The sequence below is a fragment of the Photorhabdus sp. RW14-46 genome (assembly GCF_963887965.1).
GTDB classification, from domain to species: Bacteria; Pseudomonadota; Gammaproteobacteria; order Enterobacterales; family Enterobacteriaceae; genus Photorhabdus; species Photorhabdus laumondii.
On sequence record NZ_CAWPHH010000013.1, the window covers coordinates 57,672 to 114,498 of the forward strand.

The 56,827-nt window shown below is 42.2% G+C and carries 62 protein-coding genes, 1 tRNA gene, 1 other RNA gene, 1 pseudogene and 1 CRISPR repeat array (2 of these 66 only partly in view); of the genes and pseudogenes, 29 read left to right on the top strand and 36 right to left on the bottom strand.

What is annotated here, in order from left to right; all coding sequences use genetic code 11:
• From AACQ38_RS12650 to AACQ38_RS12660, 3 genes are all read right to left on the bottom strand, one after another.
• Positions 1-285, bottom strand: the 5' portion of a protein-coding gene (locus AACQ38_RS12650) for a YcgN family cysteine cluster protein (RefSeq protein ID WP_011146395.1). It extends 147 nt beyond the left edge of the window; the window shows 285 of its 432 coding nt (coding positions 1-285); the start codon lies at positions 283-285; its stop codon lies off the left edge, out of view.
• 24 nt (positions 286-309) lie between these two features.
• Positions 310-966, bottom strand: a complete 657-nt coding sequence (locus AACQ38_RS12655) for a fumarylacetoacetate hydrolase family protein (RefSeq protein WP_011146394.1) — start codon at positions 964-966, stop codon at positions 310-312.
• 351 nt (positions 967-1,317) lie between these two features.
• Positions 1,318-1,590 (bottom strand): YcgL domain-containing protein, encoded by a 273-nt coding sequence (locus tag AACQ38_RS12660; protein WP_041380069.1) that lies wholly within the window; start codon positions 1,588-1,590, stop codon positions 1,318-1,320.
• Between the two features lie 144 nt (positions 1,591-1,734).
• On the opposite strand from AACQ38_RS12660, the gene minC reads away from it, so the two are divergent.
• From minC to minE, 3 genes are read left to right on the top strand one after another with little or no spacing between them, the layout of a single operon-like run.
• Positions 1,735-2,418 (top strand): septum site-determining protein MinC, encoded by a 684-nt coding sequence (minC, locus tag AACQ38_RS12665; RefSeq protein ID WP_011146392.1) that lies wholly within the window; start codon positions 1,735-1,737, stop codon positions 2,416-2,418.
• A gap of 23 nt (positions 2,419-2,441) precedes the next feature.
• Entirely contained in the window at positions 2,442-3,254 is an 813-nt protein-coding gene (minD, locus tag AACQ38_RS12670) for a septum site-determining protein MinD (protein ID WP_011146391.1), read from the top strand.
• A gap of 3 nt (positions 3,255-3,257) precedes the next feature.
• Positions 3,258-3,527 carry a cell division topological specificity factor MinE gene (gene minE / locus AACQ38_RS12675; RefSeq protein ID WP_011146390.1) on the top strand — a complete coding sequence of 90 codons (270 nt, stop codon included), beginning with the start codon at positions 3,258-3,260 and terminating at the stop codon, positions 3,525-3,527.
• 147 nt (positions 3,528-3,674) lie between these two features.
• Here minE and rnd read toward each other — a convergent pair whose 3' ends face one another.
• Together rnd and fadD are read right to left on the bottom strand one after the other, a co-directional pair.
• On the bottom strand, positions 3,675-4,802 hold the full coding sequence (gene rnd, locus AACQ38_RS12680) for a ribonuclease D (protein WP_011146389.1): 1,128 nt from the start codon (positions 4,800-4,802) through the stop codon (positions 3,675-3,677).
• Between the two features lie 95 nt (positions 4,803-4,897).
• Complete coding sequence (gene fadD, locus AACQ38_RS12685; protein WP_058589217.1) at positions 4,898-6,580, bottom strand: long-chain-fatty-acid--CoA ligase FadD; 1,683 nt, start codon at positions 6,578-6,580, stop codon at positions 4,898-4,900.
• 412 nt (positions 6,581-6,992) lie between these two features.
• Between fadD and AACQ38_RS24100 the strand changes: the two genes are divergently transcribed.
• On the top strand, positions 6,993-7,160 hold the full coding sequence (locus AACQ38_RS24100) for a GNAT family N-acetyltransferase (RefSeq protein WP_445260625.1): 168 nt from the start codon (positions 6,993-6,995) through the stop codon (positions 7,158-7,160).
• 286 nt (positions 7,161-7,446) lie between these two features.
• On the opposite strand, the gene AACQ38_RS12690 is transcribed toward AACQ38_RS24100, so the two are convergent.
• From AACQ38_RS12690 to AACQ38_RS12700, 3 genes are all read right to left on the bottom strand, one after another.
• Positions 7,447-8,025, bottom strand: a complete 579-nt coding sequence (locus AACQ38_RS12690) for a Slp family lipoprotein (RefSeq protein ID WP_113024458.1) — start codon at positions 8,023-8,025, stop codon at positions 7,447-7,449.
• An 83-nt stretch (positions 8,026-8,108) separates the two neighbouring features.
• Positions 8,109-8,804, bottom strand: a complete 696-nt coding sequence (gene tsaB / locus AACQ38_RS12695) for a tRNA (adenosine(37)-N6)-threonylcarbamoyltransferase complex dimerization subunit type 1 TsaB (RefSeq protein ID WP_113024457.1) — start codon at positions 8,802-8,804, stop codon at positions 8,109-8,111.
• A gap of 67 nt (positions 8,805-8,871) precedes the next feature.
• Positions 8,872-10,782: a helicase C-terminal domain-containing protein gene (locus tag AACQ38_RS12700; RefSeq protein WP_165578279.1), complete on the bottom strand. Its 1,911-nt coding sequence runs from the start codon at positions 10,780-10,782 to the stop codon at positions 8,872-8,874.
• A gap of 100 nt (positions 10,783-10,882) precedes the next feature.
• Between AACQ38_RS12700 and AACQ38_RS12705 the strand changes: the two genes are divergently transcribed.
• From AACQ38_RS12705 to AACQ38_RS12725, 5 genes are all read left to right on the top strand, one after another.
• Positions 10,883-11,227: a RidA family protein gene (locus tag AACQ38_RS12705; protein ID WP_011146382.1), complete on the top strand. Its 345-nt coding sequence runs from the start codon at positions 10,883-10,885 to the stop codon at positions 11,225-11,227.
• A gap of 304 nt (positions 11,228-11,531) precedes the next feature.
• Entirely contained in the window at positions 11,532-11,864 is a 333-nt protein-coding gene (locus AACQ38_RS12710; protein WP_165578281.1) for a helix-turn-helix transcriptional regulator, read from the top strand.
• A gap of 31 nt (positions 11,865-11,895) precedes the next feature.
• Positions 11,896-12,354 (top strand): HipA domain-containing protein, encoded by a 459-nt coding sequence (locus AACQ38_RS12715; protein ID WP_082302907.1) that lies wholly within the window; start codon positions 11,896-11,898, stop codon positions 12,352-12,354.
• 366 nt (positions 12,355-12,720) lie between these two features.
• A complete protein-coding gene (locus AACQ38_RS12720; RefSeq protein WP_165578282.1) occupies positions 12,721-12,957 on the top strand; it encodes a hypothetical protein in 237 nt (78 codons plus the stop codon).
• The gene (locus tag AACQ38_RS12725; RefSeq protein ID WP_165578283.1) at positions 12,923-13,168 is read left to right on the top strand and encodes a hypothetical protein; all 246 of its coding nucleotides are present in this window, start codon (positions 12,923-12,925) and stop codon (positions 13,166-13,168) included. The genes AACQ38_RS12720 and AACQ38_RS12725 overlap by 35 nt, the downstream gene beginning before the upstream one ends.
• A gap of 67 nt (positions 13,169-13,235) precedes the next feature.
• Here the strand turns inward: AACQ38_RS12725 and mdtI are convergent, their stop codons facing one another.
• From mdtI to zwf, 3 genes are all read right to left on the bottom strand, one after another.
• Positions 13,236-13,568: a multidrug/spermidine efflux SMR transporter subunit MdtI gene (mdtI, locus tag AACQ38_RS12730; protein WP_041380068.1), complete on the bottom strand. Its 333-nt coding sequence runs from the start codon at positions 13,566-13,568 to the stop codon at positions 13,236-13,238.
• Between the two features lies 1 nt (position 13,569).
• Positions 13,570-13,986, bottom strand: coding sequence for a multidrug/spermidine efflux SMR transporter subunit MdtJ (gene mdtJ, locus AACQ38_RS12735; protein WP_109791521.1), 417 nt, complete (start codon positions 13,984-13,986; stop codon positions 13,570-13,572).
• 623 nt (positions 13,987-14,609) lie between these two features.
• Positions 14,610-16,085 carry a glucose-6-phosphate dehydrogenase gene (gene zwf, locus AACQ38_RS12740; RefSeq protein WP_011146376.1) on the bottom strand — a complete coding sequence of 492 codons (1,476 nt, stop codon included), beginning with the start codon at positions 16,083-16,085 and terminating at the stop codon, positions 14,610-14,612.
• 344 nt (positions 16,086-16,429) lie between these two features.
• Between zwf and AACQ38_RS12745 the strand changes: the two genes are divergently transcribed.
• The 4 genes from AACQ38_RS12745 (at position 16,430) to pyk (ending at position 22,131) form a co-directional block, all read left to right on the top strand.
• Positions 16,430-17,290 (top strand): MurR/RpiR family transcriptional regulator, encoded by an 861-nt coding sequence (locus AACQ38_RS12745; RefSeq protein WP_011146375.1) that lies wholly within the window; start codon positions 16,430-16,432, stop codon positions 17,288-17,290.
• Positions 17,291-17,762: 472 nt separating this feature from the next.
• The gene (locus AACQ38_RS12750; protein WP_165578284.1) at positions 17,763-18,665 is read left to right on the top strand and encodes a phage tail protein; all 903 of its coding nucleotides are present in this window, start codon (positions 17,763-17,765) and stop codon (positions 18,663-18,665) included.
• A 394-nt stretch (positions 18,666-19,059) separates the two neighbouring features.
• Positions 19,060-20,073 carry a phage tail protein gene (locus AACQ38_RS12755; RefSeq protein ID WP_011146373.1) on the top strand — a complete coding sequence of 338 codons (1,014 nt, stop codon included), beginning with the start codon at positions 19,060-19,062 and terminating at the stop codon, positions 20,071-20,073.
• A gap of 615 nt (positions 20,074-20,688) precedes the next feature.
• Positions 20,689-22,131, top strand: a complete 1,443-nt coding sequence (pyk, locus tag AACQ38_RS12760; protein WP_165578285.1) for a pyruvate kinase — start codon at positions 20,689-20,691, stop codon at positions 22,129-22,131.
• A 200-nt stretch (positions 22,132-22,331) separates the two neighbouring features.
• Here the strand turns inward: pyk and lpxM are convergent, their stop codons facing one another.
• The 3 genes from lpxM to znuA all read right to left on the bottom strand — a co-directional run bounded on the left by lpxM (position 22,332) and on the right by znuA (position 25,727).
• Positions 22,332-23,300 carry a lauroyl-Kdo(2)-lipid IV(A) myristoyltransferase gene (gene lpxM, locus AACQ38_RS12765; RefSeq protein ID WP_011146371.1) on the bottom strand — a complete coding sequence of 323 codons (969 nt, stop codon included), beginning with the start codon at positions 23,298-23,300 and terminating at the stop codon, positions 22,332-22,334.
• A gap of 151 nt (positions 23,301-23,451) precedes the next feature.
• Positions 23,452-24,759 (bottom strand): murein DD-endopeptidase MepM, encoded by a 1,308-nt coding sequence (gene mepM / locus AACQ38_RS12770; protein ID WP_011146370.1) that lies wholly within the window; start codon positions 24,757-24,759, stop codon positions 23,452-23,454.
• Positions 24,760-24,779: 20 nt separating this feature from the next.
• Positions 24,780-25,727 carry a zinc ABC transporter substrate-binding protein ZnuA gene (gene znuA, locus AACQ38_RS12775; RefSeq protein WP_165578286.1) on the bottom strand — a complete coding sequence of 316 codons (948 nt, stop codon included), beginning with the start codon at positions 25,725-25,727 and terminating at the stop codon, positions 24,780-24,782.
• A gap of 76 nt (positions 25,728-25,803) precedes the next feature.
• Between znuA and znuC the strand changes: the two genes are divergently transcribed.
• Positions 25,804-26,577, top strand: coding sequence for a zinc ABC transporter ATP-binding protein ZnuC (znuC, locus tag AACQ38_RS12780; protein ID WP_011146368.1), 774 nt, complete (start codon positions 25,804-25,806; stop codon positions 26,575-26,577).
• Positions 26,574-27,359 carry a zinc ABC transporter permease subunit ZnuB gene (znuB, locus tag AACQ38_RS12785; protein ID WP_011146367.1) on the top strand — a complete coding sequence of 262 codons (786 nt, stop codon included), beginning with the start codon at positions 26,574-26,576 and terminating at the stop codon, positions 27,357-27,359. The genes znuC and znuB overlap by 4 nt, the downstream gene beginning before the upstream one ends.
• A gap of 213 nt (positions 27,360-27,572) precedes the next feature.
• On the opposite strand, the gene ruvB is transcribed toward znuB, so the two are convergent.
• The 6 genes from ruvB to aspS form a co-directional block, all read right to left on the bottom strand.
• Positions 27,573-28,580 carry a Holliday junction branch migration DNA helicase RuvB gene (gene ruvB, locus AACQ38_RS12790; RefSeq protein WP_113024441.1) on the bottom strand — a complete coding sequence of 336 codons (1,008 nt, stop codon included), beginning with the start codon at positions 28,578-28,580 and terminating at the stop codon, positions 27,573-27,575.
• Positions 28,581-28,596: 16 nt separating this feature from the next.
• Positions 28,597-29,214 carry a Holliday junction branch migration protein RuvA gene (gene ruvA / locus AACQ38_RS12795; protein WP_011146365.1) on the bottom strand — a complete coding sequence of 206 codons (618 nt, stop codon included), beginning with the start codon at positions 29,212-29,214 and terminating at the stop codon, positions 28,597-28,599.
• A gap of 86 nt (positions 29,215-29,300) precedes the next feature.
• The gene (ruvC, locus tag AACQ38_RS12800; RefSeq protein ID WP_011146364.1) at positions 29,301-29,822 is read right to left on the bottom strand and encodes a crossover junction endodeoxyribonuclease RuvC; all 522 of its coding nucleotides are present in this window, start codon (positions 29,820-29,822) and stop codon (positions 29,301-29,303) included.
• 231 nt (positions 29,823-30,053) lie between these two features.
• Positions 30,054-30,797, bottom strand: coding sequence for a YebC/PmpR family DNA-binding transcriptional regulator (locus tag AACQ38_RS12805; RefSeq protein ID WP_011146363.1), 744 nt, complete (start codon positions 30,795-30,797; stop codon positions 30,054-30,056).
• A gap of 29 nt (positions 30,798-30,826) precedes the next feature.
• Complete coding sequence (nudB, locus tag AACQ38_RS12810) at positions 30,827-31,264, bottom strand: dihydroneopterin triphosphate diphosphatase (protein WP_011146362.1); 438 nt, start codon at positions 31,262-31,264, stop codon at positions 30,827-30,829.
• Positions 31,264-33,036 carry an aspartate--tRNA ligase gene (gene aspS, locus AACQ38_RS12815; RefSeq protein WP_058589223.1) on the bottom strand — a complete coding sequence of 591 codons (1,773 nt, stop codon included), beginning with the start codon at positions 33,034-33,036 and terminating at the stop codon, positions 31,264-31,266. The genes nudB and aspS overlap by 1 nt, the downstream gene beginning before the upstream one ends.
• Positions 33,037-33,312: 276 nt before the next feature.
• Here aspS and AACQ38_RS12820 point away from each other — a divergent pair, with 276 nt between their 5' ends.
• Entirely contained in the window at positions 33,313-33,708 is a 396-nt protein-coding gene (locus tag AACQ38_RS12820) for an MAPEG family protein (protein ID WP_011146360.1), read from the top strand.
• A gap of 126 nt (positions 33,709-33,834) precedes the next feature.
• Here the strand turns inward: AACQ38_RS12820 and AACQ38_RS12825 are convergent, their stop codons facing one another.
• Together AACQ38_RS12825 and AACQ38_RS12830 are read right to left on the bottom strand one after the other, a co-directional pair.
• Positions 33,835-34,125 carry a type II toxin-antitoxin system RelE family toxin gene (locus AACQ38_RS12825; protein WP_011146359.1) on the bottom strand — a complete coding sequence of 97 codons (291 nt, stop codon included), beginning with the start codon at positions 34,123-34,125 and terminating at the stop codon, positions 33,835-33,837.
• Positions 34,115-34,366 carry a type II toxin-antitoxin system Phd/YefM family antitoxin gene (locus tag AACQ38_RS12830; protein ID WP_011146358.1) on the bottom strand — a complete coding sequence of 84 codons (252 nt, stop codon included), beginning with the start codon at positions 34,364-34,366 and terminating at the stop codon, positions 34,115-34,117. The genes AACQ38_RS12825 and AACQ38_RS12830 overlap by 11 nt, the downstream gene beginning before the upstream one ends.
• 272 nt (positions 34,367-34,638) lie before the next feature.
• Between AACQ38_RS12830 and cmoA the strand changes: the two genes are divergently transcribed.
• A complete protein-coding gene (cmoA, locus tag AACQ38_RS12835) occupies positions 34,639-35,397 on the top strand; it encodes a carboxy-S-adenosyl-L-methionine synthase CmoA (RefSeq protein WP_058589227.1) in 759 nt (252 codons plus the stop codon).
• Positions 35,394-36,365: a tRNA 5-methoxyuridine(34)/uridine 5-oxyacetic acid(34) synthase CmoB gene (gene cmoB / locus AACQ38_RS12840; RefSeq protein ID WP_165578287.1), complete on the top strand. Its 972-nt coding sequence runs from the start codon at positions 35,394-35,396 to the stop codon at positions 36,363-36,365. Before cmoA ends, cmoB begins: the two co-directional genes overlap by 4 nt.
• Positions 36,366-36,540: 175 nt before the next feature.
• Here the strand turns inward: cmoB and cutC are convergent, their stop codons facing one another.
• Together cutC and AACQ38_RS12850 are read right to left on the bottom strand one after the other, a co-directional pair.
• Complete coding sequence (gene cutC, locus AACQ38_RS12845) at positions 36,541-37,287, bottom strand: copper homeostasis protein CutC (protein ID WP_011146355.1); 747 nt, start codon at positions 37,285-37,287, stop codon at positions 36,541-36,543.
• Positions 37,288-37,424: 137 nt separating this feature from the next.
• A pseudogene (locus AACQ38_RS12850) lies at positions 37,425-37,583 on the bottom strand (VOC family protein); the annotation flags it as partial.
• A 54-nt stretch (positions 37,584-37,637) separates the two neighbouring features.
• On the opposite strand from AACQ38_RS12850, the gene AACQ38_RS12855 reads away from it, so the two are divergent.
• Together AACQ38_RS12855 and AACQ38_RS12860 are read left to right on the top strand one after the other, a co-directional pair.
• A complete protein-coding gene (locus tag AACQ38_RS12855) occupies positions 37,638-37,973 on the top strand; it encodes a hypothetical protein (protein ID WP_011146354.1) in 336 nt (111 codons plus the stop codon).
• Positions 37,974-38,288 (top strand): helix-turn-helix domain-containing protein, encoded by a 315-nt coding sequence (locus AACQ38_RS12860; protein ID WP_011146353.1) that lies wholly within the window; start codon positions 37,974-37,976, stop codon positions 38,286-38,288.
• Positions 38,289-38,303: 15 nt separating this feature from the next.
• Here AACQ38_RS12860 and AACQ38_RS12865 read toward each other — a convergent pair whose 3' ends face one another.
• The gene (locus AACQ38_RS12865) at positions 38,304-38,867 is read right to left on the bottom strand and encodes a VOC family protein (RefSeq protein ID WP_058589226.1); all 564 of its coding nucleotides are present in this window, start codon (positions 38,865-38,867) and stop codon (positions 38,304-38,306) included.
• A gap of 852 nt (positions 38,868-39,719) precedes the next feature.
• Here AACQ38_RS12865 and AACQ38_RS12870 point away from each other — a divergent pair.
• Positions 39,720-40,088, top strand: a complete 369-nt coding sequence (locus AACQ38_RS12870; protein WP_165578288.1) for a LecA/PA-IL family lectin — start codon at positions 39,720-39,722, stop codon at positions 40,086-40,088.
• A 313-nt stretch (positions 40,089-40,401) separates the two neighbouring features.
• On the opposite strand, the gene AACQ38_RS12875 is transcribed toward AACQ38_RS12870, so the two are convergent.
• From AACQ38_RS12875 to AACQ38_RS12885, 3 genes are all read right to left on the bottom strand, one after another.
• The gene (locus tag AACQ38_RS12875) at positions 40,402-40,980 is read right to left on the bottom strand and encodes a YceI family protein (RefSeq protein ID WP_011146350.1); all 579 of its coding nucleotides are present in this window, start codon (positions 40,978-40,980) and stop codon (positions 40,402-40,404) included.
• 26 nt (positions 40,981-41,006) lie between these two features.
• Complete coding sequence (locus AACQ38_RS12880) at positions 41,007-41,561, bottom strand: cytochrome b (RefSeq protein ID WP_011146349.1); 555 nt, start codon at positions 41,559-41,561, stop codon at positions 41,007-41,009.
• Between the two features lie 281 nt (positions 41,562-41,842).
• A complete protein-coding gene (locus tag AACQ38_RS12885; protein WP_165578289.1) occupies positions 41,843-41,992 on the bottom strand; it encodes a hypothetical protein in 150 nt (49 codons plus the stop codon).
• 171 nt (positions 41,993-42,163) lie between these two features.
• Here AACQ38_RS12885 and AACQ38_RS12890 point away from each other — a divergent pair, with 171 nt between their 5' ends.
• Together AACQ38_RS12890 and argS are read left to right on the top strand one after the other, a co-directional pair.
• Complete coding sequence (locus AACQ38_RS12890; protein WP_058588603.1) at positions 42,164-42,901, top strand: cyclase family protein; 738 nt, start codon at positions 42,164-42,166, stop codon at positions 42,899-42,901.
• Between the two features lie 317 nt (positions 42,902-43,218).
• Positions 43,219-44,949, top strand: a complete 1,731-nt coding sequence (argS, locus tag AACQ38_RS12895; RefSeq protein ID WP_011146347.1) for an arginine--tRNA ligase — start codon at positions 43,219-43,221, stop codon at positions 44,947-44,949.
• A gap of 69 nt (positions 44,950-45,018) precedes the next feature.
• Here the strand turns inward: argS and AACQ38_RS12900 are convergent, their stop codons facing one another.
• The 3 genes from AACQ38_RS12900 to rimJ form a co-directional block, all read right to left on the bottom strand.
• Entirely contained in the window at positions 45,019-45,153 is a 135-nt protein-coding gene (locus tag AACQ38_RS12900; protein WP_255562972.1) for a hypothetical protein, read from the bottom strand.
• Positions 45,154-45,314: 161 nt separating this feature from the next.
• Positions 45,315-46,850 (bottom strand): murein biosynthesis integral membrane protein MurJ, encoded by a 1,536-nt coding sequence (gene murJ, locus AACQ38_RS12905; RefSeq protein WP_113040658.1) that lies wholly within the window; start codon positions 46,848-46,850, stop codon positions 45,315-45,317.
• A 703-nt stretch (positions 46,851-47,553) separates the two neighbouring features.
• Positions 47,554-48,481: a CRISPR direct-repeat array (repeat unit 28 nt; unit sequence TTTCTAAGCTGCCTGTACGGCAGTGAAC).
• Positions 48,482-48,708: 227 nt separating this feature from the next.
• The gene (rimJ, locus tag AACQ38_RS12910) at positions 48,709-49,293 is read right to left on the bottom strand and encodes a ribosomal protein S5-alanine N-acetyltransferase (protein WP_011146345.1); all 585 of its coding nucleotides are present in this window, start codon (positions 49,291-49,293) and stop codon (positions 48,709-48,711) included.
• A 188-nt stretch (positions 49,294-49,481) separates the two neighbouring features.
• Here rimJ and mdtH point away from each other — a divergent pair, with 188 nt between their 5' ends.
• Both mdtH and AACQ38_RS12920 read left to right on the top strand, forming a co-directional pair.
• On the top strand, positions 49,482-50,687 hold the full coding sequence (gene mdtH / locus AACQ38_RS12915) for a multidrug efflux MFS transporter MdtH (protein ID WP_165578290.1): 1,206 nt from the start codon (positions 49,482-49,484) through the stop codon (positions 50,685-50,687).
• A gap of 37 nt (positions 50,688-50,724) precedes the next feature.
• Positions 50,725-51,288: a lipoprotein gene (locus AACQ38_RS12920; protein WP_109791518.1), complete on the top strand. Its 564-nt coding sequence runs from the start codon at positions 50,725-50,727 to the stop codon at positions 51,286-51,288.
• A 190-nt stretch (positions 51,289-51,478) separates the two neighbouring features.
• Here AACQ38_RS12920 and AACQ38_RS12925 read toward each other — a convergent pair whose 3' ends face one another.
• The gene (locus AACQ38_RS12925) at positions 51,479-52,018 is read right to left on the bottom strand and encodes a TorD/DmsD family molecular chaperone (protein ID WP_058589234.1); all 540 of its coding nucleotides are present in this window, start codon (positions 52,016-52,018) and stop codon (positions 51,479-51,481) included.
• A gap of 72 nt (positions 52,019-52,090) precedes the next feature.
• Entirely contained in the window at positions 52,091-53,032 is a 942-nt protein-coding gene (gene ghrA / locus AACQ38_RS12930) for a glyoxylate/hydroxypyruvate reductase GhrA (protein WP_058589233.1), read from the bottom strand.
• Positions 53,033-53,362: 330 nt separating this feature from the next.
• Between ghrA and AACQ38_RS12935 the strand changes: the two genes are divergently transcribed.
• From AACQ38_RS12935 to AACQ38_RS12950, 4 genes are all read left to right on the top strand, one after another.
• Positions 53,363-53,452 (top strand) — tRNA-Ser (locus AACQ38_RS12935).
• A gap of 47 nt (positions 53,453-53,499) precedes the next feature.
• Positions 53,500-53,623: non-coding RNA, RtT sRNA (locus AACQ38_RS12940), on the top strand.
• An 80-nt stretch (positions 53,624-53,703) separates the two neighbouring features.
• Entirely contained in the window at positions 53,704-53,982 is a 279-nt protein-coding gene (locus AACQ38_RS12945) for a type II toxin-antitoxin system RelE/ParE family toxin (RefSeq protein WP_036814248.1), read from the top strand.
• A complete protein-coding gene (locus tag AACQ38_RS12950) occupies positions 53,982-54,284 on the top strand; it encodes a HigA family addiction module antitoxin (RefSeq protein WP_011146340.1) in 303 nt (100 codons plus the stop codon). The genes AACQ38_RS12945 and AACQ38_RS12950 overlap by 1 nt, the downstream gene beginning before the upstream one ends.
• 160 nt (positions 54,285-54,444) lie before the next feature.
• Here AACQ38_RS12950 and AACQ38_RS12955 read toward each other — a convergent pair whose 3' ends face one another.
• The 3 genes from AACQ38_RS12955 to luxB form a co-directional block, all read right to left on the bottom strand.
• The gene (locus AACQ38_RS12955; RefSeq protein ID WP_165578291.1) at positions 54,445-55,044 is read right to left on the bottom strand and encodes a hypothetical protein; all 600 of its coding nucleotides are present in this window, start codon (positions 55,042-55,044) and stop codon (positions 54,445-54,447) included.
• A 168-nt stretch (positions 55,045-55,212) separates the two neighbouring features.
• Positions 55,213-56,325, bottom strand: coding sequence for a long-chain-fatty-acid--protein ligase LuxE (luxE, locus tag AACQ38_RS12960; protein WP_165578292.1), 1,113 nt, complete (start codon positions 56,323-56,325; stop codon positions 55,213-55,215).
• Between the two features lie 61 nt (positions 56,326-56,386).
• Positions 56,387-56,827, bottom strand: partial view of a luciferase subunit beta gene (luxB, locus tag AACQ38_RS12965; protein ID WP_011146337.1) — the final stretch only. 534 nt of this gene lie beyond the right edge of the window; 441 of the gene's 975 nt are visible here — the last part of the coding sequence; its start codon lies off the right edge, out of view — the gene reads right to left on this strand; the stop codon is at positions 56,387-56,389.

The window sequence follows — 56,827 nt, forward strand, 5'->3', positions numbered from 1 at the left end:
TAGCAAACGATATGCACAAGTTATTGGTAACCATGCAAAAGTCGGCAAATTATAACGGGTTAATTTGATACAATCCGGTTCATATCTGAAACGATCTTCGTAATTTTTACATTGGCACGTTTTTATATTGAGTTGATTGCAAGCAACATTAGTAAAATAAATTTCATCGGTATCATCATCCATCAATTTATGTAAACAACACTGTCCACAACCATCACATAATGACTCCCATTCTTCATCCGTCATCTGATCTAGGGTTTTTACCTGCCAGAAAGGCTGAGACATAACTTCTACTATTCCTTATATTATTCAAATCACTCTGGTAGTGAGTGAATTATCATTCAGAGTAACCTTTAACACATCACCAGGTTTCAGTGCGCCAACACCTTCCGGTGTACCAGTGAGAATCACATCTCCCGGCCGCAAAGTAAAAAAGTGCGACATATGGCTGATCAGGGGAACGATGGGTGTCAACATATCGTTACTATTACCGTTCTGCCGTAGCTCATTATTGACCGTCAGTGAAAACTGGACATTCTGTGGATCACCAAAGTGGCTTATTCGAATAAACCCAGATATCGGGCAAGAGCCATCAAACGCCTTACTTTTTTCCCACGGTTGACCCGCTTGCTTGAATTTAGATTGCAAATCACGCAAAGTGAGATCCAATGCAACAGCCAAACCCGCGATAGCGGCACCAACTCGCTCTTCATTTGCTTGTTTCAACGGCGTACCAATCAGTACAGCCAGTTCAACTTCATGATGAACAACACCAAAATCCTTTGGAATGGCAATTGGCTGATGTATATCACACAGTGCAGTTTCCGGCTTAATAAAAACGACTGGCTCTTCCGCTGGCTTAGACCCCATCTCTTTAATATGTTTAGCGTAATTACTACCAACGCAAACCACTTTATTGACAGGAAGATCCAGTAATGCCCCCTGCCAGTCTCTGTGTTGATACATATTCGTTTCTCACTCTGGTTTATACCCGTTATCTTTCAAGTTGCCTCTTTGTTGGCTGCACTCGCTCACCCCGGTCACATCGTTATCTATGCTCCCGGGGATTCGCTCCCTTGCCGTCGCGATCCATCTTGAAATCCATTGGGTATATTAGGCAACATACCCATAATTATAGCACTTATTGCCCCATCTTATCGGCCACCACGCCAAGCGTGATCGCAAAATAGGGAAATCTTTCCTTTGAGAAGCAAACCAGATTGTTTCCCTTTAAAAGCACAACTTATTGTGAATATTGTGGTGGTTAATAAAACTGCGCCGACGGTTAATTTTGCTCATCAAACCTCTGGATTCTTCTTATTTTTCCATCTGGCTCAGATGTGCATTCATTAAGTTTTCAACCGGAGGGGGGATTTGCAGGTAAAAACCCTGTTCAATTAACGATATTTTTACCTTTTCGATGTCAGCGCCTGCTAGCTTTTTTCTGTCTGCCAGAGAGATCATCATTGTATATTGGGGCTGTCCAAAACTTTTCAGTAACTCTTCGGGAACACGAGAGAAATTATCTCTTTTTTCAACATAAAGATATGTTTGCTCCCTTTTCGGACTGCTGTAGATCGCACAAATCATTATAATAAACTCTTTTAAATTCAGGTCACAACTTGCTTGAATAATTCAGTAATTATAACATGTTTATTGTATTTCTAAATATCGTATCCCAGGGGGTGTTCTGGGGGGATCTCAAATTTGCTGAATCTGAGTCAGGCAGGATAGATGTCACAGTCGCCAATTGAGCTAAAAGGCAGTAATTTTACGCTTTCGGTTGTTCATTTACACAATGACCAACCAGAAATCATTCTACAGGCCCTACAGGAAAAAGTGGAACAAGCACCGGATTTCCTGAAAAATGCACCGGTTGTCATTAATATCTCCGCTCTGCCGGCAGACGCTGATCTGAAAGCACTGCATCACGCTATTGATTCAGCAGGATTCCGTATTGTCGGAATGAGTGGTTGTCGTGATGAGCAACAACGCAGGGCGGTAATAAAAGCCTCCTTACCACTACTGAGTGAAGGAAAAAAACAAAAAACCTCGGCAAAGGAAGATAAACCGGCCGAACCCGCGATTAAAAAAACCCGTGTAATTAATTTACCTGTTCGCTCAGGTCAAAGGATTTATGCCCAAGGCAGTGATCTTATTGTTACCAGTAATGTAAGCGCCGGTGCCGAATTGATTGCAGACGGCAATATTCACATCTACGGTATGATGCGTGGTCGGGCATTAGCCGGTGCATCCGGTGATCAGGAGTGTCTGGTTTTTTGCACCCACTTAAATGCTGAACTTATCTCTATCGCAGGGCAATATTGGCTCGGCGATAAAATCCCGACTGAATTAGCAGGAAAAGCCGCAAAACTTAGCCTGGTAAATAATGAATTAACTATTGAACCTTTAATCTAGCCCTTTTAATAAGGAATCACTTCATGGCACGCATTATTGTTGTTACATCAGGTAAAGGTGGCGTTGGCAAAACCACTTCAAGCGCGGCCATTGCTACCGGCCTTGCTCAAAGAGGTAAAAAGACCGTCGTTATCGATTTTGATATCGGCCTGCGTAACCTCGATCTGATTATGGGATGTGAACGCCGCGTAGTTTATGACTTCGTGAACGTTATCCAAGGTGACGTCTCGCTTAATCAGGCATTAATTAAAGATAAACGTACCGAGAATCTTTATATCTTGCCTGCATCACAAACCCGCGATAAAGACGCTCTCACCTCTGAAGGCGTTGAGAAGGTTTTAGTTGATCTGGATAAACAAGGTTTCGATTTTATTATCTGCGACTCCCCGGCTGGGATTGAAAGTGGCGCGTTGATAGCACTCTATTTTGCTGACGAAGCGATCATCACAACCAATCCTGAAGTCTCTTCTGTACGTGATTCAGACCGTATTCTGGGTATTCTGGCTTCTAAATCTCGACGAGCTGAACGGGGTGAAGATCCGATTAAAGAACATCTGCTATTAACCCGCTATAACCCAGGTCGTGTAAGTCGTGGTGATATGCTCAGTATGGAAGACGTTCTGGAAATTTTATGCATTCCTTTAATCGGTGTTATCCCGGAAGATCAATCTGTACTGCGTTCATCTAACCAAGGAGAACCGGTTATTCTGGATACAGAATCCGATGCAGGAAAAGCGTATACAGATACTGTTGAACGTTTATTAGGGGAAGAACGTCCTTTCCGCTTCATTGAAGAAGAGAAAAAAGGCTTCTTAAAACGCCTGTTTGGGGGGTAAAACATGGCCTTGCTAGATTTCTTTCTGTCGAGAAAAAAAACGACAGCAAATATCGCTAAAGAGCGGCTGCAAATCATCGTGGCAGAGCGTCGCCGTGGTGACTCTGAACCTGCTTATCTGCCTGATATGAAACGGGATATCTTGGCGGTAATCTGTAAATATATACAGGTCGATCCTGATATGCTCTCTGTACAATTTGAACAGAAAGGTGATGATATTTCCGTGCTGGAACTCAATATAACATTACCTGAGGCAGAAGAAACTCAAAAATAACGCAGATAGCAGATAAACAGGGCTGTTTTATCATTACCGCCATCAAAGTAACCAAACTCATTATGTGGCAGTCTGAGATGGGGTAACCCTAACGGGAACCCCTTTCTCGCGCTTTAGCCTGGCATCAGGCTAAGGCCCTGATATGGATTAATCAGGATAGTTCGCCAGAATCTCTGCAACTGGCTCAGCCAGCAATTCTCCCCGCCATCCACTAAGCAGTTCAGGTTTGTCATTTAATTGTTTCAAGTTCCAGTGAACACTAAGTAATTGATTAATCTGACGACGAGATGCCAATAATTCAGAATTAAATCTATGCTGTTCACTGACTTGATGGATCAGCGCCTTAATATCCTTAAATGCTTTGCGATAACCCGGTTGATCAATCAAGTTCGTCATTGGCGGCGGGCATTCACTTTCTGGAATATTTCCACTTTCAGCAACCATTGCCAATAGACGGCGACCATGACAACGAATCTCCTGCCCGCTTAACCCTAACGCATCCAACTCTGCCAGAGAAGTTGGCATATAACGCGCTACCTGCCACAAGTTTTCTTCACGAATGACGAAGTTTACGGCTAAATCGCGTTCTCTGGCCTGACTCAAACGCCATGCAGCCAGTTTTTTCAAACACGCAAGCTGTTGGGGACGTAATTGACAAATATTGCCTATCTGTTTATAAGCAGATTCCGGTTCCAATATCTCTTTACGGCGTCGACTGATAAGCCGACACTCACCCGTCGCAGCCTCCATATATCCGGCCTGCGCTGTTGCAGTCATCAAGATATCCGCCAAAGGCAACAGATAATAAACATCTGCGGCTGCATATTCACACTGTTTTTCGCTTAACGGGCGAGCAAGCCAATCAGTGCGAGATTCGCTTTTATCCAGCTCGACATGAATATATTCAGCCACCAGCGCGGCAAAGCCACATGAAAGCGGGTGCCCAATAAAAGCCGCCAGGACCTGAGTATCAATCATCGGTTCTGGCAAGCATTGAAAAGCATTCAGAAAAACTTCCAAATCTTCACTGCCAGCATGTAACAGCTTCAATATTTGAGGATGAGTAATTAACTCACGGAAAGGTTGCCAGTTGGTGATATTAAGTGGATCAATCAGAGAAAGTTGTTCGCCATCATACAGTTGTATCAAACCTAATTGCGGGTAATACGTCCGTGTGCGTACAAATTCAGTATCCAATGCTACTTTTGAGTATTTTTTTGCCCCTTCGCAAACTTGTTGCAACTGAGCATCTGTGGTGATCAACTGATAATTCAAAACATAGTTCTCTTAGCCATTCATGGAATAAGCACGACAACGCCGGCTAATACCGGCGTTGTCGTGCTTATCAATATTATGAAGAGGATCTCAGGCTATGCTACATTCCTGACCTTTTCCTCTTCATCACGCAGTTCCCTACGAAGAATTTTACCTACATTAGACTTAGGTAATTCATCCCGGAACTCAATGATCTTTGGTACTTTATACCCTGTTAGATAACGACGACAATGGGTTTTAAGTTCATCCTCGGTCAAACTAGGATCTATCCGAACCACAAATACTTTGACAGTTTCACCGGAACTTTCGCTTGATACCCCTATTGCTGCTGACTCTAGCACTTTAGGGTGAGCTGATACAACATCTTCAACTTCATTAGGATACACATTGAAACCAGAAACCAAAATCATATCTTTTTTACGATCTACGATATGAATGGAACCCTGTTCATTAACATTCGCAATATCACCCGTTGCTACCCAACCATCTTTCAACACTTCTTCTGTTGCATCAGGACGATTCCAATAACCGGCCATCACCTGTGGGCCACGTATCCACAATTCTCCCTGCTGGCCCATCTCTACCTCATTACCATCATCATCCACAAGTTTGATTTCTGTTGAAGAGACCGGGAAACCAATACTGCCAGTGTAATGTTTCGAATTATAAGGATTACAGGAAACCAAAGGTGAACATTCTGTCAGACCATAACCTTCAAGCAAATTGGTGCCTGTCACTTTTGCCCATTTCTCAGCAACCGCTTTCTGTACCGGCATACCACCACCAACAACCAGACGCAGCGTAGAAAAATCAAGCTTCTTAAATTCTTCATTATTCAACCAGGCGTTAAACAATGTATTTACCCCGGTGACAGAAGTAAACGGATAACGACCTAATTCTTTAGCTGTACCCGTAATATCACGCGGGTTAGTAATCAGAAGATTGCACCCACCCAAGTAAATAAGTAACAAGCAATTCACCATTAACGCAAATATGTGATAGAGAGGCAACGCCGTAACAATCAGCTCTTGGCCTACACGTAATAATGGAGAATAAACCGCTTTTGCCTGTTCAAGATTTGCCAAAATATTACGGTGAGTCAGCATAGCGCCCTTAGCTACGCCAGTGGTGCCACCAGTATATTGCAGAAAAGCCAAATCATTACCGTTAATCTCTGGTTTTACATATTGCATGCGATAACCTTTCTGTATCGCACAACGAAATGAAATAGCATCAGGCAGATTATACTTCGGTACCAGCCGTTTGATATATTTCACCGCAAAATCAACCAGCGTACCTTTAGGACGAGATAGTTGGTCACCCATGCGCGTCAAAATAACATGCTTAACTTTAGTATTAAAAACGATCTTTTCCAATGTATGGGCAAAATTGGAGACGATCACAATAGCGGAAGTGCCGCTGTCATTAAGCTGATGTTCAAGCTCCCGTGGCGTATATAGCGGATTTACATTTACGACAATCATACCTGCACGTAGAACACCAAACAGTGCAACGGGATATTGCAGCAGGTTTGGCATCATCAGCGCAACGCGATCTCCTTTACTTAATCCCAAACCATTTTGCAAATATGCTGCAAACGCCCGACTACGCTCTTCCAACTTACGGAAGGTCATAATCTCACCCATATTGATAAATGCAGGTTGATCTGCATAGTGCGCTACGGCATTTTCAAACATCTCAACCAATGATGCATAACGATCCGGGTCAATCTCCGCAGGAACATCCGCCGGATAATGTTTTAGCCAGACTTTCTCCAAGGTAGTACTCCTGAAATTTTAATTGCTATGTTATCACTCGCCTAATAAATAACGCACGCTTTGATTTAACAAATTATTAACTCAGCGTACCAGTTTAAAAAAGAAACATTGTTCAGGTTGAGATACACATCACTAATTTCACGTTAATCCTGATACATAAAAACAAAGGGAATTGTGTTATCTGTAAATTATTTTTACTTATCAGTATATTATTGCCATAGTTAATATTTAACTTTGTAGCTATTGATTATACATTGACCTACTTATTTTTTGCTTAAGATAGCATTTTTGAAATAGCATTTATTGCTTTCATCTATTCCAATGCATTATTAAAAAATCAATATTAATAAAAAATTATTATATACCTTATGGATTTCAAGATGCATCGCGACGACAAGGGAGTGAATCAGGTATTCAGAAACAGCAACTTTGGGTCGCTGAAAGTGAGCAAAAACTGGTTGGATTTGCGCTAATCCGCCGCTTAAATCAATTGATGCTACTAGCTGAGATTGATGTGTTGCCGAAATATCATGGCCAAAGTATTGCCAGTACCCTGCTTAGCGTAATCATTGAGCAATGAGAACAAAACAAGGAAACCACACTTTACCTCATAACTTTTCGTCATTTTCTACCAAGTCGCAAATTATATGACAAATTCGGTTTTGTCATACTGCAATCGCATGATATTCCTAATGAACTACAGAAAATTCTAGTAGAAGTGATGACTGCGGGTTTCGGTGCAAGAATTGCGATGAAATTAACGATCAATCCAAAGATAGAGAGGAAATAACAGATAAATTACCGCCACATATTATTGCGGCGGCTCAAACTGGAAAGAAAGTTACAATGTCACAAAGTAGATAACTCTATCTGGTCAAAATAGTCTCAACAGGTGCGGGGTCGGAATACCAATTCCATCCCCAACCTGAATAATATGGATAGCCATAATAATTCCAAGGCCCCGGGCCATAAGGCATCAATACTCTCTGAACAACTTTCCAGCGTTGATAACCCATTGCATTAATCACAACATAATCGTAATCCGCACAACCAATTTTTCCCTTTTTCAATCCCACTATCGGACCTACGACAGTGACGTAATTTCCTTTAAAATCGGCAGGATCAAGGAAATCATTAACATAAACATAGATACGGCCAAGGGAAGGCTCATCTAATTCTGGGCTGGCATCCGATGCTAATGGCAATGACGATATTTCCAGACGAGTACGATGATTTTCATTCACTACACCAAGTACCTTGCCGCCGAATCGCCCTTCCTGACCAATAAACAACTCAGGCGTACTCTTAACAGAAAGCAGATCTTGAACAGGCGTTGGTGACGTTCCTTTTACTGAATCAGGAACGGTGATACAGCCTGTAAGCATTACAACACCTAACAAGATTAGCGCCTTAACACTCGTCCGGTAGTTTATTACTCTTAACATAACCACCTTCTCCTGAAAATGATGTTTAAAATAACTCTATCTATTTGATACTTTCTTTTACTACAAGTTTCATCAATAGATACTTAACGGCCTGGTAATTTTTTCCAAGTAACTTCATTACGCAAGTATACCGGTTCAGCATGTTCTACAGCCGTCACCTCACCGTTTTGCCACATCTGTATTGCCAGAGGTAACATATCTTCAGCATGAGGTAATGTGATACTACTATCAGTTAGCGTTAAATGACTTGCCATCAACTGAGGATAAGCCTGCCAGCCAGTACCCGCAACCACCCAATCGCCACTCAATGAAGCCATGAATGTCTGTACCTGTTCCGGTTTCAGCACGGCTTCTGTTTCACGTCCTTGCCATTCACCTTGCTGATTACGGATATATTGCCCCCAGTAAACCTCTCCCATCCGGGCATCAATGGCGGTTAATACCTGAGTTGCACCTAGCAGACGAAAAACACCTTGAGCCATTGCATTGAGCGTTGACACACCAATCACTGGCAGTTCAGCCCCCAGAGCCAAGCCCTGAGCAATACCAACACCAATACGCACACCGGTAAAACTACCCGGCCCACGGCCAAAAGCCAAAGCATCAAGCTGCTGTAAACTCATCCCGGCTTCTGCCAGAACAGATTGAACCATAGGTAAAATGCGTTGCGTGTGTTCACGTGGAGAAATTTCAAACTGTGCCAAAACGGCACCATCATTCCAAAGAGCAACAGAACAGGCTTCCGTTGCAGTATCAATAGCCAGAATTCGTACAGGCATGCCTCAAGCACCTCGGCAAGAAATATAATTCAAAATAAAGTGCTATTTTATCATAGCCTAGTCGATTTTACTCAGATTGCCGAGCTTGCAGGAAAGCAACCGCTTTCGTTAAATCCCGGGTTCGTGGTGAAGGTGGCAAACTATTCAAAAACACTTCACCATATGGACGCATCACTAAACGATTATCACAAATAACAACGACGCCATAATCATCAATATCACGAATAAGCCGCCCGACACCTTGTTTCAGGCTAATCACCGCATCTGGTAACTGAACTTCATTAAATGCATCACCACCTCTAAGTTGGCAATCTTCAATACGGGCTTTTAACAGCGGATCATCCGGTGCCGTAAAGGGCAATTTATCGATAATGACACAGGAAAGCGCCTCACCGCGCACATCAACACCTTCCCAAAAACTGCTGGTTGCCACCAATAAAGCGTTGCCGGCAGCAATAAATTGCGAAAGTAGCTGACCCTTGCTAGTTTCCCCCTGAACCAAAACCGGCAATGTCATGTTGGCACGGAATGCCTCAGCCAGACTGCGCATCATCTGGTGTGAGGTACATAAAAAGAAACATCGACCTTTATTGGCTTCAATGAGTGGCTTGAGCATCTCTGCCAACCATTTTGCACTACCAGGTTGATTTGGTGATGGTAGATGACGGGGAACGCAAAGTAGTGTCTGACTTTGATAATCAAATGGACTTGGTAGTAACAACATTTTCGCCTGTTTTAAACCTAGCCGTTCAGTGAAATGGGAAAGTTGCTCGTTAACAGAGAGTGTCGCTGAGGTGAACACCCAACAACCGGATTGCTCATTAATTATCTCACTAAATTTATCGGCAACAGACAGCGGTGTGAGTGCTAAAAGAAAATGGCGACCATAACTTTCAAACCAATAGCTATAACCGGGGATAGTCACCTCTTTCAAGCGCTTAAGACGATTACGATAAATTGTTGCCCTTTCAAATGCCGCATCCAACATGACTGAACGCCCTAAAGATAATTTCATCACGTCATAACAAAGCTCAAGCGCATCATCAAGCAATACCAATGCCCGCTGCACTTGCGGATTTTGCAATAACTCCCGCAAATTACCCCGATAACCGTTCTCTCCCAACGCTAGCCGGAAATCTTGTGTACTCTGACTCAGACGATCTGCGCTCTTTTGTAATTGAACTTGATCCCGGACTTCCGTGCGATACGCCATAGTGATGTCTCTGGAGAGATCCATCAGTTGACGGCTACTTAATTGCTGACCAAAATATTGACTGGCAATATCAGGGATTTGATGTGCCTCATCAAATATTTTGACTTCTGCTTGCGGGATCAACTCACCAAATCCCGTTTCTTTCACTACCATATCCGCCATAAACAGATGATGGTTAACAACAATAACATCCGCCTCCATTGCCCGACGGCGAGCTTTGAGAACAAAGCATTCCTGATAACGCGGACAATCACTGCCTAGACAGTTATCGTTCGTACTGGTTACCAACGGCCAAACCTGGCTATCTTCCGCCACTTGGTGACAAGTACTGATATCACCCTCTTCAGTTTGTGAAGACCAGCCTCTTAGCCGAATAATATCTGACAGAATTTCTGCTTCCAATTGTCCGCCCCCAAAAGAGTGCTGTTCCAACCGTTCCAAGCACAGATAATTTGCACGGCCTTTCAACAACGCCAATTTGCCGGTGAAATTAATTGCTTCAGCGACTGTCGGTAAATCACGATTATAGAGCTGATCCTGTAATGCCTTAGAACCTGTAGAAATGATAACTTTCTGCCCAGAACGCAACGCGGGTGCTAAATAGGCAAATGTCTTACCTGTTCCCGTGCCTGCTTCTACAACCAATTGTTGATGATTTTTAATCGCACACTCAATAGCCACTGCCATTTCTCTTTGAGCATCACGGGGTTTAAAACCGGTTATTGCTTTAGCAAGGGCACCATTTTTCGCAAAATCGTCTGACACAAACCGTCTCTTTCAATAGAATGGATGGAGATTATGCCAATAGTATGTTCTGATCACCACCCAAAATCAGGCAGATAGTCATTCACAGGAAGGAATATCCATGACAATTGAACGTATTGATCCTCAAGATCGCTGGTCCGAAGCGGTAGTTTACAATAAAACCATTTACTACACCGCCGTACCGGAAAACCTGGATGGTGATATTACTGAGCAAACAGCGAATACACTGGCCGCTATTGATATTATGTTACAGCGTCTCGGTTCTGATAAAAGCAAAATTATCGACGCCACTCTTTTCCTAGCTGATGGAAAAGAGTTTGCTGGCATGAATGCCGCCTGGGATGCATGGGTTATTGCAGGAAGCGCACCAGTACGCTGCACCGTTGAAGCTAAACTAATGAACCCCAAATATAAAGTCGAAATAAAAGTTATCGCAGGTATTTAATATTAATTTTGGGATATTCTCTATCGCCTACATTTATATTTTAATTATATGGAGGTTATTCAGAATATCCCAATAGGTGTTATTAATATAAGTAAGATATGATTTCCCCTGTTAATTTAGTTGCAATAACACGTTAAAATAAAACATTAATCGATATTTTCATAAACTATATTATTCATTGATCCAAGTGGAATATTATAAACCCAACAATTCTAACCTTCCTCCTATGCCTTGAACTATCGGTGACCATTATAATGTTCATTAAGGCCATCAATGACCACTATAATGGTCAACAGGAGGGGGAATGTTAAAACATAGAGCCTATTCAAAATTCTCTCAAGAGGCAGTTATGTTACTCGGAGAACAAATCAAGTTAGGTAGAAAACAACGCCATTGGTCAGAAAAGAATTTGGCAGAACGTGCTGGTATATCCAGAACCACACTACAAAAAATTGAAAACGGGGATATGGGTTGTTCCATAGGATTAGCATTTGAGCTGGCCAACCTTGTAGGTATCAGCTTGTTTGACAGTGATAAATTTCCTATCTCAGCACGTATAGAACAAACAAGAGATAAATTAGTTTTATTACCACAGCGTATTCAGGAAGAAAAGAGAGAGGTATACGATGATTTCTAATAACAAAGAAGTTGTTTAGTCCCAACATTTGATGGCTAGATATGCTAGTTATGAAAAATTTGCCGAGATTATACGATATCGTTTCACTAATCCTCAGAAAACATTAGAAGAATTATTTTCACGATTAGTTTTTAATATACTGTGCGGTAATACAGATGATCACGCTCGAAATCATGCTGCATTTTGGGATGGAAAAAATTTAAGTTTAACTCCGGCTTATGATATATGCCCTCAAGGTAGATCGGGTAATGAAGCATCTCAAGCAATGTTAATAGTCGAAAATAAAAACCTCAGCCAATTACAAACCTGTTTAGAAACTGCACATAACTTTAATATCTCAGAGAAAAAAGCAAAAGAAATCTTTAATAGACAAATATTAATCATCCAAGATAATTGGAATAATATCTGTGAAGAAGCTGAGTTAAGTGAAATAGATAAAAAATTGTTCTGGCATAGACAATTTTTAAATCCATTCTCCATAATTTTTTGAGAACTTTAAAATCTGTACATAAACTTATTATAAACCCATCTTACGGGCCAAAACACCTACGCTATTTCAGTAATGGCCCTTAATAATTCATTTTGGAAATATATGTTATGTTTGATCCACTGATAATATTCTGATGATCAATGTAAATAAAATAGTTTCCAATATTGCTTATCACAAATAGCGTTAATTTCATCTGGTAGAGTTAACTTACCAAATGGATTTTCTATTATTTACCTTTTCAATATTGAATTATACTTATACGTCGTCCATACTTTCTAATAAGCACATCAGTGTCTGGTCACTGTTTAGTGAATATAAACATGGCCTAATCTTCAATAACTTTTATCACTTGGTATGGAGCATTCTATGGATGTTTGTTCAGGTTGTCATGATTCCCTTCATGATTCCGTTGTTGCGGAAGTAGAAGGCAAGATCTATAAAAGTTGCCCATGTTGTTCCGCCGCAATGGGTCAACATGTTTTTTATCGCTATGAAGACTTTGGTATGAGGGATATGGGTGATGGCCGCTATATTGTTCAGTCTTGGTGTCCTGGTTGTCGAGTAAAAGATGGCCATAAACCAGGCGTCTGTTTTACCTGCTAAAAGTCATCTTTATACCCTATGGATTTCAAGATGGATCGCGACGGCAAGGGAGCGAATCCCCGGGAGCATAGATAACTATGTGACCGGGGTGAGTGAGTGCAGCCAACAAAGAGGCAACTTGAAAGATAACGGGTATATTCATATCTGCTGGTTATTATGCAAAATAGTTGCTAGTTGCATGCCAGCAGATAATATAAGAAATAAACAATAAAATTCGTTACTTAAAAACCTGAACGCTAATAATGTGTCTTTATCCTGATTTTAAAAATTAATATGGCTTAAGCCATCTTGATCATCACCATGCCCAACAGCAACAAGGCAATTCCACCCCAACCTTTATAATTCAAACGCTGATTAAACATAATCCAGCCAGCAGCAACCGTCGCGATAATACCGAAAGCGCCCCATAAGGCATAAGCAATGGACAACTCAATTCCCTTCACTGCCTGAGCAAGCGCACTGAACGCCCCAAGGACGGCAATAAGCGAGAGAATCCCCATCCAAGGACGTCTAAAACCATTAGAAAGTTTCAGTAAAATATTCGCTAAAATATCCAATACGACAGCAAGGAATAAAAACGCCGCATGCCACCATTCAAATTGTTGCAACATGTTACGCCTCCTTTACTTTACTGCTTTTGGTTGTTGCAACACTGACAGCCTTATTTGCCATCTGCTTCACTACCTCTGCCGATTTTTTGACTGCGGCTTTTCTCGTACCGGATTTAATCAACATAATCCCTGTTATCAGCAGAGCCAATCCCCCTACTTTCATCAATGACAATGATTCATCAAACCACATGACACTAAAAACAGTAATAAATAGAATGCCAACCCCTTCCCATAAAGCGTACGCAACGCCCAATGCCACTTTTTTCACCGCCATTGCCAGCAAGATATAGGATGTGGCGATCATGATGTACATAACGGCCATGCCAACTACACCACCGGAAACGCTGGCATGTTTCATCGATAAGGTACCGATAACTTCGGTAATAATTGCCATTGCAAGGAATAACCAATAAATCATTTTCTTTCTCCTGACCACGTAAATACGCACGTCAAGACGCAAGCTATAAATGATCTAAACCCACCCATATATAAGATGAGAAATAATAACCTGACGTTTTTGACGAAATAGAAATACCGGTTGAAAACCGGTTAACAGGAGTCAGACGCTATAATGAACCGCACCAGTAATGCTCACTGGATAAAATGGCAGAAAGGAAAAGCATGTGAGTGGAACTTTGAAACTTGACGCTTTTGGCGCTGTTCATGATATCTCATTCTTTCATCGCACCGATATTCCGCGCGATATACTAAGAATCCTCATAAATAGTGTTAATTTTCATAGTACTTCTACCATATAAGATAATAGAAAGCAACTGCTCAATCTCATTTATTTTTTTATCTGATAAACAATGTTGAATAGAAAAACAGAATTGATATCAACATATACCCTATGGATTTCAAGATGCGTCGCGACGGCAAGGGAGTGAATCCCCGGGAGCATAGCAAACTATGTGACCGGGGTGAGCGAGTGCAGCCAACAAAGAGGCAACTTGAAAGATAACGGGTATAAGCTGATACCTTGTTGATACTAACCCAAGCCGCTTATAGTACGGCTTGAGCTTCAACAGAAAGGTTTGTCAATTACTCAAACTCATTCCACGAACGACCATCGCGAGTGATCATCGCAACAGAAGCGACCGGCCCCCACGTCCCCGCCTGATAAGGCTTAGGCGCATCATTATCCGCCGCCCATGCATTCATAATAGAATCAACCCATTTCCACGCTTCTTCCACTTCATCACGACGAACAAATAGCGCCTGAATACCCCGCATAGCCTCCAGCAGTAACCTCTCATAAGCATCCGCCAACGGAATATGGTTAAACGTTTCAGAGAAACTCAGATCTAGCTTAGTGGTTTGCAGACGATGCTTGTGTTCCAGCCCCGGAGCTTTGTTCAGCACTTCAATATCAATACCTTCATCCGGCTGCAAACGAATCGTTAGCTTATTCTGCGGTAGTTGTTGATAAGATTCAGAAAACAAGTTCAGTGCAGGCTTTTTGAAATAAACTACCACCTCGGAACATTTCGTTGGCAGACGTTTACCGGTTCTCAGGTAGAAAGGAACCCCGGCCCAACGCCAGTCATCAATATCGACACGGATAGAGACAAAAGTTTCCGTCCGGCTGGACTGGTTTGCCCCCTCTTCTTCCAGATACCCCGGTACCTTATGCCCCTGAACAAAACCAGCAGTGTATTGACCTCGTACCGTCTTCTCCCGCACATTCGTATGATCAATACAGCGCAGAGAACGCAATACTTTTACTTTTTCATCACGGATACGGTCTGTCGTCAGATCTGCCGGAGGAGACATAGCAATCATGGTCAATATTTGCAACAGGTGATTCTGAATCATATCGCGCATCTGCCCAGCTTGGTCAAAATAACCCCAACGGCCTTCAATACCGACTTCTTCAGCTACTGTAATTTGTACATGATCAATTGTCCGGTTATCCCAATTATTCACAAACAAGGAATTGGCAAACCGCAGCGCCAACAGATTCAATACGGTTTCTTTACCCAGATAATGATCGATGCGATAAACCTGACGCTCATTGAAATATTTAGCTACTTCATCATTGATGGCTTTGGATGATTCAAGATCGGTCCCTAAAGGCTTTTCCATCACAACTCGATTTGGCTCTTTATTTAGCCCTGCAAGGCCCAATCCGTGACAAACCGAACCAAAAGTACTGGGTGGCATCGCAAAATAATGGATTGCAGGCCGATTATCCTGCTTAAGAATTGCCTTCAATTTGGCAAAGTCTTCCTTTTGATTAACATCCAGATTGCAGAACGCCAAACGCTCACTCAATATCTTCCATAATTCTGAATCTAATTTTTCTGGCAAGAATGTATTTAAAGCTTCTTCAACAACCTTGGTATAAGCTTTTTTATCCCAATCAGCCCGGCCAACACCGATAATCCGGGTTTCTGGGTGGATATAACCCGCTTTCTCAAGCTGATAAAGGGAAGGCAATAATTTCCGGCGTGCCAAATCCCCTTTAGCGCCAAAAATGACTAAATCACAAGCCTGAGCTGTAGAAGTAACCGCCATATGTCTCTCCTCGTTGCGGGATATTGTAATTTTGTTACAGCATTAACCGATAATGTACTCTTTTGACCATGGCGCGTAAACAGAGATAACGAATAACCATCACCATGCGTTAACAATATGTTTCTCATATGAGAAAAATGTGATAAATTTATGTAATTTTCCAACGTTTATGAAAGATAATTACCAATATGAAAGTTAGACACTTGTCATACTTTTATGAAAAACATTAAATTATTGTGACTTCCTACTGCCAGCTTCAATTTGCTAATAGTATATTTTCATAAAAATTTACATAGATTTCTCTTCTGAATGAAATCGTCAAAAACCACAGGTAACTGCGTTTTATGAATACACTGGAACGGGTCCAAAACAGTATCGAATTTTTGAGTAAGTCAGAAAAAAAAGTGGCGCAGACAATCCTGGCTTCACCGCAAACTGCAATTCATACCAGTATCGCAACACTGGCAAAAATGGCGGAAGTCAGTGAACCCACGGTTAACCGTTTTTGCCGCCGTCTGGATACTAAAGGTTTTCCCGATTTCAAACTCCATCTAGCCCAAAGTCTTGCCAATGGCACGCCTTATGTAAATCGCAATGTTGAAGAGAGCGATACAGTGAGTGCCTACACCAATAAGATATTTGAATCGGTAATGGCAACTCTGGATACCGTCAAAAACAATTTGGATATTACAGCCATTAACCGAGCTGTTGATTTACTGACTCAAGCCCGGAAAATCTCATTTTTTGGCTTAGGGGCTTCTGCGGCCGTCGCACACGACGCAATGAATAAATTTTTCCGCTTCAACATCCCTGTTATCTATTTTGATGACATTGTGATGCAACGGATGAGCTGTATTAACAGTGCCGAAGGTGATGTCGTCGTACTCATATCCCATACCGGCAGGACTAAAAGCCTGGTCGAAGCAGCACAACTTGCGCGAGAAAATGATGCGACAGTTATCGCAATTACCTCCCAAGATTCTCCCCTCGCCCACGAAGCAACACTCGCCATTCTTCTGGACGTCCCGGAAGATACAGATATTTATATGCCAATGGTCTCAAGAATCGCTCAATTAACTGTTATTGATGTTTTAGCTACTGGTTTTACCCTGCGCCGTGGTTCAAAATTCAGAGATAACTTGAAAAGAGTCAAAGAAGCGCTACGAAATTCACGCTTTGATAAAATTGACTTTCCCCCGACCTGAAAATAGTCCCCTTACTATTAGGCTGACTCGCAACCATTGCGTAGTCAGCGATCGTTTATGACTCAGTGAGCATCGGTAAATAATCTGCACTAGCCGACAAGATAAGCGAGGAATTATTGAATTATATCAAGAAAATCCCATATTATTCAGTTAACTCAATAAAATAATGACCGTTTAAAATTAAAACATAGGATATTATTATAAAAAATTTACCGAAAGAAATAGAAAGCAGGAAGATAAAAATAATTTTCAAATATTGAATATAAACTGTTTAGACATTTACCCGATTAACAGTTTCACATTTATTATTTCCACTCATTATACAAAAACTATTACCCCTCTAAGTTATAAGAATACTTTATTATGTTTTTTCCGAGCTAAAATATTATTGACATATATTGCTTAAAATTAATTTTTTAATAATTCAGCATGTTGTTTATAAAAGCAAATTATTTATATCTGAGGAAAATATATGAATCTCAAGAATGATTTTAAAGCTTTTTCTATTGGTAATAATGCTAATATAGTCAGTCAAGAAGCCTATGAAGAAAGCCGAAGTTTGAAAACTGGGTTCCCCCCAAGCGATATCACTATTCATGTGCTAAACAAAGTATTACGTCAATCGTCAACTATATCCTCTGTCGTCGCTAATTTTATCGCAACCCAATCTGGCAATGATATTCTGGATGATGGCGATATCGCTAAACTGATTGCCCAATTAAATAGCGCGTTAGAACAAAAAATTACCACAACAGTACCAAATGCCTCACTCACACAACAAGGTGTTATTCAACTCACAGACAATACAGGCAACAGTAATACCCTTGCAGCAACGCAGAAGTTTGTTTCTGATGTAAACGATAACGCTAATAACCGGCTAGCAAAAAACCAAAACGGTGCAGACATTCCTGATAAAGATGCATTTGTGAGAAATCTCAGTTTGTTCGAAAAATTGATCCCGGTAGGGGTACCACTTCCCTGGCCGACGACCACCCCACCAGAAGGATGGGTGCAATGTAACGGCGCTCCCTTTGACAAAACAAAATATCCGAAATTAGCGCAAGCCTATCCTAACGGAATATTACCCGATTTACGTGGTGAATTTATTCGTGGTTTGGATAATGGTCGAGGTATTGATAACGGACGTAATATATTGAGTTTTCAATATGATGCGTTCAGAAGACATAATCATAGTATTTATACCACTAACAGTGATAAAGCCACTCTTGAATATACGGACCCCATGCGTGGCAGTATGACTGGCGGTCCAAACGAACGAGGTGGCTTAGGGGAAAATAAATCTATTGGGATGAATGGTGATAATGAAACACGTCCGAGAAATGTAGCATTTAATTACATTATAAGGACCGCCTAATGAGTAAATCCGCATTGGATAAAAATAATATGAATATTAGAATTTTTTCAGATGTTGAATATAAATAATTTATACCCGTTATCTTTCAAATTGCCTCTTTGTTGGCTGCGCTCACTCACCCCGGTCACATAGTTACCTATGCTCCCGGGGATTCACTCCCTTGCCGTCGCGATGCATCTTGAAATCCATAGGGTATAGATATTTACCCGATCATACAATTTCGGGATTTTATTTATTCTCATTATCCAAAAACAGTTACCCCTCTAAGTCATAAGAATATTTTATCATATTTTTTTCAAGCTAAACTATTATTGACATATATTGTATGGAATGACTTTTATAATAATTCAATATATTGATTAAAAAATCAAATTATTTAATTACAGGAGAGAACATGAGTAAAAAAAATGATTTTAAAGCCTTTTCCATTAGTAGTAATGCTAATGTAATTAGCCAAGAAAGATATGAACAAGATCAGGGTTTGATGACTGGGTTTCCACCAAAAAATATTACTACTCATTTGCTAAATAAGGTATTACGTCAGTCATCAACCATATCCTCTGTTATCGCTGATTTTATCGCGACCCAATCTGGTAATGATGTTTTAGATGATGGAGATATAGCTAAACTCATTACCCAATTAAATAGAGCATTAGAACAAAAAATCACAACAAAAGTACCAAGCGCCTCACTGACACAACAAGGTGTTATTCAACTCACAGACCAAACAGGCGAAAGTAATGCCCTTGCGGCAACGCAGAAGCTTGTTTCTGATGTCAATCAGAATGCAAATAACCGTCTGGAAAAAAACCAAAACGGCGCAGACATTCCTGATAAAAATACGTTTTTGAAGAATCTTGGCTTAATAGAAACCATTATTAATACCCAATATCCTGTAGGAATTGTGATTTGGTTCGCTCAAAATAAAAACCCCAATGTGCTATTTCCGGGTACTACATGGGAATATATTGGTGAAAATAAAACCATTCGATTAGCTAGCGCCAATGGCTCCGATATTTTATCAACCGGTGGCAATGATTTGATAAGCCTGACAGCAGCACAAATGCCAGCACATAATCATACATTTTTTGGGACAACGAGCACATTTGATTATGGCACCAAAACCACCAATATCGCTGGAGAGCATTATCATGATAGTGGGTGGGGTGAAACTACTGGTGGGCGTTATGGTCATTTCGACGGTTCTAAGAACAATCAGGGATCAAAATCTACAGATTGGAACAATGCCAAATTTAACACTAGCACTAATGGTGCCCACTCTCATACGGTATCAATAGGAGCACATAACCATACAATTTCAGGTAACACCGGAGATTCTGGTGGCAATGCAGCGATTTCAATTACCAATTCATATATTAAGTTGATGGGATGGTATCGAAAAGCATAAGAACCCTACATCCCCCGGGCCGCTAACAAATCTCACGCAAATAGCTGTCTCTTGATCATAAGTCTGACTTAAGAGACAGTGCCAACTCGTCCTCCTCAAAGAAAACTTATCATTTGCATACTTTACAGCATACCCACCCTGGACGTTTCGTGCTTTCCAGCCCTCAAGTGTTGCTGAATCCCAGTAAATTTCAGAAAGCTTGTATCAGACTCACACGGCAAGACGGGGAGCAGTCACATTATTGATAAATCGGGAACAAATCGTGATAGGATAGAAATACGGCAATAAATATCCGTTGCTGACACTGGTCAATAGGCACTACAGCGAAAAGTATCATGATAAGTTGATATGGGTCACAAAAGTAATCTATAAACAGGCTTGATAGTTGGATTGCCGAAGAGTTTTTTTACTCGTTTTATACCCTATGGATTTCAAGATGCATCGCGGCGGCAAGGGAGCGAATCCCCGGGAGCATAGAGAACTATGTGACCGGGGTGAGTGAGTGCAGCCAACAAAGAGGCAACTTGAAGGATAACGGGTATATAGGATAATTAATAGATTATTGATTATTTTTATATAACCAATACCAATACTCACAGGTCAACGGAGTAACACATGTCCAGACGGCTCAGAAGAACTAAGATTGTTACTACACTTGGTCCGGCTACCGACCGCGATAATAATCTTGAAAAGATTATTGCTGCGGGTGCAAACGTAGTCCGCCTTAACTTTTCCCACGGTACCGCCGAAGATCATCTCCAGCGAGCCAAGAATGTCCGCGAGATTGCAGCCCGCCTAGGGTGCCATGTCGCTATTCTTGGCGATCTTCAAGGACCTAAAATCCGCGTATCAACGTTTAAAGAGGGCAAAATTTTCCTGAATATCGGAGATAAATTTCTCCTTGATGCCAATCTTGGTAAAGGCGAAGGCGATAAGGAGAAAGTCGGTATCGATTACAAAGGATTACCCTCGGATGTTATACCGGGTGATATTTTGTTGCTGGATGACGGACGTGTTCAACTCAAAGTATTAGACATTCAGGGAATGAAAGTCTTCACGGAAGTCACTGTAGGCGGCCCGCTATCTAACAATAAAGGCATTAACAAACTGGGTGGTGGATTATCCGCAGAAGCCCTAACTGAAAAAGATAAAGAAGATATTATTACGGCGGCCAGAATCGGCGTTGATTACCTTGCCGTCTCTTTCCCTCGCACCGGTGAAGATCTTAACTATGCCCGCCGTCTGGCACGAGACGCAGGCTGTGAAACGCAGATCGTGGCAAAAGTTGAACGCGCAGAAGCCGTTAGCAGTGATAAAACCATCGATGAAATCATTCTGGCTTCTGATGTGGTCATGGTTGCCCGTGGTGACCTTGGCGTAGAAATCGGCGATCCAGAGTTAGTTGGCGTTCAGAAAAAATTAATTCGCCGTGCCCGCCAGCTAAATCGTGTAGTTATTACCGCGACCCAGATGATGGAATCTATGATCACCAACCCAATGCCTACCCGCGCAGAAGTGATGGATGTGGCAAACGCCGTTCTCGACGGTACTGACGCCGTGATGCTCTCCGCTGAAACCGCAGCGGGCCAATACCCTGCCGAAACCGTTGCCGCAATGGCACGAGTCTGTCTCGGAGCAGAAAAAATGCCTGGCCTCAACGTATCAAAACATCGGCTAGACACAATTTTTGACAGTATTGAAGAAGCCATTGCGATGTCTACCATGTACGCGGCAAACCACTTAAATGGAGTTAAAGCCATTATTGCCATGACCGAATCAGGCCGCACCACTCGCATCATGTCTCGCATTAGTTCTGGTCTCCCGATATTCTCTATGTCCCGTCATGAGAAAACCTTAAACCAAACGGCACTTTACCGTGGCGTTACACCGGTTTATTGCAGTAGTCATACTGACGGCATTACGGCGGCCAATGAAGCGGTTAATCGCCTGCGTGATAAAGGTTATCTAGTTTCCGGTGATCTTGTTCTGGTTACTCAGGGTGATCAGATGGGGACGATTGGCAGTACTAACACCTGCCGTATTCTTGAAGTGGAATAAAGCGCCACAACATTTTGCGTCAAACGCGCATCCCGCTTAATCCAACGACAATTCGACGGTAAAATAAGCTTTTACCGTCTCTTATTGCTTTTCTATGACTCTGATCGCTTATATACCCGTCATCTTTCAAGTTGTCTCTTTGTTGGCTTCACTCGCGATGCATCTTGAAATCCATAGGGTATATATCTTTGTAGCTAAAATCACAAATCTTCTCTCCCATAGGGCCCAATATCACCCGCTTTCCGAGTCTTAAGTAATTTAAGTATCCAGGTATATTGTTCAGGGTTCGGTCGCACCAATTGTTCCAACTCTTCATTCATTCGACGGGCAATAAAAGCATCATCTTTGCCATCAATATCATCCATTGGCGGACGAATATAAATATCAAGCTGATGAGTACGGTAATTATAAACCGGAAACAGCGGCACAATAGCAGCACGACAAACCTTCATCAATCGCCCAATTGCCGGCAATGTCGCTTTATAAGTTGCGAAAAAATCAACAAACTCACTGTGCTCCTCACCATGATCTTGATCAGGCAGATAATATCCCCAGAAACCCTGGCGAACAGCAGCAACAAACGGTTTAATTCCAGCATCACGAGAATGTAAACGGCCACCAAAATGATGGCGAACTTTATTCCACAGATAATCTGCAACCGGGTTTTTCTGGTGATGGAACATGGCTGATATTTTCTGTCCGCCCACAGACAGTAATATCGCTGGAATATCCACAGCCCAACCATGAGGCACCATGAAAATAACGTTTTTCCCCTGCGCTTTCAGTTGAAGAATAATCTCTTCCCCATGCCACTGCGTCCGGCTTAACGTTGATTTTGTACCACGTAAACACAGTTCAGCCAACATAACAAAAGGTTGAGGTGCGGTAGAAAACATCTCATCAATCAATGCTTCACGCTGTTGCTCCGTCAGTTCCGGCATACAGTAACACAGATTTATTCTTGCTCTACGACGTGCCCCTTTCGCTAACTTACCCGCCAACCAGCCTATTTTAGCCAGCAGAGGATCACGCACTTTAACTGGTAGGTAAGCCAGCCCGGCCAACACACCAATGCCCAGCCATAATCCCCAGTAACGAGGATGCAGGTAAGATTTATGAAATGTCGGCACATAACCAGCTTTACTGTCTGTATCTGTTTCTTTATGCATGAGATAACTCTTTAAAACAAAACGATAATTTGCCATTTTCATACAGGGATCTATATCAACAGATGTCAACATATCTTGTTCTGCAATACAAAACGACAGCGGATGATATCAATCATCCGCTTTAAAGTCTGTTACTAATGAACAATTAAACTCAATCTAACAGAAGCTGGGGCGTTACCTCTTTTACCATTGCCAAGAATTCTGTGCGTTCTTTACCACTCAAACCGCCAGAACGCGGCAATTTCGCCGTTAATGGGTTTACCACCTGCTGATTGATCCAGAATTCATAATGCAAATGTGGACCGGTAGAACGACCAGTGCTACCGGACAACGCGATACGATCACCGCGTTTTACCTTCTGCCCTGATTTCACCAACAGCTTTCTCAAGTGCATATAACGCGTGGTATATTGGCGCCCATGACGAATGGCAATAAAGTTACCTGCTGCTCCGTTATATTTGGAGACAATCACCTCACCATCACCTACCGCCAAAACAGGCGTTCCCACCGGCATAGCAAAATCCACCCCTTTATGTGGCGCAACCCGACCAGTGACTGGATTCACACGCCGAGGATTAAATTGGGAAGATACCCGAAATTGCTTGGCGGTTGGAAAACGCAAAAATCCGCGCTCCAGACCGGAACCTTGACGATCATAAAAACGCCCATCTTCCGCCCGGATAGCATAATAATCTTTACCACCACTATTTAGGCGAACACCAAGTAATTGGCTCTGTTCACTGTGACCATCCAACATTTCACGGGACAGCAATACAGAGAAACGATCACCTTCATGTAATTTACGCAAATCAATTTGCCATTGCAGTGCCTTGGTAACTTCACGTGCTTCACTGCTGGTTAAGCCGGCATTTAAAGCACTGCTGGTAAAGTTACTATCAACAACGCCAACGACGACGCTGTTTTTCCATTCCCCTTTCTGAAACTCTTTTGTTTCTTTAAACAGATCGCCCTCACGGGTATAAATGCGCATTTCACGGCGGGAAACACCCCAAGTCAGCGTTTGCAAGTCACCCGCTTCATTGACTGTCCATGACAATGGCTGACCAATATTCAGCCCCCGTAACGCTTTATGCTGACTCGCGAGTAACGCGACATCAGAAGAGTCGATACCAAATTGGGTCAGAATATTACTGAGGGTGTCACCGTCGGAGACAATATATTCATGCGGAGTTTGAGCCGTAACCTCTGAGTTCGTCTCTTCATCAGGAATACCTTCATCCGGTAGCTGTTCACTGCTATCTGCAATAATCTCATCACTATCTACCGGAAGATTGATGGCGATGCTGCCGACTGTTGTTTCTTCTTGTTCATGATGATAAGCAATAGGTTGCCACATAGTGACAACCAATGTTGCTACAGTCAGCGAACCCAACATAATTTTATGCGGTCGCGGTAACTCCTTATACACCAGAACGATAGTTTTAACTATCTGTTGCACTCATTGAATTCCTTATTGCTTTAATTCAGGCAACCCGCGTACTGTTCCGACAACTGAGTTATAAATTTCATATAGCTGTCCTTATCCAATACGATGCGGCCTCCTAACGGATCTAAAGTGCCCATACGCACTCCCGTATCCTTCGCCACAGCATTAATAACGGTCGGCCTGAATTGTGGCTCAGCAAAAATGCAGGTTGCTTTCTGCTCAACCAATTGTGTTCGTATATGATGTAATTTTTGTGCGCCAGGTTGTATTTCAGGATTAATCGTAAAATGTCCTAATGGCGTCAGGCCATAATGCTGCTCGAAATAGCCATAAGCATCGTGAAAAACAAAATACCCCTTACCACGCACCAGCTTAAGAATATTAGCAATATTTTTGTCAGTTTGCGCAAGCTGCGCATTGAATTTACGTAGGTTTACGTCCAGCGCTGCTTTTTTATGCGGATAACGCGCTTGTAATTGGTCATGAATCCCCTGTGCCACCTGTTTTGCTATTTCTGGTGATAACCAGATGTGCATATTATATTCACCATGAGAATGATGTTCATGGTCATCTTTATGTTTATGCTGATCCGGTTCGGGTAAATCTTCATTATTTTTCAGCAATAATGGCCTAATCGTTGGCAATTGTGCTAAAACTAACTGTTTATTTTGTGGAACTTTGGCTAACGGTTTAGACAAAAAGATTTCCATCTCAGGTCCAACCCACACAACTAAATCTGCCCGGTTAACTTTCTTAAGATCAGACGGTCTCAACGCATAATCATGCGGTGATGCCCCATCAGGTAACAGTACCTGCGTATCAGTTACACCCTCAGTTATTGCCGCGGCAATAAAACCCAATGGACGGATTGATGTCACAACATCAGCATTAACCGATTGTATCGTTCCCGACATGAAAACAGCAATAATCGCGGTCTTGCAGAGAAATTTGTGCGCTAGTTTATATGATTTGTGTAACATAATGTAAATATCTCGTGGACAGAAACCAGAATTGTTATATTATAACATCTCAATGTTCACGCAAGATATATTTAACATGTCGACACTCATCACTTTAAAAAATGTTGCTGTTAATTTCGGCGATCGTCGGGTATTAAACAATATCTCTCTTCATTTGCAACGAGGGAATATTCTGACTTTGCTAGGTCCTAATGGTGCCGGTAAATCAACTTTAGTCCGCGTTGTTTTAGGGCTTATTGAGCCATCATCCGGCACTATTGAACAGACCGATGGATTGAAAATCGGCTATGTTCCGCAGAAATTGCATCTTGATCCCACCCTGCCATTGACAGTTAAACGCTTCATGATGCTAAAACCCGGTGTCAAATCTGGCGATATATTGCCGGCACTTGAACGGGTAAATGCTGCTCATCTATTGCAACAGCCCATGCAAAAATTATCCGGCGGGGAAAGCCAACGGGTTTTATTAGCCAGAGCACTATTAAATCAACCTCAATTACTTGTCCTTGATGAACCAACACAAGGGGTCGATGTTAATGGTCAATTAGCACTTTATGATTTAATTAATCAAATCAGGACCGAATTGCATTGCGCTGTACTGATGGTTTCCCATGATTTGCATCTGGTCATGGCGAAAACAGACGAAGTTTTATGCCTTAATCAACATATTTGCTGTTCCGGCACACCTGAAGTTGTTTCAACTCACCCTGAATTTATCGCTATGTTTGGTCATCACGGTGCTGAGCAATTAGCAATATATCGCCATCAACACGATCACCATCAACACAATCACCATCATGATCTGAAAGGGAAAATTATCTTGGAAAATAACAGGGAATGCCACTCATGATCGAATTATTATTCCCCGGTTGGTTGGCCGGCGTATTATTGGCTATTGCTGCCGGGCCATTAGGTTCATTTGTTGTCTGGCGCAGAATGTCCTATTTTGGTGATACTCTGGCTCATGCTTCATTGCTGGGCGTTGCTTTCGGATTATTGTTAAATATTAGCCCTTTTTACACAATTATCGCCGTCACTTTGATACTGGCAATGATGTTGGTTTGGCTGGAGAAACGTCCTCAATTGGCAATCGATACTTTGTTGGGGATTATGGCTCACAGCGCATTATCATTAGGGCTGGTGGTTGTCAGTTTAATGTCTAATGTGCGAGTTGATTTGATGGCTTATCTATTTGGTGATTTGTTATCAGTCACCTATGAAGATATTTGGTTAATTGCCATCGGTGTCACCATTGTCACCACGCTCCTGTTCTGGCGATGGAACGCCCTGCTCTCTATCACCGTCAGTCAAGAAATGGCTTTTGTGGATGGCATTAAAATACAGCGGTTAAGAGTGCTGTTAATGCTGGTAACAGCGTTGACAATCGGCTTGGCAATGAAATTTGTCGGTGCACTGATTATCACCTCCCTGCTCATTATCCCGGCCGCCACTGCTCGCCGTTTTGCCCGCACACCGGAGCAAATGGCCGGTATTGCTATTGCGGTTGGCATGCTTGCCGTCACCGGTGGATTAGCTTTCTCCGCCATTTACGACACACCAGCAGGACCCTCTGTCGTGCTATGTGCTGCGGTGATGTTTATTGCCAGCCTGATCAGTAAAGCAAAAAATTAATCCACTGAGTGGGTACAACCCGGTTATCAGGAGAACGGGATAGGCTTCCCTTACGGGAATGCCCATCCCGATTTTTCAAGCAATTACATATACCCGTTATCTTTCAAGTTGCCTCTTTGTTGGCTGCACTCACCCCGGTCACATCGTTACCTATGCTCCCGGGGATTCGCTCCCTTGCCGTCGCGATCCATCTTAAAATCCATAGGGTATAGATCATTCCTGATCTCTGACCATGCCAAAATGGCGATAAGCATGTTCAGTGGCAATTCGTCCACGGGAAGTACGTTGAATAAAGCCCTGTTGAATCAAAAAGGGTTCCAGCACATCCTCAATCGTTTCTCGCTCTTCACCAATAGCAGCGGCAAGGTTATCTACCCCAACCGGCCCGCCCATAAATTTATCAATGATGGCAATCAGTAACTTACGATCCAGATAATCAAAACCGGCAGCATCTACGCTCAACATATCCAGCGCTCTGGTGGCAATATTGCCATCAATCGCACCATTCCCTTTTACTTGAGCAAAATCACGTACCCGGCGCAGTAAACGGTTTGTAATCCGCGGCGTTCCACGAGAACGCATAGCAACCTGCCGGGCACCATCGTCAGTAATCTCTACTCCCATAAAACGGGCACTGCGAGAAACGATACTTTGCAAATCGTCCACATTATAAAATTCAAGGCGCTGCACGATACCGAACCGATCACGCAGTGGCGAAGTCAAAGAACCTGCGCGAGTGGTAGCCCCAATCAGGGTAAAAGGCGGCAAATCAATTTTGATCGAACGGGCTGCCGGCCCCTCGCCAATCATAATATCCAGTTGGTAATCTTCCATTGCTGGATAGAGAATTTCTTCCACTACCGGCGATAAACGGTGAATTTCATCGATAAACAACACATCATGCGGCTCAAGATTGGTCAGCATTGCCGCCAGATCGCCCGCCTTTTCCAACACCGGACCAGAAGTTGTGCGAAGATTAACGCCCATCTCATTGGCAACAATATTCGCCAGCGTTGTTTTCCCCAATCCCGGCGGACCAAAAATCAGCAGGTGATCAAGGGCATCACCACGCTGTCTGGCAGCCTGAATAAAAATCTCCATCTGCTCACAGACTTGCGGTTGCCCAACATATTCAGACAACAATTTAGGTCTGATTGCGCGGTCAATCGCTTCATCGTCTTGCAAAACTTCCGCAGAAACCAGACGGTCAGCTTCAATCATGGCTTACCCCTGTAACTTAGAGAACAGCGCGAAGTGCTTCGCGGATAAGTGTTTCACAATCAGCACCCGGTTTAGCGATTTTACTGACCATGCGGCTAGCCTCTTGTGGCTTGTAACCCAGAGAGACTAATGCCGCAGCGGCTTCTGCTTCGCTATCAGCGTCAGAAGTTGTCTGTTTGGCCGTTGCCGGCAAATTAATATCACTGCTCTGATTGAAGAGATCGCCATTGAGCCCTTTAAAGCGATCTTTCATTTCAACCACCAACCGTTCAGCGGTTTTCTTACCTACACCCGGCAATTTAACCAGAGAAACGATCGCTTCTCGTTCAATAGCAGAAACAAATTGCTGCGCAGACATGCCCGAAAGAATAGCCAACGCCAATTTAGGCCCTACACCATTCACTTTAATTAATTCACGGAATAGCGCCCGCTCCTGCTTATCATTAAAACCATAAAGTAATTGCGCATCTTCACGCACAACAAAGTGAGTAAACAGAACAGCTTCCTGTCCGGCATCAGGCAATTCATAAAAACAGGTCATTGGCATATGGACTTCATAACCAACACCATTTGTTTCCAGTAAAACCAAAGGTGGTTGTTTTTCCAGCACAATTCCTCTGAGACGCCCTATCACTCGTTTACCCCCTAAAACCTAAAAAATAAAACTGATTGTTCTATTTATGGTTATAACATAAAAAAAGCTGGATGCATATCCAGCCGTTATCTTAAACGTCCACGTGCCAAAATTAATCTGGGATCACCAACCCGCAAAAGATTCTGATTAAAGTGACAATGGGTTATCGCAATCGCCAATGCATCTGCCGCATCGGATTGCGGGTTAGCAGACAATTTCAGCACAGAACGCACCATGTGCTGAACCTGACTTTTTTCAGCCGCCCCGGTTCCAACAACCGTTTGTTTCACCTGCCGCGCAGCATATTCAAAAACCGGTATAGATTGATTAACAGCGGCAAGAATAGCCACTCCCCGTGCTTGCCCTAATTTCAGCGCTGAATCGGCGTTTTTTGCCATAAAGACTTGCTCGATAGCAAAAGCATCTGGTTGAAATTGCGTAATAATTTCAAGGATACCCGCATAAATCCGCTGTAACCGGTTAGGCAGATCATCAACTTTTGTTCGGATACAACCACTGCCAAGGTAGCTCAAATGACGCCCCTGCTGACGGATCACACCATAGCCAGTGACGCGGGAACCCGGGTCGATACCTAAGATAATCGCCATATTCTGTTTATTCGCCTTTGATTATCACCTTTAATAAAGGAGATAAAAACGTTAGAGAAAGTGTCCTGTACCACAGCACACTTTCTCTACGCTATGTACCCGTTATCCTTCAAGTTGCCTCTTTGTTGGCTGCTCTCACCCCGGTCACATCATTATCTATGCTCCCGGCGATTCGCTCCCTTGCCGTCGCAATCCATCTTGAAATCCATAGGGTATACAACCCGACTGAAATTACAGCAAAGCCGCAATTTCATCAGAGATTTCACCGTTATGGTAAACCTCTTGTACGTCGTCTGAATCTTCCAACATATCAATCAAGCGCAATAACTTAGGTGCAGTTTCCGCATCCAACTCTGCTTTAGTGGAAGGGATCATTGAAACTTCCGCTGATTCAGCCACAAAACCCGCTGCATCTAACGCATCTTTCACGTCACCAAAGGTTTCTGGTGTGGTGTAAACATCAATCGCGCCATCATCATAGGTTTCTACATCATCAGCGCCGGCTTCCAACGCCGCTTCCATAACCGCATCTTCATCCAGCCCTGGCGCGTAAGAAATCACTCCTTTCTTGGCGAACAGATAAGCCACCGAGCCATCAGTACCCAAATTACCACCGGTTTTAGTGAAAGCATGACGAACGTCAGAAACAGTACGGTTACGGTTATCACTCAGACACTCAACCATCACCGCCGTTCCCCCCGGACCATAACCTTCATAAATGATGGTTTCCATGTTATCCGCTTCATCGCTGCCAACACCACGGGCGATAGCACGATTCAGAGTGTCGCGGGTCATGTTGTTGGACAGTGCTTTATCAATTGCAGCACGCAGACGTGGGTTAGATGCCGGATCTCCACCACCCAGACGGGCTGCCGTTACTAGCTCCCGGATAATTTTGGTGAAAATCTTACCGCGTTTCGCATCCTGCGCAGCTTTGCGGTGCTTGGTGTTGGCCCATTTACTATGACCTGCCATAAGGTTCTCCGATAAAACGTCTAATAAACTTATTCAATAACAAACTCTTCAATCGCCTGCCGATTGCTCCACGACTTAGTGAGCTTTACTGCTTTATCCGCATCCAGCCACTGATAAGCCTGATGTTCAGTCAACAGGCATTCTCGCTCTTCCGGCAATGCCAGACAGAACCAGTACTCTTTATTGCGGGTGACTCCTGGAGCATAGCGATGGCGCAAATGGGTAAAAATCTCATAATAAAGAGAACGCCGGCAATCTATCAATTCAAGATTTTCACCTATAATATCAATACCGACTTCTTCTTGCACTTCACGCAATGCTGTCTCCCACGGCGTTTCATCTCCATCAAGGCTGCCAGTGACAGACTGCCAAAAATCAGGATCGTCCCGCCGCTGTAACATTAGCACCCGTCGGCTGGAAATCGCATAAATAACCACCAGCACAGACTCGGGGCGCTTATAAGCCATTATTCACTCTCTTTTTTAGCAACAACAGAGATTGATAACTCTTCAAGGGACGCCGGATTGGCATAACTTGGCGCTTCCGTCATTAAACAAGCGGCAGCGGTGGTTTTAGGGAATGCGATAACATCACGGATGTTATCCGTTCCTGTCAGCAGCATCACCAAACGATCAAGACCAAATGCCAAACCGGCATGGGGTGGCGTACCAAATTTCAGTGCATCCAGCAAGAAGCCAAATTTCTCCTGCTGTTCCTGCTCATTAATGCCCAAAATACGGAACACCGCCTGTTGCATTTCATTACGGTGAATACGCACTGAACCACCCCCCACTTCGTAACCGTTAATCACCATATCGTAAGCATTGGCAATAGCCGAAACCGGATCTTGCGCCAACTCCGCCGCTGACATATTACACGGTGAAGTAAACGGATGGTGCATAGCGGTCAGGCCACCTTCCCCATCATCTTCGAACATGGGGAAGTCGATAACCCACAGTGGCCGCCAGCTATCCAATTTTGTCAGGTTCAGATCGCGCCCTAATTTCAGACGCAACGCTCCCAAGGCATCAGTGACCACTTTTACACTGCCAGCACCAAAGAACAAAATATCGCCATCCTGTGCATCGGTACGAGAAAGCAGACCTTCAATCACCTCGGCATTCAGGAACTTGGCTATCGGACTTTGAACCCCTTCCAGACCGGCAGCACGCGCATTGACTTTTATCCACGCCAGCCCTTTTGCGCCATAAATCCCAACGAATTTGCCATATTCATCAATCTGCTTACGGCTCAATTCAGCACCACCGGGTACCCGAATGACGGCTACGCGGCCTTTACTGTCATTCGCCGGCTCAGCAAAAACACTAAATTCCACATCTTTAACCAGATCAGCAACATCAACCAACTCCAACGGGTTACGCAGATCAGGTTTATCAGAACCGAAACGACGCATCACTTCAGCAAACGTCATCACCGGGAAATGCCCCAGATCAACACCGTCAATTTCAAACCACAATTCGCGGATCATTTTTTCCATCATTTCCCTTACCTGCTCAGCAGTCATAAAGGAAGTTTCCACGTCGATTTGAGTAAATTCTGGCTGGCGATCCGCACGCAAGTCTTCATCACGGAAGCATTTAACAATTTGATAATAACGGTCAAAACCGGACATCATCAGCAATTGCTTAAATAACTGCGGAGATTGAGGCAAGGCATAAAATTTGCCTTTATGAACACGACTTGGCACCAAATAATCACGGGCACCTTCGGGTGTTGCTTTCGTCAGCATCGGCGTTTCAATATCCAGGAAACCCTGATTATCCATGAAACGACGCACAAAACTGGTGATTTTAGCCCGTGCTTTCAGGCGATTTGCCATTTCAGGTCGACGTAGATCAATATAGCGATATTTCAGACGTTGCTCTTCACTGTTCGTCTGATTGCTATCCAAAGGCAGAGGTTCGGAGCGGTTGATGATATTCAAACTTTCCGCAAAAACCTCTATTTCACCGGTAGCCATATCTTTATTGATTTGACTGTCAGGACGGGCGCGTACAGTACCGGTGATTTGAATACAGAATTCATTACGCAGTTCAGCAGCCTGAGAAAATGCGGCTTGCTGATCCGGGTCAAAAAATACCTGAACGATCCCTTCACGATCACGCATATCAATAAAAATCAAGCCACCCAGATCACGGCGGCGGTTTACCCAACCACAAAGAGTCACCTTCTGGCCTTCATGGGTCAGATTCAACTGCCCACAATAATCAGTACGCATACAATATCCTTTTACTCGGCTGTTGTGCTGTTGCTGCGGAAATTTTGGCATCGTTCTTGAACTTGAAAAGTGTCATGAAGTGTCAAAAAAGGTCGCCATTATAATGGAAATTCTGCTCAGAGATAAGGGCAGGTAATATCCCGATGCGATACCATTGCTTGATGTCTGATAATCAGGCAATTTATTTTCAATTCCCATCTATTTATAGCGACAGTTTTATTTTTGGGGTTTATCATAACTTAATTGGCCAATTTCGGTTAGGCAATGGAGTTAAAAATGGTTAGCTCGCTTTATGTTGTGTTGGGCGCACTATTATTGATTAAGCTGTCTTTTGATGTGGTTAAGTTAAGAACACAATATCGTGTCTCATATGGAGATGGTGGTTTTTACGAATTACAAACAGCGATCCGCATTCACGGTAATGCTGTGGAATATATCCCTATCTCTATGTTATTGCTGGTCATGATGGAGATGAACGGCTCAAATGTCTGGATGATACATGTCTGTGGTTTGATTCTGCTTACCGGCAGAGTCTTGCATTATTATGGCCTGTACCACCGTGAGTTCTACTGGCGGCGTTCAGGCATGGTAGCAACCTATCTTTCAATCGTATTAATGGTGATAACAAATATTTACTACTTGCCTTGGGAACAGATATTTTCTCTCTACTAACCTAATAGTACTGGCGCTGAAATAACAGGCAGCAAACTCGGCTGCCTGTTATTCTAACCCTAGCTGTTCACTATGTAAGGAAGACTTTCCGACGTTGACATGCAAAGCGAGCAAGTGTTGGTTTTTTTACCTCTCATTGGCGAGGGTATAAACCGCATCTCCGACCCGTTTACCACGTTTACCAATAGCAATTACCAGCAAGATAATCTTATTGTCATTCACTTCATAAACCAAGCGGTTGCCAGAAGACCGCAATTTAATTTTGTATCGGTTCGATCGCCCACTTAATCTTGCTGACGGCACATGAGGGTTTTCTAAGCGTTCAGCCAATTTTCTCTTTAGCTGCTCCTTAATTGGATGACCTAACTTCTTCCACTCTTTTAAGGCCCGCTTTTCAAATTGCAGACTATAAATCATCCAGGTTCACACTAACAAATTCAGCATTTTCTAAACGTTCATCTGCAATTTTGTTTAGTGCGGCATCCTCTGCTAGCTCCTGATAGTAGGCGAATAATTCAGGAGGCACACAATAAAATGCAGGTTCATTCCGATTCAGGATTGCGACCGCTTCACCTTCCCCCTGCAAATATGTCCCCATTGGGTTACGTTTCAAATCGGTAATACTTGCCGCTAAATTTGTTAAGATTTGATATGCCATACACCACCTCACTCTTTTACGTAAGCAAACAATAGGTCATTTAAAGGTGCTTTACAATGCATCTTTACTTTTATATCAAACCCAAAGATCCCCTAATGCTGACTAATGAAATCAAGGATTGATCGCGTCATGATATGATTTTTGTGCAACACTTAACCTCCTCAAATATTTCCATTATTCACTACTTTTAAGCACAGAGAAAATTGGTTCAAGGTCAAGCTTTACATCTGTTAGAATGCCACCTTCTATTTTTTCTAATAATTAATGCTGTTATGTCAAATCAAGATCCTCACCATCAAAGGGATAGCCTGTTTGCTACGCCTATTGCCAATCTGGGAGACTGGCGTTTCGATGAACGGGTAGCCGAAGTTTTCCCTGATATGATCCAACGCTCCGTGCCAGGTTATTCAAATATTGTTTCCATGATTGGTATGCTGGCCGGCCGTTTCGTGACATCAAACAGTCAAATTTATGATCTGGGTTGTTCTCTGGGCGCATCAACCCTGGCAATGCGCCGCAATATTGTCGCTGAAAACTGCAAAATTATTGCCGTTGATAATTCCCCGGCAATGGTGGAACGCTGTCGTCGCCATATTGATGCTTTCCGGTCGCAAACACCGGTTGAAGTCATTGAAGCCGATATTCTTAATATCGATATTCAAAATGCTTCGATGGTCGTACTGAATTTCACCTTACAATTCCTCAACCCGCAAGATCGACAAGGTTTACTAAACCGGATTTACCAAGGATTACGCCCCGGTGGTGTTTTAGTTTTATCAGAGAAATTCAGCTTTGAAGATCAACAGATTGGTGAGTTACTGTTTAATATGCACCACGATTTTAAGCGTGCTAACGGATATAGCGAACTGGAAATCAGCCAGAAACGCAGCATGCTTGAAAATGTCATGTTGACTGATTCTGTAGAAACACACAAATCCCGTCTCCATCAATCCGGTTTTAACCATGTTGAAGTCTGGTTTCAGTGTTTCAACTTTGGTTCACTGCTGGCGATAAAAGGAGCCGATGAATGATCGATTTCGGTAATTTTTATCAACTTATTGCAAAAAATAACCTCCAGCATTGGCTTAATTGCCTTCCTGCTCAACTGCAAGAGTGGCAAAAAGCAGCCCTGCACGGTAATTTTAAATCATGGGTAAAAACCCTGGAAAACCTACCCGAAATTTCACCGACTCAATTAGACTTGAAAAATGGCGTGATCGCAGAACGCGATCCGCCCCTATCCGCAGGTGAAAAAATTTGCCTTACCAATATATTGCGAATATTCATGCCGTGGCGCAAAGGCCCATTCTCGCTTTATGGTATAAATATTGATACTGAATGGCGTTCAGATTGGAAGTGGGATCGAGTACTGCCCCATATTTCTCCATTAACCGGCCGGACAATTCTTGATGTTGGCTGCGGCAGTGGCTATCACCTGTGGCGGATGGTCGGTGAAGGGGCTGAACTTGCCGTTGGTATCGATCCAACTCAGCTCTTCCTCTGCCAATTTGAAGCTGTCAGAAAGTTACTTGGCAATGATCAACGCGCCCATCTTTTACCTCTGGGCATTGAACAATTACCGGCACTGGCCGCTTTCGATACAGTCTTTTCAATGGGAGTTCTCTATCACCGCCGCTCTCCTCTTGACCATCTCTGGCAATTGAAAAACCAGCTTATATCCGATGGTGAACTGATATTGGAAAGTCTGGTTGTTGAAGGAGATGAACATACCTGTTTAATCCCAGGTGAACGTTATGCTCAAATGCGCAACGTCTACTTCATTCCTTCGGCAAAAATGGTGAAAATCTGGCTAGAGAAGTGCGGTTTTGTCGATGTGAAAATTGTCGATCAGGCAGTCACAGCCACGGAAGAACAACGTCGTACAGATTGGATGAAAACTGAATCACTATCTGATTTCCTCGATCCTACAGATAGCAATAGAACCATTGAGGGTTATCCCGCCCCTCTACGGGCGATACTGATCGCCCATAAGCCCTAATTTTTCGAACTGGCCCAACGTTGGGCCAGTTCATATACCCTATGGATTTCAAGATGGATCGCGACGGCAAGGGAACGAATCCCCGGGAGCATAGCGAACGATGTGACCGGGGTGAAGGAGTGCAGCCAACAAAGAGGCAACTTGAAAGATAACGGGTAAAACGGGTAAATAGATTTTATTCAAATAAAGTCAAACTCAGCATCCCTTTCATCACCTCTACCACACCACCATCAACACAATAATGTGAAAACTCATCCACCTCATTGTCCGCGCTCATCGTCACTCCCGCTTTGCGATAGGTCATGGTAGAAAGCATAATCCGGCTTGCCGAACTGTGAACTTCCGTTAACCCGATATCGATAAATTTATGAATATTACTCATACGAACACCAGCACCTGCCATAATAATTGGCCCCTGACTGGCTTGATGCAGCTCTTTCAATAAGGGTAATCCTAATTCGGCATTCTGTTGCTGGCCGGAAGTCAATATTCGTTTAACACCAAGTTGAGTGAGTTGATCCAATGCCACATAAGGATTAAAACACATATCAAATGCACGGTGAAAAGTGACGGCCATATCGCCAGACAGTGCCATCAATTGTTGCATACGGGGCAAATCAATATGCCCTTCTTCATCTAATACACCAAAAACGACGCCCATAAATCCCATATCACGGATCTGAGCCACATCATTTTTCATCACCTCAAAATCTGAGTGACTGTAGCAAAAATCACCACCTCTTGGACGTACAATGGGATATACAGGAATAGTTAATTGCTCAATAGCCTGCTTCAATGTACCAAAACTTGGTGTTAATCCCCCTTCCGCCGGACTGGCGCAGAGCTCTATCCGGTCAGCACCCGCCTGTTGTGCGATTAATGCGCAACCTACGCTAAAACAACAAATTTCTAACTTTGTCATCAGAAGTTCCTTGGACACCCAGTTATTAACGAGCAATTAATGAATCTAAGCGATTCAGTAATTCAACCCACTAACTATGACATCTAATTATTGCCGATGATTTGTAGGAAATCACAAGGTCAGAACTTTTATCTGGATCACAAGGATGAAAAAGTTAATTTTGCTGACTGGTGCTCACTTTTAACAATTTCACGCAATGTAAATGGGTGAAACTTGACGGAGATCTCACCATCAGTGATAGCTAAGGTCGGATTAGGCAACCGCTCTTGTTCCCCTTTGGGTTGACTCTCTTTAACTATCCCCAACTTGGGTGTAATATTATACTCAAGTTGGGGACAGATGGATAAATGATGGAAGCTGTTTTTATTGAACTACCACCTTTTGAACGTTACCGTCATAACTACCTGAGTGATGAGGAGTTTCGAACCTTCCAAAATATGCTGCTGAAAAATCCAACAACAGGAGATGTAATCCAACATACAGGCGGATTGCGTAAAGTACGTTTTACTGATTCCCGAAGGAAAAAGGGAAAACGAGGCGGTATTCGGATAATTTACTATTGGTGGGTATCTAAATCGCAATTCATGCTTTTCACTATCTATGATAAAGATGAAATGTCAGACTTAACTAAAGAGCAATGCGAATCCTTGCGTAAAATGTTAGAAATGAGAAAAAAAGGAGCATAAATGAAGCGTGATCTATTTGCAGAACTCAATGAAGGGATGAAAGCTTGGGAAGAGGCTAACGAAGGCAAACTCACATTGAAAACTCATAAGAGGAGGTTAAAAAATGATATCTTCATCAGTCCGGATGAGTTGAAATCTATCCGGAGTAAACTGAATATTTCTCAGGCTGTTTTTGCCCAGTACCTGCATACCGGTGAGACGACATACCAAAACTGGGAACAGGGACGGGCTAAACCGAATAAACAAGCTGTGTTACTGATTAAAATGGTGGAGCGCAACCCGCAGGCACTAGAATTTCTTGCCAGCCTCACATAACAATATCACTTTAATTCATGTAGCTGAGCATTCACTTTTAACAATTTCACGCAATGTAAATGGGTGAAACTTGACGGTGATCTCACCATCAGTGATAGCTAAGGTCGGATTAGGCAACCGCTCTTGTTCCCCTTTGGGTTGACTCTCTTTAACAGAAAAACCTGCCGGCAAAGGTTGCGATAATAATGCTTTTGCGGCTGTTGATAAGATCTCAGGTGCCACCGGCAGCACCAGCTCCACATGTTCCCATCCCTGATGCAAGTAAGTTTTCTTGCCAGGATAGGGCAATTCTACACAATCAATTTGCCAATTAAGCACCGCAATTGGGTACTCTAAATCAAACAAGCAGATTGGACGTCCATTAATGATAGTTTCTGACATCAAACTGCCACATTGCAAAAAACCTTTACGCCAGCGCTCCGCTACAGAGATATCGTGACAACGTAAGGAGATATGATCGGCTTGATATTGCTCAACATTCAAATTAAGCCGTTGTTTGAACCGTACCAATTTTTGCTCAAATATTGCCAGTTCAGCCACTAAATCCTGTAATTCAACAATAGAAGAAAAATGTGTCATATTATCCCAGTTAAGATGCAATAGATTGGTCCCTTCCCTTGGCCCCAAACAGCCCAAGAATTTTAAAGGGTTGCCGCCGTTTCAAACCTCAAATGATACTCTCGATTGGTAATAATTGAAATTCGATGGTACCAACACAATCACTTTTTCAATAATTCCATGAATTCTCATTACCCTATTTCACCCACAAAAAACTGCAATTAAGAGCCTATCTCAATAGGCGTAATTGTTGCAGACCATTCTTATCAATGAACAGTGAACACGGACAGCGCGGAAAAACCGGAGCGTACACGTAGTACGTGAGGATTTTGAGCACTGCCCAGGTTCGCTCTTTATGGCAAAGAAAGGCAAATAAAATAGCTCTATTGGGATAGGCAGTAAGCGAAAAAATCCGCTTGGGACAATTTTGATACCTTGCAAGAAACACTATCTATCAATAAGTTACTGTAACCATTTTATTTTACACAATTTCCGCACGTAATGGGAATTAAGGGTAATTAAGGGTAATTAAGGGTAATTCTGGTTTTATAATATAATTAGATTAGGAAATTAAAAATAGGAATATTATTCTTTTATTCTAACGATTCAGGACAATTATTTAAAATAAAAAATAATCACAAAGTTTATCATTCAATATAAAATTAAGAATCTATAAAAAAATAAAAATAAAAAGCAAAAATTACAATATTAAAATTAACCATCGATATAAAGATTATTGTAATTGATACAGCTCACAAACACTAATTTTCTCATTGAAATCCAATCATAAAGAAAATAAATTACATTTTAGTCAAATATGTAAATATCTTTGACAAAACTATTTCTATAAAACGTAATTTCGGAGGTAATACTATGTCTGATTGGTCAGGAAGTGTTCCAGCTAACGCTGAAAATGGTAAATCCACAGGACTTATTCTCAAACAGGGAGATACAATCTCTGTTGTTGCTCATGGATGGGTGAAATATGGCCGTGATAATGTTGAATGGGCAGCACCTGATGGTCCTGTACCCAATAATCAACAACCGTCATCAATAGCCACACTCGTCGCTAAGATCGCCAACAAGAAGTTTGCAATTGGCAACGGAGTACTTCATAAAACGGTTCCTGTAGATGGCGAATTAATACTTTTATTCAATGACGTACCGGGTACTTTTGGTGATAATTCAGGTGAATTTCAAGTCGAGGTCATAATAGAATCTCGATACTCCCCTTTAAAATAAATAAAAACTGTGTGAATATATATTACCAATAAAGTAATAAACATTTTTATTGATATAATGCCAAGTGAAAAATCACACTATTTCACTTGGCAGATGTCATCCCACAATTCTCTGTCCTTATTATTCGGTTAATGCAGTTGCAATAAGATCTTATCTACCCAAAAACCACATACAATCAATTACATTAAATCTGTATATAAAAACAGTATCATCCATGACATCAACTGAAAAGAAAGTTTTGCCTATCAACAAAACAGGCCACGCAATGCGCAGCCCTTAATAAATTACACTACCGAACTAAGTCATCCGCGTATTACTTTTCCCGGACACCTTCGATAGAAATCAATAAATCTGCTTCCTGTGATTTAGGTCCCAAATCTGCTTTGAAATTAAAGTCTTTCAGTTTGATTTTACCAGAAGCTTCAAAACCTGCGCGATAACCACCCCACGGGTCTTTACCTTCACCCATCAGCTCTGCATTCAGTATCACCGGCTTTGTCACACCGTTTAAAGTCAGATCACCCGTAACAACATATTTCTCGCCCTCTTTTTTCACTTCAGTTGATGTGAATTTTGCTTCAGGGTATTTCTCTGTATTAAAGTAATCTTTACTACGCAGGTGTTTATCACGTTCGGCGTGGTTAGTGTCCAAACTGGCTATTTTGATCGTCACATTAACTTTATTTTCCGCCGGATTTTGCTCATCAAATGTGAAAGAACCATCAAAATCTTTAAATGTCCCATATAGCCAGCTATACCCCAAATGCTGAATGCGAAATCCAATAAAGGCATGCTGGCCGGGTATATCAATTTTATAATTGGCAGCTAATGCAGAACTTGCATTTAGTAACAATGCACCCGCAGTCAGGCCAAGTAGCGTCTTCTTCAACATATTCTTCTCCATAATCGTCTTTTATATTATTCAGGACGGAAACCCAGTATCCGCTTTAAGGTTGCATCACGATCAATAAAATGGTGTTTTAATGCTGCAACAGCATGTAATAACGATAAAATTACCACTGCCCAAGCAAGGTAAAGATGAATCATTCCAGCAGTATCCGCCTGTTCACCCTGACCGATTAATGTAGCCGGCACAATAAACCAGTCAAAAACAGAAATTGGCTGACCATCAGCGGTCGAAATTAAATAACCACTAATCAAAATGCCAAACAGTAAGATATACAACAAAATATGCATTAAAACCGCGCTGACTCTAATCAGGCGACTATAACTGGCTAATGGCTTGGGTGGTGGAGAAACAAAACGCCAGATAACACGCACAGCCATCATGATAAACAGCAACATCCCGATACTTTTATGAATTTCAGGTGCTTTATGATACCACGTATCGTAATACCCTAATGTCACCATCCACAGTCCTAGCGCAAACATGCCATATACGATCAATGCAACCAGCCAATGTAAAAGGACAGATAAGTGACCAAACTGGTTGGAAGTATTCTTCCAAAGCATAACAGTTCCTTTTTTAGGTAAATGTAGACTAGCCATTTTTTGAACTAATTCAATTATGAATGATATTAATCTCTTTTTTATTAAAAATCCCAACAAATAATTTGCAAAAGATTTTCAATTTTAATCAATAAAACTCATTTAAGGTAAAAAAACATTAAGTAACAATAAGATAAAAATAAATCACATTAATAATAATGTCGAAAAAATATATAATATATATTTTTTTATTATATTTGACTTTAAATTTCAACTACCGTAAAAATCAATTATCTTATTTTCTATTATTTCTTTATAATTTTCCGCCTATAAGAATCGTAACCTGATGCACTCGTATCTGGCGAGTCTAACACAAGCCTGGAACAATAAAAGGGTATATACCCGTCATCTTTCAAGTTGCCTCTTTGTTGGCTGCACTCTCTCACCCCGGTCACATAGTTATCTATGCTCCCGGGGATTCGCTCCCTTGCCGTCGCGATCCATCTTGAAATCCATTAGGTATAATGGATGAAGAACATCACTGTTTACGGCAGCAAATCTTACAGCATTAATCATACAATAGTGGTAAAAATAACATCAATAAATTATCAAAAATGAGGTTTTTTATGTCAAATAGCATTTTACAAGCACTCACGGTGTTGAAGTCAAAAAAATGGGTCGATTTGACGCATAGCTTCGATAAAGATTCTCCACATTTTTTTATGCTTGATTCAGCAGAATTTAAAACACTGTTTGATTATAAGGATGGCTTTTTTACTCAGCAATTTTCTTTTCCCGGCCAATATGGGACTCACATTGATGCTCCCTGCCACTTTGTTCCTGATACCCGTTATGTCGATGAATTGGAATTAAAAGAATTAGTTTTACCTCTAATCGTACTTGATCAATCAGAAAGAACAAAACAGGACCCTAATTTTTCACTTTCTAAAGAAGATATTCTTAAATTTGAAGAAGAATATGGAATTATTGAGGCAGGTACTTTCGTTGCGCTCAGAACGGATTGGAGTAAACGCTGGCCATCTCAGAAAGCAATGGATAATAAAGATGATTCTGGCAATAACCAAACACCCGGTTGGGGGATAGATGCCCTCAAGTTTTTATTTGAAGAACGCCATATTAAAGCCATTGGGCATGAAACATTTGATACCGACGCCGCTAAAGATTTTAGAAAGAATAATGCCTTGTTAGGCGAAGATTATGTCTTAAAGCAAGATACTTATCAGATAGAACTTTTAGCTAATTTGGACCAAGTACCTGTACGTGGCGCCGTTATTTTCAACATTGTAGCCAAACCTAAAAAAGCCTCTGGTTTTCCTGTTCGTGCGTTTGCCATACTCCCATAACTGCGCCCCTCCCTTATGCCGTATATTCATTACGGCATTATATACCCGTTATCTTTCAAGCTGCCTCTTTGTTGGCTGCACTCGCTCACTCCCTTGCCGTCGCGATCCATCTTGAAATCCATAGGGTATAGTTACCATCATGATTTTGCGGGAAGACGCGTTTTTTATCTTCGCCACTTGGCACAAAGCAACAGTAAAGTGGTATGTCATGTGTTGAATATGGTATAAAACCCGCCGTTTTTTCTTATGAACCATTTTGCAAAGGATATTGTTTGCTACAATATACCTATTTCTTGTTCGTCATTTAAGGTAACCAGGTGAATATTCAGGCGATTCTTTCAGAAAAAGTCAGCCAAGCGCTGATTGCAGCAGGTGCTCCAGCCGACAGCGAAGCTCACATCCGCCAATCCGCGAAAGCGCAATTTGGCGACTATCAGGCCAATGGTGTTATGGCCGCCGCGAAAAAAGTGGGTATGCCTCCCCGACAACTGGCAGAAAAAGTTGTTAACCTGCTAAATCTGCAAGGTATCGCCAGTAAAGTTGAAATCGCTGGTCCCGGCTTTATCAATATCTTCCTTGATAAAGCATGGATTGCAGCCAATATCGAAACTGCACTGAAAGATGAAAAACTAGGCGTTACGCCAGCCAAACCACAAACTATTGTTGTCGATTATTCCGCCCCCAATGTCGCGAAACAGATGCACGTTGGTCATTTGCGCTCCACGATTATTGGTGATGCCGCCGTCCGTACATTGGAATTCCTCGGTCATAAGGTTATCCGCGCTAACCATGTGGGTGACTGGGGAACCCAGTTCGGTATGCTAATTGCCTATTTGGAAAAAGTGCAAAATGAAAATGCCAGCGATATGGCATTGTCCGATCTGGAAGCGTTCTATCGCGAAGCGAAAAAGCATTACGATGAAGATGAAGAGTTTGCCATCCGCGCCCGTGGCTATGTGGTGAAACTGCAAGGCGGTGATGAATATTGCCGCACCATGTGGCGCAAGCTAGTGGATATCACGATGGCCCAAAATCAGCAAACCTATGATCGTCTGAATGTCACGCTGACTAAAGATTCTGTCATGGGTGAAAGTCTGTACAACGATCTGCTGCCCAGTATTGTCGCGGATCTGAAACAGCAAGGGCTGGCAGTAGAAAGCGATGGTGCAACCGTAGTTTACCTTGATGAATATAAAAACAAAGAAGGTGAACCGATGGGCGTTATTATCCAAAAACAGGATGGAGGTTATCTTTACACCACAACCGATATCGCCTGTGCAAAATACCGTTATGAAACCCTGCACGCGGACCGCATTCTTTACTACATCGATTCCCGTCAACATCAACATTTGATGCAAGCCTGGACCATCGTTCGTAAAGCGGGTTATGTACCAGAATCCGTGTCACTGGAACACCATATGTTCGGCATGATGTTGGGCAAAGATAGCAAACCATTTAAAACTCGCGCCGGCGGTACTGTCAGATTGACCGATCTATTGGATGAAGCTATTGAACGTGCCAACACCCTTATCCGTGAAAAGAACCCGGATATGCCAGAAGATGAATTGAAAAAAGTGGTTTCTGCTGTCGGTATCGGTGCCGTGAAATACGCTGATCTCTCCAAGAGCCGTACCACAGATTACATCTTCGATTGGGATAATATGCTCGCTTTTGAAGGCAATACCGCACCTTATATGCAATATGCTTACACCCGTGTTGCCTCCATCTTTAAACGTGCCGAAATCGATGAAAGCAGTCTGACCCTACCGGTTATCCTAAATGAAGATCGTGAACAAACATTGGCCACCCGTTTATTACAATTTGAAGAGACCATCACCACCGTCGCCCGTGAAGGTACGCCACATGTGATGTGTGCTTACCTGTACGATTTGGCTGGTCTATTCTCCTGTTTCTATGAACACTGCCAAATTCTTAATGCGGAAAGTGAAGAGTTGCGTCAAAGCCGCCTAAAGCTGGCGCTCCTGACTGCTAAGACATTGAAGCAAGGTCTGAATACATTGGGTATTGAGACGGTAGAACGGATGTAACAGGATAATCGTTGTTTTTCTGAAAAATTGGCGTGATTGGGCATATCTATTATTGCCTTATCACGCCTGTCACAATAGGCACCGCCACGCTTCATCATCCCCAACGCGACCGCCACTCGCTGAGCGAATCCCGGTTGTTGCAATTAATGTCCATATATACCCGTCATCTTTCAAGTTGCCTCCTTGTTGGCTACACCCACTCACCCCGTCACATCGTTATCTATGCTCCCGGGGATTCGCTCCCTTGCCGTCGCAATGCTTCTTGAAATCTATAAAGGTATATACTTATTGGCTGATATCCCGGTAACCTCAGAAAACTCAAGCTCAGCTTGAGCTAACAATAACTACCGGGATACCTCAATTTATTAAAAACTGCGGTGGGCAAAATCTTTTAGCCGAAAACCCATCAGCACCAACGCAGCAAAATAGCTGCTTGCCCCAGCGATAACAACCACCATCAATCGCAACAGGCGCGTAGCCATATTTCCCTGCTCCCATGCTGGCATCAACCATAAAGTAACAGCTAATACGGCAATCATTACCGTAATTGCCACAACCAGTTTAAATAAGAACATCCCCCAACCCGCTAACGGCTTAAAAATATTTTTCTTACGTAATTGCCAGTAAAGCAGACTAGCATTGAAACAAGATGCCAGACCAATAGACAAGGCTAACCCAGCATGTTTCAGCGGGCCAACAAAGGCAAGGTTCATTAACTGAGTCAAAATCAAAGTGACAATCGCAATTTTCACCGGCGTTTTAATATCTCGACGAGAATAAAAACCCGGTGCCAGTACCTTAACAATAATTAGCCCCATCAGTCCAAAACAGTAAGCAATCAACGCTTTTTGAGTCATTACTGCATCAAATGCCGTAAAATTACCGTATTGGAATAGAGAAACTGTTAAAGGTTCTGCCAGCATACCTAAAGCAACAGCACAAGGCAGCGCTAATAAAAAACAGAGCCGCAGCCCCCAATCCATTAATTTGGTGTACTCCTCATGATTTCCACTGGAAAAACTTTTCGCTAGTGAAGGTAAAAGAATTGTTCCAAGCGCAACCCCCAATACACCAGAGGGTAATTCCATCAAACGGTCAGCGTAATACATCCAGGAGACAGAACCGGACACCAGAAATGAGGCGAAAATCGTATTAATAATTAATGAAATCTGGCCGACTGAAACCCCAAGAATTGCAGGCCCCATCTGCCGCATAACCCGCCATACGCCGCTGTCACGAAAAGAAATACGCGGTAATACCAGCATGCCAATCTTTTTTAAATGAGGAAGCTGATATAAGAGTTGCAAAATTCCGCCCACAATGACCGCCCAACCCAACGCCATCACCGGCGGATTACAATAAGGGGCGACAAATAACGCAAACACAATCATGCTGATATTAAGTAACGTCGGAGCGAAGGCAGGAACAGAAAATCGATTCCAGGTATTTAATATCGCACCTGCCAACGAGGCCAGTGATATCAGAAAAATATAGGGAAAAGTAATTCTTAACAAATTTGTTGTCAGCGTAAATTTATCGGCGGTATCGGTAAAACCGGGTGCGGTAACATAAATCACCCACGGTGCTGCCAAAACTCCCAGTACAGTAACAATGGCCAGAATTAACGTCAGCATACCGGAAACATAAGCAATAAACGTCCGAGTCGCTTCATCACCTTGCTGATTCTTATATTCCGCCAAAATGGGCACAAATGCCTGAGAAAAGGCACCTTCTGCAAAAATACGGCGCAGTAAATTAGGCAATTTAAATGCAACAAAAAAAGCATCCGCTGCAACACCAGCCCCAAATATGCGGGCAATAATGGCATCTCGGATAAAGCCCAAAACCCGAGAAAACATGGTCATAGAGCTAACCGCAGCCAGCGATTTCAATAAATTCATCGTATTTATCTCAAAATCATGTTAGTTAATTTCCGAACTGCCTGTACGACAGTAAACTGTTATATATTAACTTTAAGCTACTGACAGTTAAAGCGTATATTGATAAAACAATAAAAAAACCTCTTAAAAAAAGAATATTCCTTTAAAATAAAAAATTATTATTGAATGCCAAATTATGTACAGACTCAGGTTATATGAATATTTATTTTCAATCACTCTTTATTTATCTGTTTTTAATTAAACCAACATTATCCAGTGAATATGAAATAAAAGTTATGATTTATCAAATCATTATAAAAAAGAACTTCAATATTTATTAAATATACTAATCAGAATAATACCTATTTATACGAATTAAAGAAACCATTCAAATTATTTTCATGATAATCAATAACAAAATGTCCATTTAATAATTTAAAGTAATACGGACATGTTGATTTTAAGAGGAACGATATTGCACTTATTATATGAATCTACCATGGTTAATCATTCACTTTGTTAACAAAATCGGCGAGTATGCATAAATTCATTCTCATACACTAGAAATCATTAACTTTTATAATTTGCCAATGTAACATTGTATTTGGCCTAAATGATGGTACCTTGCAACTAGCCTTACTACAGAAAGCCCAAATAGCCACTTCGAAAAACGCACCAACCGAAGTCAGTGCGTCAAATAAATCAATTCATTGAAGCTTACTCATTTCTAAGCTGCCTGTACGGCAGTGAACGTCAAATAAGTCAACTCATTGAAGCTTACTCATTTCTAAGCTGCCTGTACGGCAGTGAACTTCCTTCTGTCACATACACTTCTAATCTGTCTTTTCTAAGCTGCCTGTACGGCAGTGAACCCAAGGGCGGCACTATCAGCAATGAAATGAAATTTCTAAGCTGCCTGTACGGCAGTGAACGCTAAATGGCATCGAATGCGGCATTTTGTTATTTTCTAAGCTGCCTGTACGGCAGTGAACTAACCCGTCTAATTAACATAAACCGCCTTTATTTTCTAAGCTGCCTGTACGGCAGTGAACAATTTTCGCGTCCGTATCCCGCAAGCTTTCGATTTCTAAGCTGCCTGTACGGCAGTGAACGCTGATCAAAGCGATTGAAGTCACGACGGATCTTTCTAAGCTGCCTGTACGGCAGTGAACCAGTTGGCGTCACTGGATGGTTCAAACCAAACTTTCTAAGCTGCCTGTACGGCAGTGAACGTTGGATTGAAGGGGTATTGGCCGCCGATACTTTTCTAAGCTGCCTGTACGGCAGTGAACACAGCCACTCCCATAGCTGAAAAAAGACGTCATTTCTAAGCTGCCTGTACGGCAGTGAACTAACGCGGCCTCTCGGTTTGCAACTGATTCTATTTCTAAGCTGCCTGTACGGCAGTGAACCCGTCCTGCCGAACAGCGCGTTACATAGCCGCTTTCTAAGCTGCCTGTGCGGCAGTGAACTAACGGCTGAGACTACACCATCTGGCACGTAATTTCTAAGCTGCCTGTGCGGCAGTGAACACCACCCATTAATCTGCTCATTACCTTGCTCATTTCTAAGCTGCCTGTGCGGCAGTGAACTGGTCCAACCTTATCTGAAGAAGATTTTTCACTTTCTAAGCTGCCTGTGCGGCAGTGAACTGTTACATATTAACTTCAACCTACTGACAATTAAAGCATATATTGATAAAACAATGAAAAAACCCTTTTTTACAAGAGAAATAATATCCCATTAAAAATCAATAGATTAAAATCCACTCTCAAAAAAGGGTCAAAAATAAGGGGTGGAGAAGGCAGATTTTCAACAGTGATTTAATTCATCATTACCAATTTGCTTTACTTTATTTGGTGACAGTACAGCGTAATAATCAACTTTTTCCACTCCATTTTTCATCTGTCAATGCGGTTAATACGTGATCCTGCCAAACTCCATTAATCATCAGGTATTTCTTAGCATAGCCTTCACGTTCAAAACCCAATCGTTCCAACAACTTCCCACTACGATGATTATCTGGCATATAATTAGCCATAATCCGATGCATCCCCTGTTGGCGTTGCATATAACGGATAGCTGGTTGTAAAGCTTCGTACATCATCCCTTTTCCCTGCCACTTTTCACCAAGCGAATATCCCAAATAACAGGCATGAAAAGCCCCACGCAGAATATTACTGAAATTGGCAACACCAATAACTTCACTCTCATTTGAATCAAGCAGCAGAAAATGAAAAGCCGCACTCTGTCTTTGCATTTCTATGATTAAATTCAATCGATTTATCCAACCGGAAGGCTGGCAATGACTTCTATCTCTAGTCGGCTCCCAAGGTTTAAGAAACTCGTGATTTTCTGAATAGTACTCAGCCAAACGATAAGCATCCCGCTCGTACACCAAACGCACCACCATTCGTTCCGTAATCAGACGAACTTTCGGTAAAGTGGAACGATAACCAAACATTATTTCTCCCTAGCTCTGTTAATTTATCCGTTAAAAATTTAAGTGATTTATCTGTAAAAAACAGCTTCCACTCATTACTTTACGACAAAAAAATATTATCCATAATTCACTATCCTAATGTTCGAATTAAGTACAGAATATAAAAGAACTGTATTGTCCTCTCTTCTTAATTACTCCAATGGTGAGCAATGTCACTGGTTTCACAAGCACGTAGCCTGGGTAAGTACTTCCTGTTATTCGATAACTTGCTGGTCGTTCTAGGTTTCTTCGTCGTTTTTCCTTTAATATCAATACATTTTGTTGAGCAACTGGGTTGGGCCGCGCTGGTTGTCGGTTTTGCGCTTGGTTTACGTCAGTTTGTACAACAAGGTTTAGGCATTTTTGGTGGCGCAATTGCAGACCGTTTTGGCGCGAAGCCGATGATCGTCACCGGCATGCTGTTACGCGCCCTTGGTTTTGCTTTCATCGCCTTAGCCACCGAACCGTGGATACTGTGGCTTGCCTGTATATTATCCGCACTGGGAGGTACCTTATTTGATCCTCCCCGGACTGCACTGGTCATCAAACTAACCCGACCGCACGAACGTGGCCGTTTCTTCTCGCTGCTGTTAATGCAGGACAGTGCCGGTGCGGTTATCGGCGCACTGATTGGTAGCTGGCTGCTGCAATATGATTTCCAATTTGTCTGCTGGACAGGTGCCGGTGTTTTTGTTCTGGCAGCCATCTGGAATGCACTATTCCTCCCTGCCTACCGGATTTCTACTACTCGAACTCCCATCTGGGAAGGGATGGAGCGCGTTATTAAAGATCGTCGCTTCTTCACCTATGTATTGACGTTAACCGGCTATTTTATGTTGTCTGTCCAAGTGATGTTAATGTTCCCAATTATCGTCAACGAAATCGCCGGCACACCCGCTGCGGTAAAATGGATGTACGCAATTGAAGCAACCCTATCGCTCACTTTGCTGTATCCAATCGCCCGTTGGAGCGAAAAACGATTCCGGCTAGAACAGCGTCTAATGGCCGGGCTTTTCCTGATGAGCCTGAGTATGTTCCCAGTCGGTTTGATTGGTGAAATAAATACCTTATTTGGCCTTATTTGCCTGTTCTATCTCGGCACCATTACCGCTGAACCTGCCCGTGAGACATTAAGTGCTTCACTCGCTGATCCACGTGCGCGTGGGAGTTATATGGGATTCAGCCGTCTTGGTCTGGCATTGGGTGGTGCCTTGGGTTATACCGGCGGTGGTTGGTTATATGATACCGGCCATGCGCTGAATATTCCGCAATTGCCTTGGTTTCTGCTTGGGATTATTGGTTTGATAACGCTGTATGCCCTGCACCGTCAATTTAACCAACGTAAGATTGAATCTGCCATGCTGAGTGGCAATTAATGAGGTAAAATCTGCCCTCCAAAATAAAGGAGTCGATATGAGAAAATTTTTCTTGGGGGCAGTATTGCTGCTAGTGGGGTTAATCAGTGGTTGTGATCAATTCAAAGATATCAGTATCAGCGAAGAGTTAATTAATGGTTATCTAGCAAAGCACGTCCATTACCAGAAACAGCTCGAATTACATGGTATTGCCAATGCGGATATTGAATTGACAGAACTCTCCAGCCAAATTGGTCGAACAGAACCAAATAAAATAGCATTAACTGGCCGTGCAAATGTCAATGTTACATCCTTGCTTGGCCCGGCTAAAGCCGATATGAAACTCACCCTGAAAGCACAACCTGTTTTTGATCAGGAAAAAGGGGCCATTTTTCTGAAAGAGTTGGAAATCGTTGATTACCAAATCACACCGGAAAAAATGGAAAAACCGATTAACGCATTAGTTCCTTATCTGAATAAATCACTCAGCGCTTTCTTTGATATTCATCCTATTTATGTAATAAAAGCAGATCATAGTAAAGCTGAAGCCGCAGCTAAAACATTAGCAAAAAGGTTAGAAGTGAAGCCTGGCAAATTAGTTATTATGCTGACCGATAAATAATCTTCATCAAGATATATACCCTATGGATTTCAAGATGCATCGCGACGGCAAGGGAGCGAATCCCCGGGAGCATAGATAACGATGTGACCGGGGTGAGTGAGTGCAGCCAACAAAGAAGCAACTTGAAAGATGACGGATATAGCAAAAAGGCAAATAATTCGAAGTTATTTGCCTTTTTATCATTTAAACATTAAGAATCCAGTTCTTCTCTTAACGCCTGTAACGCTTCACGGGTAATCATTGCTAATGTTCGGTAGAAACTGGTTATTGCATGGGCTTCCACTTTCCCCAAAAATTGCCCACACCACGGCAGCAAATATTCATCAAACAGCACAATTTGCCCCTGAACCTCATCTTCTGCTGCCTGATCTTCCAGCCATGAAGCCCCTAATAACAGAGAACCAAACTGATCGACTGGCCCATCGGACAATGGCATGCCCCGTTCAATCAAAAATTGACGAATATCGTTTTCACTCTCCCCGGTATAGTCAGAACGGCGGCTCGGTACGCTAGCATTATCTCCATAAAACAGTGCCATATAATCAGCTTGCATTGCGGATAGATCGCAGTTTTGTTGCAAACGATCCAACAATGCATCTTGCTCCAATGGCCATGATTGCTTCAATTTACCTTCGACAATCACCGTCAGAAGTGGTTTCAGAATCAGGTCTTGCGGTTGACGATTAAATAAAGTCCCTAAAATACGGCAGACTATTGAAAATTCATTCATCTCAGTTTCCAAATAAATAGCAATTTTGCCGTTATTGTCTCCAATAGCTGCCCCTACTGTAAAGAGACGTTATTAATATCCTAGTTTTATATCCACAACGCCGGTTGATAATTCTCCTTTTTCAATTCGTCGAATATTTTCACTAATCGTATCCATAGCAATATCAGGAATAGTAATAGCCGCAACATGTGGCGTCACCGTTATACGGGGGTGAGTCCAGAACGGGTGCATCTCTGGTAGTGGTTCCTCAACAAACACATCCAATGAAGCCCCGGCGATATAACCTTTATCAATCGCCACCAACAGATCATGTTCTACTAAATGGGCACCTCGCGCGATATTAATCAGATATGACTTTGGTTTTAGCTGGCTAAACAGCGATAAATTCAGAATACCACGGGTTTTTGGTGTATCGGGCAGCAAATTGATAAGCACCTTACTGCCGGAGAGAAAATCGCCCAATTGATCTTCACCGTGAAAGCTAACTACGTTATTAACCTGTTTTGGAGTGCGGCTCCAACAACGCACAATAAAGCCCCATTCAACTAACGTCTGAGCAACACGACGACCCAGAACACCGGCACCCAACACACCCACAACAAAATCTTTGCGATCATAAGGTTCGAGTTGTTTCCACCTCCTCTGCCCTTGTTGCAGCTTATACTCATCCATGCGCCGCAAATAATGTAAAACCATTGCTACCGCATACTCCTGCATTTGCAGCCCCATACCTGCATCTTCAAGCCGCATCAGTGGCACACCGGCGGGTAACATCCCTGGTTTTTGCTGTTCCTGCTTTAAAATCGCCTCTACACCTGCTCCTAAAATAAAAATCCCCTTCAATCCAGAGCGATTTGCCAACATCTCATAGGGGGGAGCCCAAACCATTGCATAATCCGCATGCTTATTATCGCCGCGTTTCCATTGGCGGATATTGATATTGGGTAATCGTTGCTGCATACCTTGAATCCACTGAGCAGCATCAAAAAAGGGGTGGTAAAAGATAATCTCCATGACTATTTATCCTCATCATCTTACATTTTCATATAGGGTTATCTGATGATTGAGTATAGGTTGCAAGACCCTTTGTTAATCATCATTACGAAAATTTTGAGAATGTTAAGTAGTTAACGAATTCATTTTTTTCTTATCAAAAGACTTGTACATTTTCTATTTCAGCGACACCAGATGGATATCAATTCACCGAATTGACTCTTATTTAGCTAACCAATCAAAAAACCAAAGAAAAATATCAGAAGAGTGTTGACGCTTGTAACGCTTTTCCCTATAGTAGCGCCCCGTTGCAGCGACGATGTTAGACAAAGTTACTGGAATGAAAAAAATGGTGAGGTGTCCGAGAGGCTGAAGGAGCACGCCTGGAAAGTGTGTATACGTGAAAACGTATCGAGGGTTCGAATCCCTCCCTCACCGCCAAATTCGAAAGAAAGCTCAGGTTAAATACTTGGGCTTTTTTCTTATATATGCCCCCGATGCAGGGAGGGTCGAGAACCCTCGACCAGGGTTCGACAAAACGGCTTGCCGTTTTGGACCGCCAACGGCGGCCCGCAGGGTGAGCGCAGCGAATCCATCCCTCCTTTTCCTCCAAACCTTGGTTCAAATGATGTTGCGTAATAGGGAACACTTTGTTATAAGATTTCTTGTAGCGCAACACGGAGCGATAAGGAATGATAAAGAGTTTCAAACATAAGGGACTGCGCCAATTTTTTGAAAAAGGTGTTTCTATTGGAATTAACCCTCAACATGCAAACAAACTCCGCCAACGACTCGCTGTTATTAACGAAGCTGAGGATATAGGGGAAATCAACCTTCCCGGATACAATCTACATCCTTTAACGGGAAACAGGCAAGGACAGTGGGCAATTACCATTTCAGGAAATTGGCGTGTGACATTCGAATTTATCGATGGTGACGCGTACATAGTTAACTACGAGGATTATCACTAATGAAAATGTTTAACCCACCTCACCCAGGCGAAATTATTGCTGACTCTTTGGAAGAACTAGGTTTAGGAATTCGTGATCTAGCGCGAGCACTAAATGTTGCTCCATCTACGGCTCAACGTTTAGTGTCGTGCAAAGCAGCAGTTACACCAGAGATGGCAATAAAACTGTCAAAAGTACTTGGTAGCTCTCCACGGCTGTGGCTAAAACTGCAAGAAACTTATAGCCTCGATAAAGCAGAAAAGACGGTTGATATTTCCAAACTGACTCCGTTATTTAAGCCTGTCCATTTATCTCACACCTAAAAGTCAACAACCTGAGCTCAGGTTACCACCTGGGCTTTTTACTTTCATAACACCAAAACGGCAATATATTTACCTCGAAAGCCTTGGACAAAAGATGTCAACTATCAAATGTTGGGACTAAACAGATATAAAAAACCACCCGAAGGTGGCTATTGCCGTTTCAAACATCTTCATCCAGTTTTTCACGATCTAATTCCAGTAATTCTTGGAATTCCTTTAATCCCCTTAATTCCTGGATTTTATTCTCTAAATCGGGGATCGTATGAACATCGGGGATCGTATGAACATCTGGACTCGTATAAATCAGTCGACTGGTTTCTATGCCTTCTTTGCCACACATTATATGTATATCAACTAATACCGTATTATTATCATAACCTATAGACATAGTTCCATTGTATTTTAGCGCATTTTCAAATTCTTCTTGTGATGGATACGATGATTCATCTCCGTACTTTTTCGTTAACGATTTGCTTACTGGCTTCACGAGGCGGCCAATATTAATCTCTAATCTTTTAAATTTTCCATTTAAAAAAAATGCCATTGCTTCACGCTTTTTGTTAGCAAACGAAAAGTCAGAACATGAATAAAGTGATACTTCTTCTATTTGAGAATTTCCCTCAAATTTTTCAAAATCACATAATCTTTTCGAAAGAAATTCTTCTTCTGTCATGCCAAACTTTGCATCTTTATACCCATCAACTGCCATTGCACCAAAGCTAATCATTCCCAATGCAAGCATAACTGCTAATTTTTTCATATTATCTCCTTTTGCTTTGAGCAATATAACAATGAAAATAGTGTTAAGCCAACCCCCACAAACCTCTATCAAGTCCCCAAATGCAGATGTTTTGGAGAATTTTTTCGCTATGCTCCCGGGAATTCACTCCCTTGCCATCGCGATGCATCTTGAAATCCATAGAGTATATCAACTATTAAATGCTTGGTTTAAGCTTAAAGCACACCCTTTCTGTGCCCTCGTATTGACGCGACGTAAAATCTCAACAAGTACACCAGGATATTGACCATATTCTCTGCTCATTATCCCGACATCATCGGTAACAATAAATGCCGGATAACTCGTTGATGACGCATCCATATAACTCATCAAACCCGGCATTCCATCAGGTACAGGTTTCAATGTTTCAGGATCAAGTGCTCGCGCATATACCCACGGCGGAACACGTTTACGTTGCATTTCATCCTCAAAGAAACAAGTGTTGAGTTCAACTTGATTAAATATATCGCGGATTTGACTAATATTACTGAGGTTGAACGTGTCGAATAAAAGATGATTGAAATCATCGCGTTTTAGGGACTCTTTTTCATAACTTTTCCAGCCGCCCCCCGTTATGATATAAAGGTTTTTATCCCCATAAAATGAGATGTTTTTATCTTTCATATACTGGCAGAGCAAATAAATAAAGTATGGTGAGCCGATAAGACAAATATCTTTTCCTTGATTTTTTATTCGCTCAAGGCTATTCAATGTCTTAACAAAATCTATTCGTTCTTCCATTACGGTAAATGTCGTGGGATATAATAATTCTACCAAGCTCATAACATATTTAAACCAAATGTTATGAGCATTAAATCTATCTGGCCCTAAGTTGACCAACTCTATTTGATGATCAAACCAACTACCAACATATTTCATGCCATAACTCACAGAGCCTAAGAGTCTCTCAATACTTAGTCTGTCACGCGCCACCTGACTTTTTAAACCACTCGTGCCGCTGCTGGTAAACCAACTTTCAATCTCGTTCTCCTGAGAAGTTAATAAGCGAGTAAACTTAAAAACTGATGTTGGGAATACAGGTATGTCATCAATTTCCGTAATATTGTCGTCTACTTTGTGTACCTGACAGTAGTGACGGTATTCTTGACAATGTTTATAGTGATTACGAAATGCATCAAGAACAAATTTGTTTCTGATTTTTTCCTGTTCATCGTAAGACCAAGCTAATGGATCGCTGGAAAAAATCAAATCATCAATTTCTGAGCTTGCTATGATCTCTTGTTTATCAACATATGAAGTCATACCTGTTTTACCCCTCCAAATAATTTAGAGAATATGGCAGCGTTGCTGCCATATTCTTTTACTACATGTGGTACTTTTTAATATTATCATTAACAATATTGATTACGTTTTTTTGGTGCATCAAGTCATTCATTGGTTCAAAAGATAACAATACACTTTTTGCACCGCACTTTTCAATTGCCAGCTTAGCCGCAGCTATACATTCTGTATAATCTCCGACAGCGTTTTCTGTGATTATCTCTTCAAGTTTATTTTCGAGATTTTCATTAGGATACATTTCAAGAACATAATCACGGATAAATGCACGCGTCTCTTGTTTAGCTTTGTGACTATCTTCGTTATAGTTAACCAATACCATTAACTGATGATCTATCGCTGATAAGTCAATACCATATTTATCAGCAACGGCTTTATACCTTTCAGCATATTCATATCTAACATCATTGGAGTCATCCCACTTAAAGATGAGAGGAATGCCTTTTTTAGCCGCCCACTCAACAAT

Coding starts and splice junctions, on each gene's coding strand:
- AACQ38_RS12860 (WP_011146353.1), top strand. CDS start 37,974: ATGAAGCGTGATCTATTTGCAGAACTCAATGAAGGGATGAAAGCTTGG.
- cmoA (WP_058589227.1), top strand. CDS start 34,639: ATGTCAAATCAAGATCCTCACCATCAAAGGGATAGCCTGTTTGCTACG.
- znuB (WP_011146367.1), top strand. CDS start 26,574: ATGATCGAATTATTATTCCCCGGTTGGTTGGCCGGCGTATTATTGGCT.
- nudB (WP_011146362.1), bottom strand. CDS start 31,264: ATGGCTTATAAGCGCCCCGAGTCTGTGCTGGTGGTTATTTATGCGATT.
- ruvC (WP_011146364.1), bottom strand. CDS start 29,822: ATGGCGATTATCTTAGGTATCGACCCGGGTTCCCGCGTCACTGGCTAT.
- AACQ38_RS12920 (WP_109791518.1), top strand. CDS start 50,725: ATGAGAAAATTTTTCTTGGGGGCAGTATTGCTGCTAGTGGGGTTAATC.
- AACQ38_RS12715 (WP_082302907.1), top strand. CDS start 11,896: ATGGCTAGATATGCTAGTTATGAAAAATTTGCCGAGATTATACGATAT.
- AACQ38_RS12855 (WP_011146354.1), top strand. CDS start 37,638: ATGGAAGCTGTTTTTATTGAACTACCACCTTTTGAACGTTACCGTCAT.
- minD (WP_011146391.1), top strand. CDS start 2,442: ATGGCACGCATTATTGTTGTTACATCAGGTAAAGGTGGCGTTGGCAAA.
- AACQ38_RS12825 (WP_011146359.1), bottom strand. CDS start 34,125: ATGATTTATAGTCTGCAATTTGAAAAGCGGGCCTTAAAAGAGTGGAAG.
- AACQ38_RS12950 (WP_011146340.1), top strand. CDS start 53,982: ATGAAAATGTTTAACCCACCTCACCCAGGCGAAATTATTGCTGACTCT.
- minE (WP_011146390.1), top strand. CDS start 3,258: ATGGCCTTGCTAGATTTCTTTCTGTCGAGAAAAAAAACGACAGCAAAT.
- murJ (WP_113040658.1), bottom strand. CDS start 46,850: ATGAATTTATTGAAATCGCTGGCTGCGGTTAGCTCTATGACCATGTTT.
- AACQ38_RS12720 (WP_165578282.1), top strand. CDS start 12,721: ATGGATGTTTGTTCAGGTTGTCATGATTCCCTTCATGATTCCGTTGTT.
- ruvB (WP_113024441.1), bottom strand. CDS start 28,580: ATGATTGAAGCTGACCGTCTGGTTTCTGCGGAAGTTTTGCAAGACGAT.
- AACQ38_RS12820 (WP_011146360.1), top strand. CDS start 33,313: ATGGTTAGCTCGCTTTATGTTGTGTTGGGCGCACTATTATTGATTAAG.
- AACQ38_RS12875 (WP_011146350.1), bottom strand. CDS start 40,980: ATGTTGAAGAAGACGCTACTTGGCCTGACTGCGGGTGCATTGTTACTA.
- AACQ38_RS12655 (WP_011146394.1), bottom strand. CDS start 966: ATGTATCAACACAGAGACTGGCAGGGGGCATTACTGGATCTTCCTGTC.
- AACQ38_RS12870 (WP_165578288.1), top strand. CDS start 39,720: ATGTCTGATTGGTCAGGAAGTGTTCCAGCTAACGCTGAAAATGGTAAA.
- AACQ38_RS12945 (WP_036814248.1), top strand. CDS start 53,704: ATGATAAAGAGTTTCAAACATAAGGGACTGCGCCAATTTTTTGAAAAA.
- mdtH (WP_165578290.1), top strand. CDS start 49,482: ATGTCACTGGTTTCACAAGCACGTAGCCTGGGTAAGTACTTCCTGTTA.
- znuC (WP_011146368.1), top strand. CDS start 25,804: ATGTCGACACTCATCACTTTAAAAAATGTTGCTGTTAATTTCGGCGAT.
- znuA (WP_165578286.1), bottom strand. CDS start 25,727: ATGTTACACAAATCATATAAACTAGCGCACAAATTTCTCTGCAAGACC.
- zwf (WP_011146376.1), bottom strand. CDS start 16,085: ATGGCGGTTACTTCTACAGCTCAGGCTTGTGATTTAGTCATTTTTGGC.
- tsaB (WP_113024457.1), bottom strand. CDS start 8,804: ATGCCTGTACGAATTCTGGCTATTGATACTGCAACGGAAGCCTGTTCT.
- AACQ38_RS12690 (WP_113024458.1), bottom strand. CDS start 8,025: ATGTTAAGAGTAATAAACTACCGGACGAGTGTTAAGGCGCTAATCTTG.
- luxE (WP_165578292.1), bottom strand. CDS start 56,325: ATGACTTCATATGTTGATAAACAAGAGATCATAGCAAGCTCAGAAATT.
- cutC (WP_011146355.1), bottom strand. CDS start 37,287: ATGACAAAGTTAGAAATTTGTTGTTTTAGCGTAGGTTGCGCATTAATC.
- pyk (WP_165578285.1), top strand. CDS start 20,689: ATGTCCAGACGGCTCAGAAGAACTAAGATTGTTACTACACTTGGTCCG.
- AACQ38_RS12865 (WP_058589226.1), bottom strand. CDS start 38,867: ATGACACATTTTTCTTCTATTGTTGAATTACAGGATTTAGTGGCTGAA.
- ghrA (WP_058589233.1), bottom strand. CDS start 53,032: ATGGAGATTATCTTTTACCACCCCTTTTTTGATGCTGCTCAGTGGATT.
- rimJ (WP_011146345.1), bottom strand. CDS start 49,293: ATGTTTGGTTATCGTTCCACTTTACCGAAAGTTCGTCTGATTACGGAA.
- AACQ38_RS12705 (WP_011146382.1), top strand. CDS start 10,883: ATGACAATTGAACGTATTGATCCTCAAGATCGCTGGTCCGAAGCGGTA.
- AACQ38_RS12890 (WP_058588603.1), top strand. CDS start 42,164: ATGTCAAATAGCATTTTACAAGCACTCACGGTGTTGAAGTCAAAAAAA.
- AACQ38_RS12745 (WP_011146375.1), top strand. CDS start 16,430: ATGAATACACTGGAACGGGTCCAAAACAGTATCGAATTTTTGAGTAAG.
- AACQ38_RS12660 (WP_041380069.1), bottom strand. CDS start 1,590: ATGATTTGTGCGATCTACAGCAGTCCGAAAAGGGAGCAAACATATCTT.
- AACQ38_RS12755 (WP_011146373.1), top strand. CDS start 19,060: ATGAGTAAAAAAAATGATTTTAAAGCCTTTTCCATTAGTAGTAATGCT.
- AACQ38_RS12725 (WP_165578283.1), top strand. CDS start 12,923: ATGGCCATAAACCAGGCGTCTGTTTTACCTGCTAAAAGTCATCTTTAT.
- cmoB (WP_165578287.1), top strand. CDS start 35,394: ATGATCGATTTCGGTAATTTTTATCAACTTATTGCAAAAAATAACCTC.
- AACQ38_RS12805 (WP_011146363.1), bottom strand. CDS start 30,797: ATGGCAGGTCATAGTAAATGGGCCAACACCAAGCACCGCAAAGCTGCG.
- AACQ38_RS12710 (WP_165578281.1), top strand. CDS start 11,532: ATGTTAAAACATAGAGCCTATTCAAAATTCTCTCAAGAGGCAGTTATG.
- AACQ38_RS12880 (WP_011146349.1), bottom strand. CDS start 41,561: ATGCTTTGGAAGAATACTTCCAACCAGTTTGGTCACTTATCTGTCCTT.
- AACQ38_RS12955 (WP_165578291.1), bottom strand. CDS start 55,044: ATGAAAAAATTAGCAGTTATGCTTGCATTGGGAATGATTAGCTTTGGT.
- mdtJ (WP_109791521.1), bottom strand. CDS start 13,986: ATGATTTATTGGTTATTCCTTGCAATGGCAATTATTACCGAAGTTATC.
- aspS (WP_058589223.1), bottom strand. CDS start 33,036: ATGCGTACTGATTATTGTGGGCAGTTGAATCTGACCCATGAAGGCCAG.
- minC (WP_011146392.1), top strand. CDS start 1,735: ATGTCACAGTCGCCAATTGAGCTAAAAGGCAGTAATTTTACGCTTTCG.
- AACQ38_RS12750 (WP_165578284.1), top strand. CDS start 17,763: ATGAATCTCAAGAATGATTTTAAAGCTTTTTCTATTGGTAATAATGCT.
- mdtI (WP_041380068.1), bottom strand. CDS start 13,568: ATGTTGCAACAATTTGAATGGTGGCATGCGGCGTTTTTATTCCTTGCT.
- lpxM (WP_011146371.1), bottom strand. CDS start 23,300: ATGCATAAAGAAACAGATACAGACAGTAAAGCTGGTTATGTGCCGACA.
- AACQ38_RS12830 (WP_011146358.1), bottom strand. CDS start 34,366: ATGGCATATCAAATCTTAACAAATTTAGCGGCAAGTATTACCGATTTG.
- AACQ38_RS12925 (WP_058589234.1), bottom strand. CDS start 52,018: ATGAATGAATTTTCAATAGTCTGCCGTATTTTAGGGACTTTATTTAAT.